Annotated in this window: 31 protein-coding genes and 5 tRNA genes (2 of these 36 running past the window's edge); 16 read left to right on the top strand and 20 right to left on the bottom strand. The window is 36.9% G+C overall.

From position 1 onward, the window contains the following. The 3 genes from CCS77_RS09395 to ilvD form a co-directional block, all read right to left on the bottom strand. Positions 1-1,468 carry the start of a radical SAM protein gene (locus CCS77_RS09395; RefSeq protein WP_107917229.1) on the bottom strand. 1,739 nt of this gene lie to the left of the window's left edge, so only the first 1,468 of its 3,207 coding nucleotides appear in the window; it begins with the start codon at positions 1,466-1,468; the stop codon falls past the left edge of the window. Then, complete coding sequence (locus CCS77_RS09390; protein ID WP_107917228.1) at positions 1,444-3,072, bottom strand: glycosyltransferase family 2 protein; 1,629 nt, start codon at positions 3,070-3,072, stop codon at positions 1,444-1,446. The genes CCS77_RS09395 and CCS77_RS09390 overlap by 25 nt, the downstream gene beginning before the upstream one ends. A gap of 63 nt (positions 3,073-3,135) precedes the next feature. After that, positions 3,136-4,809 carry a dihydroxy-acid dehydratase gene (gene ilvD, locus CCS77_RS09385; protein ID WP_107917227.1) on the bottom strand — a complete coding sequence of 558 codons (1,674 nt, stop codon included), beginning with the start codon at positions 4,807-4,809 and terminating at the stop codon, positions 3,136-3,138. 277 nt (positions 4,810-5,086) lie between these two features. Between ilvD and CCS77_RS09380 the strand changes: the two genes are divergently transcribed. From CCS77_RS09380 to CCS77_RS09365, 4 genes are all read left to right on the top strand, one after another. Beyond that, positions 5,087-6,493, top strand: a complete 1,407-nt coding sequence (locus tag CCS77_RS09380; protein WP_103581575.1) for a hypothetical protein — start codon at positions 5,087-5,089, stop codon at positions 6,491-6,493. Positions 6,494-6,652: 159 nt separating this feature from the next. After that, positions 6,653-11,014, top strand: coding sequence for a hypothetical protein (locus tag CCS77_RS10545; protein ID WP_201741715.1), 4,362 nt, complete (start codon positions 6,653-6,655; stop codon positions 11,012-11,014). Between the two features lie 313 nt (positions 11,015-11,327). Next, positions 11,328-25,598: an Ig-like domain-containing protein gene (locus tag CCS77_RS09370; RefSeq protein ID WP_107917226.1), complete on the top strand. Its 14,271-nt coding sequence runs from the start codon at positions 11,328-11,330 to the stop codon at positions 25,596-25,598. Positions 25,599-25,665: 67 nt separating this feature from the next. Continuing rightward, entirely contained in the window at positions 25,666-26,016 is a 351-nt protein-coding gene (locus CCS77_RS09365; protein ID WP_021088445.1) for a hypothetical protein, read from the top strand. 36 nt (positions 26,017-26,052) lie between these two features. Here CCS77_RS09365 and CCS77_RS09360 read toward each other — a convergent pair whose 3' ends face one another. The 4 genes from CCS77_RS09360 to CCS77_RS09345 form a co-directional block, all read right to left on the bottom strand. Beyond that, positions 26,053-27,819 carry an aryl-sulfate sulfotransferase gene (locus CCS77_RS09360; protein WP_107917225.1) on the bottom strand — a complete coding sequence of 589 codons (1,767 nt, stop codon included), beginning with the start codon at positions 27,817-27,819 and terminating at the stop codon, positions 26,053-26,055. Positions 27,820-28,082: 263 nt separating this feature from the next. Beyond that, positions 28,083-29,210 (bottom strand): cytochrome d ubiquinol oxidase subunit II, encoded by a 1,128-nt coding sequence (locus tag CCS77_RS09355; protein WP_236635315.1) that lies wholly within the window; start codon positions 29,208-29,210, stop codon positions 28,083-28,085. Continuing rightward, the gene (locus CCS77_RS09350; RefSeq protein ID WP_107917223.1) at positions 29,200-30,735 is read right to left on the bottom strand and encodes a cytochrome ubiquinol oxidase subunit I; all 1,536 of its coding nucleotides are present in this window, start codon (positions 30,733-30,735) and stop codon (positions 29,200-29,202) included. The genes CCS77_RS09355 and CCS77_RS09350 overlap by 11 nt, the downstream gene beginning before the upstream one ends. Before the next feature lies 1 nt (position 30,736). Then, positions 30,737-30,952 (bottom strand): DUF4492 domain-containing protein, encoded by a 216-nt coding sequence (locus tag CCS77_RS09345; RefSeq protein WP_009295224.1) that lies wholly within the window; start codon positions 30,950-30,952, stop codon positions 30,737-30,739. A 126-nt stretch (positions 30,953-31,078) separates the two neighbouring features. On the opposite strand from CCS77_RS09345, the gene CCS77_RS09340 reads away from it, so the two are divergent. From CCS77_RS09340 to CCS77_RS09320, 5 genes are all read left to right on the top strand, one after another. Next, positions 31,079-32,713, top strand: a complete 1,635-nt coding sequence (locus tag CCS77_RS09340; protein ID WP_107917222.1) for a CTP synthase — start codon at positions 31,079-31,081, stop codon at positions 32,711-32,713. A gap of 162 nt (positions 32,714-32,875) precedes the next feature. Beyond that, positions 32,876-33,478 (top strand): outer membrane beta-barrel protein, encoded by a 603-nt coding sequence (locus CCS77_RS09335; RefSeq protein ID WP_107917221.1) that lies wholly within the window; start codon positions 32,876-32,878, stop codon positions 33,476-33,478. Positions 33,479-33,790: 312 nt separating this feature from the next. Continuing rightward, complete coding sequence (recJ, locus tag CCS77_RS09330) at positions 33,791-35,365, top strand: single-stranded-DNA-specific exonuclease RecJ (protein ID WP_107917220.1); 1,575 nt, start codon at positions 33,791-33,793, stop codon at positions 35,363-35,365. Positions 35,366-35,571: 206 nt separating this feature from the next. Further along, positions 35,572-36,159 (top strand): outer membrane beta-barrel protein, encoded by a 588-nt coding sequence (locus CCS77_RS09325; RefSeq protein WP_012140608.1) that lies wholly within the window; start codon positions 35,572-35,574, stop codon positions 36,157-36,159. Between the two features lie 105 nt (positions 36,160-36,264). Then, positions 36,265-36,648: a hypothetical protein gene (locus CCS77_RS09320; protein WP_107917219.1), complete on the top strand. Its 384-nt coding sequence runs from the start codon at positions 36,265-36,267 to the stop codon at positions 36,646-36,648. Positions 36,649-36,673: 25 nt separating this feature from the next. On the opposite strand, the gene CCS77_RS09315 is transcribed toward CCS77_RS09320, so the two are convergent. Beyond that, positions 36,674-36,892: a hypothetical protein gene (locus CCS77_RS09315; RefSeq protein ID WP_012140605.1), complete on the bottom strand. Its 219-nt coding sequence runs from the start codon at positions 36,890-36,892 to the stop codon at positions 36,674-36,676. Positions 36,893-37,060: 168 nt separating this feature from the next. Between CCS77_RS09315 and CCS77_RS09310 the strand changes: the two genes are divergently transcribed. Further along, a complete protein-coding gene (locus CCS77_RS09310; RefSeq protein WP_107917218.1) occupies positions 37,061-37,645 on the top strand; it encodes a hypothetical protein in 585 nt (194 codons plus the stop codon). Between the two features lie 120 nt (positions 37,646-37,765). Further along, positions 37,766-38,248, top strand: a complete 483-nt coding sequence (locus CCS77_RS09305; RefSeq protein WP_107917217.1) for a hypothetical protein — start codon at positions 37,766-37,768, stop codon at positions 38,246-38,248. 18 nt (positions 38,249-38,266) lie between these two features. Here the strand turns inward: CCS77_RS09305 and CCS77_RS09300 are convergent, their stop codons facing one another. The 7 genes from CCS77_RS09300 to CCS77_RS09270 form a co-directional block, all read right to left on the bottom strand. Then, positions 38,267-38,899 (bottom strand): protein-L-isoaspartate(D-aspartate) O-methyltransferase, encoded by a 633-nt coding sequence (locus CCS77_RS09300; RefSeq protein ID WP_107917216.1) that lies wholly within the window; start codon positions 38,897-38,899, stop codon positions 38,267-38,269. Between the two features lie 60 nt (positions 38,900-38,959). Beyond that, on the bottom strand, positions 38,960-39,727 hold the full coding sequence (locus tag CCS77_RS09295; RefSeq protein WP_107917215.1) for a carbon-nitrogen hydrolase family protein: 768 nt from the start codon (positions 39,725-39,727) through the stop codon (positions 38,960-38,962). Further along, on the bottom strand, positions 39,728-40,219 hold the full coding sequence (locus CCS77_RS09290; protein WP_201741714.1) for a hypothetical protein: 492 nt from the start codon (positions 40,217-40,219) through the stop codon (positions 39,728-39,730). Beyond that, on the bottom strand, positions 40,206-41,228 hold the full coding sequence (locus CCS77_RS09285) for a ribonucleotide-diphosphate reductase subunit beta (protein ID WP_009494790.1): 1,023 nt from the start codon (positions 41,226-41,228) through the stop codon (positions 40,206-40,208). Before CCS77_RS09285 ends, CCS77_RS09290 begins: the two co-directional genes overlap by 14 nt. Positions 41,229-41,299: 71 nt before the next feature. Then, positions 41,300-42,424, bottom strand: a complete 1,125-nt coding sequence (locus tag CCS77_RS09280) for a PepSY-associated TM helix domain-containing protein (protein WP_107917214.1) — start codon at positions 42,422-42,424, stop codon at positions 41,300-41,302. Positions 42,425-42,504: 80 nt separating this feature from the next. Further along, positions 42,505-43,293 (bottom strand): spore coat protein, encoded by a 789-nt coding sequence (locus tag CCS77_RS09275; RefSeq protein ID WP_236635269.1) that lies wholly within the window; start codon positions 43,291-43,293, stop codon positions 42,505-42,507. A 53-nt stretch (positions 43,294-43,346) separates the two neighbouring features. Next, positions 43,347-43,422: transfer RNA gene (locus CCS77_RS09270), tRNA-Ala, on the bottom strand. Positions 43,423-43,525: 103 nt separating this feature from the next. Between CCS77_RS09270 and CCS77_RS09265 the strand changes: the two genes are divergently transcribed. The 5 genes from CCS77_RS09265 (at position 43,526) to CCS77_RS09250 (ending at position 44,110) form a co-directional block, all read left to right on the top strand. Continuing rightward, a tRNA-Gly gene (locus CCS77_RS09265) sits at positions 43,526-43,600 on the top strand. A gap of 9 nt (positions 43,601-43,609) precedes the next feature. Further along, positions 43,610-43,696: transfer RNA gene (locus CCS77_RS09260), tRNA-Leu, on the top strand. 7 nt (positions 43,697-43,703) lie between these two features. Next, a tRNA-Cys gene (locus CCS77_RS09255) sits at positions 43,704-43,777 on the top strand. Positions 43,778-43,807: 30 nt separating this feature from the next. After that, positions 43,808-43,963 carry a hypothetical protein gene (locus tag CCS77_RS10540; RefSeq protein WP_201741713.1) on the top strand — a complete coding sequence of 52 codons (156 nt, stop codon included), beginning with the start codon at positions 43,808-43,810 and terminating at the stop codon, positions 43,961-43,963. 57 nt (positions 43,964-44,020) lie between these two features. Continuing rightward, a tRNA-Ser gene (locus tag CCS77_RS09250) sits at positions 44,021-44,110 on the top strand. A gap of 119 nt (positions 44,111-44,229) precedes the next feature. Here the strand turns inward: CCS77_RS09250 and CCS77_RS09245 are convergent. The 5 genes from CCS77_RS09245 to CCS77_RS09225 form a co-directional block, all read right to left on the bottom strand. Beyond that, a complete protein-coding gene (locus CCS77_RS09245) occupies positions 44,230-49,140 on the bottom strand; it encodes an ATP-binding protein (RefSeq protein WP_107917213.1) in 4,911 nt (1,636 codons plus the stop codon). Positions 49,141-49,166: 26 nt separating this feature from the next. Further along, positions 49,167-51,944: an AAA family ATPase gene (locus tag CCS77_RS09240; protein ID WP_107917212.1), complete on the bottom strand. Its 2,778-nt coding sequence runs from the start codon at positions 51,942-51,944 to the stop codon at positions 49,167-49,169. Beyond that, positions 51,941-54,244: an NAD-binding protein gene (locus tag CCS77_RS09235; protein WP_107917211.1), complete on the bottom strand. Its 2,304-nt coding sequence runs from the start codon at positions 54,242-54,244 to the stop codon at positions 51,941-51,943. The genes CCS77_RS09240 and CCS77_RS09235 overlap by 4 nt, the downstream gene beginning before the upstream one ends. A 161-nt stretch (positions 54,245-54,405) precedes the next feature. After that, positions 54,406-55,956 (bottom strand): toll/interleukin-1 receptor domain-containing protein, encoded by a 1,551-nt coding sequence (locus tag CCS77_RS09230; protein ID WP_107917210.1) that lies wholly within the window; start codon positions 55,954-55,956, stop codon positions 54,406-54,408. 19 nt (positions 55,957-55,975) lie between these two features. After that, positions 55,976-57,671 carry the 3' end of a DUF4062 domain-containing protein gene (locus CCS77_RS09225; protein WP_107917209.1) on the bottom strand. It continues 1,997 nt past the right edge of the window, so only the last 1,696 of its 3,693 coding nucleotides appear in the window; the start codon falls outside the window, past its right edge; it ends in the stop codon at positions 55,976-55,978.

Raw genomic sequence — 57,671 nt, 5'->3', positions numbered from 1 at the left:
AAGTAAGCTCTAGCTTTAAATTTTCATCAAGTGTATTTGGTAAAGGTCTAACACTAAAAAGCCGTTTTTTGTTAAAAAGACCCATTCTAACTTCTGGCACAAAACCGCCATTTTCAAAACCAAAATAAGCCTTGGATTTTTTGTTATAGATATTAAAACCGACAAATAAGACATTTTTATTTTTTTGAATTTCACTTATCATATCGGTTAAAAAAGAGTGGTTGATATCTTCTCTGCCAATAAGCACATCGCTGTCCATCTGTAAAACATAATCCCCTTCGCATTTTTCAAAGGCATAAAGCTGTGAGCTTACTGGAATATTTGTCGTTGAGTGTGTTTGACTAGTCTTGATATCAAACCACTCTTTGTTTATCCTAATTGTTTCACTAGCATCGTAAATAATAAATCTATCAATAATATGTTTTTGCTGTAAATTTTCCACAATATCTATAAGTTTTTTAAGATCGGCATTATCTGTAAATTGCCTAGCAAAATCACTCTGCTTCGTGTCTATAGAAACCACAATTTCGTAAAAACTATTTGGATAAGAAAGCTGCCTGACGATATGCTTAATATTTGCTTCTATAGTTTGGACATCTTGCGCGCATGTTTTTATAAGTATAGAAATCTTCTCTTCCAACGGCAACAAACTTTTATAGCCGATAGCGATCGACCGTGGTTCAAAATCATTGTTTTCATTTAAAAAAATGTCTGAAATTTGGATATCACAAAGATAGAGATTTTCTTTTATTTTTGAAAAAAATAGGTCCTCAAGATGTGGGAGAGTTTTTGCATTATAAATCTCATACTCTAAGTCCGAAAATTTATTTATCGTCATGTCTTTAAACACTTTTTTTGACTCTGCAAATATTATATTAGAAAATATCTCGTTTATAAATTCTCGCGCACCTTCTAGCTCTGGTAAATTAAAATTATTAACCGCACTTCTTTGCAATTTTTTTAATTGTGGATTATCTCGCTCATGCAAAAATAGATACATTCTAACGCATGCGTTTAAAAATAGATTGTCGCTGTAATATACACTAGCATCCATATCGACTAATTTTAAATTTTCGCCTACTTTAATAAAATTCTCTTTTTTACAATCCTGCACTATAATCTTTTTTTGCCAGCACTCAGTTAAAAACAAAACAACATCTTTTTGCGTAAATTTATCTATTGGAGTGGATGGCTCGTATTTGTATTTTTGAATAAATACGTTTTTATGCTCTATTATCTCTTCAAGATGATAAAACGACTTAAAATTTTCTTCTTCGAAGAAAAAAGTTAGATGCCTATAAGTATTCCATTTATTTTTGCCTTTAAAAAACGGCATGATAACTTTATAAACATGCGTACTATCGTGAAATACGACGCCCTCAAAACCTTGCCCAAGGTAATGGATATCTTTTAAACCAATGTCAACCAAAATATCTTTAGCTTTTAATCTTCTTTCTTCATTTTGCATAGCCGCATCGCTTCCTCATATAGTTGCTTCCTTGCGTTTAAGTACTTTTCTGTTTGTTTGTTATCTGCTGTTTTATTACCACTTAGATTATAAATCGTAAGCAAAATATCCTCGGCAAATTCTATTTTTTTATCACTTAACAAAAGTCGTACAAGTAAAAAATGATCTTCCGCACTTGAAATTTCAGGATAATCTTGCAGGCTATTTGGTGTCATAAAAACGTTGCAAGATGGAAGTTCGGCCTCGGCAATACCCTTGCTCATCTTTTTTAAACGATTTAAAAGATATGCTTTATTAGTAAGTTTTGATGTTGCTATATTAACACGGTCAATAATTTTTCCATCAAGCCTGAGATAGTTTCCTGCCACTAAAACATCAGACTTTTTGTCATCAAATTTACACTCTATCTTAGACAAAACATCTTCACTCGCATATTCATCATCAGCATCTAGCCGTCCAATAAATGATACATTTTCAAAAAGCATTTTTATATAGTGGTTTATATCATTTCTTGTTTTGGCTGTATGATGATTTTTTACATCTATTATCACTATTTTTTCGTTTTTAAGGATATCGCCAAGACTCTTTTTCCAATCATCATTAGAATCATCATCTGCTATCAAAATCCAAACATCACGTTTTACATCCTTTTGTGTGAGGATGGACTCGAAACAACGACGAAGTGTATTTTTATTATTATGAACAGCAACGCCAATTACTATCTTTTTAGATTTGGTATTTTTATGAACGAGGTTAAAAATTTTCTTGATATTTGCAGATTCTTGATAATTAAAAAGCTTTCTAGCTCTTTGTAGGGCTTCTTCGAGCAACTCTTTGGAGTAGAGCCTGATATATTTTATGTGAAAGCTATTTAAACCTTTTGTTTTGGAGGTAAAATTTAACGTAACGCTATCTTTTGAAGCGAAGTGATTGACGAGTACTTTTGGGATAATCTTTATGTTTTTATTAGAATGCTTTTGTAAAAAGCGAATCATCAAGTCTCTATCCGTACAACTTGCAAGTGTTTCATCAAATCCATCAATGGCTTTTAACACCCCAAAACGAAAAAACATGTTACTGCCTTGAATGCCGGGATTGCCTTTTAAAAAGTTACTGATGTTTATATCTTCCACCTCAAAAGAACTACACTTATCACAATCGCCTCGCTTTATAAAGCCAAAAACAGCATCAGGTATTTTGGACGATGATGTAATCACATCATAACAACTACTAATATACTCATCATGCCAGCTATCATCGTCATCTAAAATCGCCATATAGTCATCATCGTCTAAAAAATTTTCATACCATTTGATCCCGCAGTTCCAAGCTCCACTTCCACTCATATTTGGCGTTTGTGAGTTTTTTATATAGTGAATTTTATTGTTTTTTAGTTTTGAAATTCTCTGCTCTATATCTTTGCTTGTAGTTTCGTCTTGATTATCATCAACGATAAGGATATGATCTGGGGTTTTGCTTTGACTAAGAACGGAATTTAATGAACGAGAAAACAGCAAATCGTTTCTATTTAAAGATGAAGCTATTATTACGCCGATTTTAGGTTTTTTCATTATTTTTAAATTTTTATAAATTGCAAAAACCATACACTCAGTCAAGTATAGTTTTTGCTTTGCTTAAAAGAGTTTTATATCAACTCTACTATTTATTTACGCCTCTAGTATCGCTCCGTTGCTTGCGTTTGTGACTAGTTTTTGATACTGCCTTAGCCAGCGAGAGGTTAGCGCCTTATCGACTGGTTTAAATTCCGCTCTTCTCTTTGCGATCTCAGCTTTGCTTAGACGAACGTTTATCTCGTATTTATCGACGTCTATATCGATGATGTCGCCGTCTTTTAGCAGGCCTATCATGCCGCCCTCAGCTGCTTCTGGACTTACGTGACCGATACTTAGACCCCTTGTCGCTCCGCTAAAGCGACCATCTGTGATGAGCGCTACGTCCGCGCCAAGGCCTCGTCCCATGATGAGCGAAGTAGGGCTTAGCATCTCTTGCATGCCAGGGCCTCCGCGTGGGCCTTCGTAGCGTATGACGACGACGTCGCCTTTATCTACTTTGCTACTTGAGATGCCAGCTATCGCTTCATCTTGTGAGTTAAAGCAGACCGCTTTGCCGCTAAATTTACGCTCGCCAACGATGCCAGCTGTCTTGATGACACAGCCTTGCTCGGCTAAATTTCCAAACAAAATGGCAAGTCCGCCAACCTGAGAATAGGCATTTTCCACCTTGTGGATAACGCTCTCGTCTTTGATGTCGCTAGATTTTACGCGTTCACCCAAAGTCTCGCCGCTAACTGTTAGATTGTCCAAATTTAGCATGCCGTGGTCTCTGCGTGAAATTTCTTTTATCACCGCATTCATACCACCAGCTCTGCCGACATCCTCCATGTGCACGTTTGGCAAGCTTGGGCTGATCTTAGCGATGTGAGCGATGTTTTGGCTGATCTTATTTAGCTCTTTGATGTCTAAATTTACGCCAGCTTCTCTTGAGATAGCTAGCATGTGAAGGACGGTGTTGCTGCTGCCACCCATCGCCATATCAACGACAAGTGCGTTGCGGATCGCCTTTTCATTTAGTATGTTTCTTATCTTAAATTTCTCATCAAGGGCGATCTGGCAGATCCTGCGAGCAGCCTGCCTGATGAGCTCCTCGCGCTCTGGAGTTAGCGCTAGGATGGTGCCGTTGCCAGGGAGCGCTATGCCCATCGCTTCGCAAAGTGTGTTCATAGAATTTGCTGTAAACATACCGCTACAGCTACCACCGCTTGGACATGCGTTGCACTCGATATCTCTTAGCTCAGCCTCGTCTATCTCTTTGGTCTCAAATTTACCAACCGCCTCAAACGCAGTCGCAAGATCTATCGGCCTGCCATCTTTTGTGTGACCTTTTCTCATAGGGCCGCCGCTTACGAAAATGGTCGGGACATTGACCCTTAAAGCGCCCATAACCATGCCAGGGACGATCTTATCGCAGTTTGGCATACAAACAAGCGCGTCAAGCGCGTGCGCGTTCATCACGGTTTCGATAGAATTTGCGATGATCTCGCGGCTAGGCAAGCTATATAGCATGCCTCCATGCCCCATCGCGATTCCGTCATCCACGCCGATGCAGTTAAATTCAAACGGCACACAGCCATTTTTGCGAATTTCATCTTTTAAAATTTGTGCGTATTTGTTTAAGAAAAAGTGCCCAGGGATGATCTCTATAAAGCTGTTTGCAACGCCGATAAATGGCTTGTCAAAGTCCTCGTCTTTTAGCCCAGTCGCACGTAAAAGTGAGCGGTGTGGGGCTCTTGTGTAGCCTTTTTTGATTATATCGCTTCTCAAATTTGATCCTTTTTTTAAAATTTGAGAGGATTTTATCACATCTAAAGTATCAAAAATTTTAAAGCTTGGCCGCACAGGGCAGCCAAGTAAATTTTAGTATTCGTCAAAAAATTTTTGAATTTCTTTGGATTAAAAAATTTATAATCTACTTTTGGGATTTTCTCAAAATACCTATATATCGATGTTTTTTATTTGTAACTAATATAATTTATATTTCAATGTGATTTAAAAACGCTTATTAAAATCCAAAAGTCAATTTTTTTAAGAAAGGATTAATATGAGCGTAGAAGTAGCCGACAAAGAGGGGTTAAATTTAAGTGGTGGAGTGAGCCAAAATGGTGGGCAAAATGACCCTCACGTGACTATCGTAGAGGAGATAAAGACGCTTGAGATACTTGAGCCCAAGAATTTTCTTGCTGAGCTATACGGACGAAGGGTGGCAGATGCAAGGCCAAAAGCGCAGGATCAAATTTTAAACATCGCAGACGCGACCACTAGTGCAAATGATGTGCGTTTTGACAATGGCAACGACATAGTCGATATGACAAGATCTATCGTAAATGATGCTAAGATAGACGCAGGAGATGGCGACAACAAGCTAAGAATTCACGATAATATCGAGGTTAGAGGGCTGAGATTTGACGCTGGGGCTGGCAACGACGAGATAGAGATAAGAAACAATGTCGGCATAAAAGATCATACGCTTTTATATACAAATGACGGCGATGATAGCGTGAAAATTTATGGTGCGACGATGGAAAATGCTGCCATTCATACAGGTCTAGATAACGACGTTATAGATATCCAAAGATCTGAGATCAAAAACGGCGCTGATATAAGGCTTGGCGGAGGAAATGACACTATAAACACCGACTGGGTGGGCTTTTTTGGTGATACGAAAATTTCTCTTTCTGACTTTACTAATCCAAATGAAGTAGATACGCTAAATATGGACAATACCATCTTTAACGGACACACTACTATCGAAGCAAACGACGGCGAAAAGACCACTATGAATATAAAAGTGTGCGGTGGAGACGGCGAGATAGATATAAAAGGCTCACACGCAAATTTAGACCATACGCCGCTTTTTGATATGAATTTTCTTGGGCCAAAATTTATGGGTGACGTTAAATTTGACGGCAGAAATAACAAGGTCAATATGCATATAGATGACTCAGAATTTCATGGTAAAAATAACGAATTTTACTTCTCAGATAATCAAAACGATACTTTAAATGTGACATCAGCTATCATAAAAAATTCTAAATTTTATCTAGGTGGTGGCGATGATACAGTTAGTTTAACTATGACAAGAACAGATATAGATAATAATACTCAAATATTTGGCGGCAAGGGCTATGATACTCTTGTACTTGATAATAATATCGACTTCTCAAAGGTCTCTGGTTTTGAAGAATTAAAAGTAACGAGCGGTGCTTATGTGACATTAAATGGCAATGATGTGGCTCATTTGAGTGACATTTTAGACAATGGCTCTAATGTAGTTAAATTTAGCGAGGCCCATGGCACTGTAAAACTTAATGGTTTTAGCGAAACTATCGGAGCAGAAAATGGCTATCACAGATATGAAAGTGCCTATAATACGTACTTAGCAGACGGTAGCGAGTATCAAGGCACAGTCTATATAGATATAAAAGAGGACATTCACGTCGATCTTTAAATTTTAGATCCCTTTTGGGATCTTGCTTACATTTATCAAAACTTAATTTTTAAAACCCACTGCAACAGCGTAATCTTAAGAATTAACATCATATTTACATTACTTTATATTTAAAGGAAATATTTATAATGTGTCAAATTGATTTTAAAGGAGGCAGCGATGGCTGTGAAAGTAGGTGTTATTAAAAACATTCTTGGCTCCAAGGAAGTAGTAGTTATAGACAAAAATGGCAACGAAAGAGTTGTTGTCGCGGGAGATAGTTTATACGAGGGCGATGTCGTTAAAGCAAACGGCGCAAAGGTAACTATCGCATCAAACGACGGCAAAGAGTTCGAGCTAAAAGATGGCGAAACTCTAAATTTAAATAACGACCTTAGCTCAGACAAAGAGGTAGCAGCTATACAAAAAGCCCTTTTAAAAGGTGAAAATTTAGCAAATCTCGAAGAGAGTGCCGCTGGAGGCAATAGCGGTGGCAGAGGCGGTGACGGCGTGAGCCTTGGCGAGACAAGGTTTGAGCATGGCGGTCATGAAAGCTCTGATGTATCAGCTAGCTTTAGATCACTTTCGGATACTTTTGGCGCTGTAAAACTAACCAACCAAGAGGTAAAAGGTGGCGGTAGTGATGTTTTTGATGGTTCAGATAGTGATATAAATTCTGCCATTGCACCTGTAGCCCCAGTTGAGCCATCACAACCAGAAAATCCAACTCCAACTCCGCAGCCTGAACCTGAGCCGGAGCCACAGCCTGAGCCTAAACCAGAACCTAAGCCAGAGCCAAAACCTGACGAGAGCAAAGATATAGTTAAAAATATCTCGGTTGAAAACAAGTCAGAATTTGGCTATGAAAAGAGCTCGGACCCAAGAAGCTCAAATGACAAATCATACCTAGAGTACAACCTAAAAGGCGAAGTAGCGGAGGCTGATGCTGATAAAAAGGTAGATGTGACGCTTAAATTTGGCGGAGAGGCAACTGCTGGCAAAGACTATCAAAACGCAGAGTACTCGCTAGATGGCGGTAAAACTTGGCAAAAGCTAGATGATAGTGGCGTGATAAAAGATGTAAGAGCTGGCGATATAAATAAAGTAAGCGTGCGTGTTGAAGTGACAAACGATCACGACCAAAATGAAGGCACACTTGACACATCAGAGAAAATTTTCACAGATGCAGATAAGGGCGTAGAAAATAATGGCTACTTTAAAGAGAGCGTTTCGCTAGAAGTTAGCATAGGAGATAACAAAGCTACAAAAGATAGCTATATAGTTGATAATGACCATAACATTACTATCACAAGCGAATTTCACAATGATAAATTCTTTGATGCTACGTTTAAAAACAATGGCAATAACACTTTAAGTTTTGAAAATGCAACTATAAGCCGTGATGAGAATAAAAAGATACCTAGTGACATAGTTTTTGGTGATGGTGAGAAGAATAATGGAATAGACGTTATAAACTCAAATAATTCAAATTTAAACTGGCTAAATATCAAAACCCAAGGCGGAAATGACACCATAAATATAAATGGCGGAAGACACGAGAGACTTCACGTCGAAACTGGTGCAGACAACGACACTGTAAATTTAAACAGCGGAACTTACATAGGTACCAAACCTTATCAAAGTGGCTTCACGCTTGATAGCGGAAATGATGTGTTAAATTTAAATGGTACAAAAGATGATCATGTAAAAATGACAGATATGTACCTAAGAACTGGCTCAGGCGATAAAGATGAGATAAATATCAAATACGCTGATATCAACTCAACATATAAAAATTTTGCCAACCATATCGAAGCAGGCTCAAATAACAACACCGTAAATGTTGAAAACTCAAATTTAAAAGGTATCAACATAGGTACAGAGACAAACACAGGCACCGATGTAAATAGAAATCCACTAAATTTCGATCTAAATTTAAAATCATCTACCCTAGATGATGTAAATCTTAACACCAACTACAAAACTCACGTAGTAGTTGAAGATACAAAGGTAAATGGCAGCTACACAGAAAATGCTACAAAGTGGAATTTCGCAGATACAGATGATACTTTAGAGCTAAGATCAGGCACATTAAACGATATGACGGTTAATCTTGGCAACGGCGAAGATAAAGTCGTCGTCTCAAAAGCTATGAAGCTTGATGGATACACTGCGATAAATGGTGGCACCAGCTATGAGACCGATACACTTGTGATAGACGGCAATGTTAATTTTAAAAATTTTAAGAGCTTTGAAGAGCTACAAGTGACTGGCAACGAGAAGGTCAGCCTAAAACTAGAAGATCTATATGATATGCTTGATATAAGAAATAGCGATAAAGAACAACATATCTTGGCAGTTACAGAGGCAGCTGGCGGAGTAGAGCTAGCAGGCTTTAAGCTTTCAGAGTCCGGAAGAGGTTTAAAAGAAGGCTTTACAAGATATGAGGGCGACTTTGGTCTTCAAGAAAACGGCAGATCTTATACTACCAAAGGCTATATAGATGTAAAAAATGGTATCAATGTCGATCTTGGTGCTAAGACAGAGCCTACACCAGTCGAGCCAGTCGAGCCTGTAAATCCAGCTCCACAACCAGAGCCAAAACCAGAACCAAAACCAGAACCTAAACCAGAACCAAAACCTGAGCCAACTCCACAGCCAACGCCTGATCCAGAGCCAGAATATATAAATGAATATGACTCAAAATATGTAAAAAATATAGGCATATATGGTAAACAAGGCTTTCAGATCGAAAACCATGAAAGATCGAATATGTGGGAACATAACAATTTAATATTTGAGCTAAGGGGTGAAGTGGCAGAGGCTGATGTGGATCAAAAAATCGATGTAAAGCTTAAATTTAGTGGCAAGGCGACTTACGGCAAAGACTACGATAAAATTCAGTACTCACTCGATAATGAAAACTGGATAGATCTAGATAGTAGTGGCGTCATAAAAGGTCTAAGAGCGGGCGATATCAACAAAGTAGTTGTTCGTGCAAATGTAATAGACGATAAAGAACCAAATGAAGGCAAGCTTTTATCTGAAGATGAAGATAGTGGAATATTTTATTATCAATGGGATAAAGAAAAGTTATTTAAAGATGCAGATAAGGGCGTTGAAAACAATCACTACTACAGCGAGAGTGTCATCTTAGAATTTAGTATAGATAACGCTAAATATACGTATAATGGTGGTATCATAGATAATGACCATATAACAACTGTAAATAGCGAATTTCACAACGACAAACGCTTTGATGTAGATTTTTTTAAAAATGGAGATAATGTCTTAAATTTCAACAATGCAACCGTAAGTCATAAAGAAGGAGAAGAACCTAGTAAGATCCATTTTAGTGAAGTATATAGTAACTCTGGAGACACTGAGGTCAATATCAATAGTTCAAATTTAAATTGGCTTGATATTAGAACTAATACTGGAAAAGATAAGATTGATATCAATAACTCAAATTTAAATAATGTCACTATCGACACCCGTAACGGGAATGATACTATAAATATAAATGGTGGAACGCACGAAAAAGTTGAGATCAATGCGGGCTTTGGCAATGATGTCATAAACATAAATGGTGGAGTTTTTAACAAAGAGACCATCTATCTTGGCATTAACAGCGATATCTTAAATATAACAGGTACAAAAGCTGATCATGTAAAAATGACAGATATTCACATAAGCACTAATGCTAATAAGCTTAATGGTGCCTTCCAATTGGTTGGTAATGAATTAATTAAAGGCGATGAAGACGTTATAAATATCAAATACACTGACATTAACTCAACAACATCAGCAGAAAAAAGTGCGATCTATGCAGGATCATCAAAAGGTACTATAAATATAGATAGCTCAAACCTTGATAACGTAGAACTAAATGGAGGCAGTAGAGTCCCTTCATTTGGAGAAACTTATCATACAGATATAAATTTAAAGTCGTCTACCCTAAAAGATGTAGATATCATGGCTTATATAAATGAAATGCATGTGGTAGTTGAAGATACTCACGCATCAGCTAGTGGTTTGCCAGCTGAACACCATGCGAACTGGATTTTGAGTGGACATGAAAATGCAAAAGATTATTTGGAGCTAAGATCTGGAAGCTTAACTAATATTAAAATAGATCTATCGGATGGCAGTGATAGTGTCTTTATATCTAAAGATATGAAGCTTGAGGGTGGCACTAGCATTCTTGGTGGATACTCAGACAATAGAAGTCGCTATGATCACGATACGCTTTTGGTTGATGGTCAGATAGACTTTACAAAGGTTAAGAGCTTTGAAGAGTTAAAGGTTACTAGCAATGAAAAGGTCACTCTAAAAGCTCTTGATATAGCTGATATGCTCGATGTCGGACACGAACATAGTAATAATTTGCTTCAAATAACCGAGGCAAGTGGCGGAGTAAAACTTGAAGGCTTTAGTAAATCTGCTGCTAACGCAGTAGATGGCTTTGAAAGATATGAGGCACATTACGACGCAACTACAGCTTATATCGATGTAAAAGAAAACATCCACGTCGATCTTTAAAATTTAGACCCTTTTTGGGTCTAAATTTCTTCTATATAAATTTACAAATATTTTCTATAAATTCTATTATCCTTTTAAAATTTACTATAATCAAATAAAAACATTTATAACTTAAAATATCATTAATCAATTCTTATTAGAAAATTAAAATTTATATAAGCGTCATAGAAATATCATCTATTAATTACAAAAAATTCTATAAATGTAACATATAATAAAATAATGTAACTATATTGTACCTAGGTACAATTTACAATTTCTCCTAATAGTTATAAAATAATGCCAAAATTAAATTAGCCCAAAAGGAATTAACATGGCAAAAAAATTAGGCACAATCAAGTCTATATCAGGTTCTGCTGAGGTTATCGCAGTAGATAAAAGCGGCAACCAAAGGGTACTAAAAGTTGGTGATAGCCTTTATGAAGGTGAGACGGTAAAAACAACTTCAGCTGATTCTAAGGTTGTGATAGCGACAAATAATGGAAAAGAGCTATCAATGATCGGTGAAGATACGCTAAACCTCGATCCAAAGGCAACTGCTGCTGATTCACAAGTGGCAGCACTTCAAAAAGCATTGTTAAATGGTGCAAATTTAGAAGATCTAGAAGAGACAGCGGCTGGCGGTACGAGCGGTGGTCGTGCTGGCGATGGCGTTAGTCTTGGTGAAACCAGATTTGAGCATGGTGGGCATTATTCAAATGTAAGCACTAGCACTAGTGCGATAAATCCTTTAGGAGCTTTCGGTTTTGCTAGCCCAGAAACAGGCGTAAGAGGTGGCCTAGATAATGGCGGCACTGGTGGCGGTACGGGTTTTTATATCGACACTACACCACCGAAAGTGACCGTCAAGTCTGTCACTCCAGTAGATACAAACAGCCCAGCTGATGGCAACCCAAACAAAGCAACTGTAACTGGTGAATCAGATGAACCAAATGCTCCAGTAGTAGTAAAAGACAAAGATGGCAATGTAATTGGTGAAGGCAAGACAGACAATGATGGTAAATTTGTTATTGATACTACTAAACCAGTAAAACCAGATGATAAAGTAACTGTTGAAGTAACTGATAACGCAGGCAACACTGGTAAAGGTGAAGGAACAGCTGGTAATACAATATACACAGATACTACAGCTCCATCAGAGCCAACTATTACATTTGTTGAAGATCTCAAACCAAAAGATGGCAAACTAAATAAAGATGAGAATAGTAAAGATGGTGATAACGCTAACACAACAGCTAAAATTTCTGTCCCAACAGATGCAGTAGTAGGCGATGTTATCAAATATACTGTAAATGGTGGCACAGAGCAGTCTCATCCTATAACTGATGCTGATAAAGCAGCTGGTCATGTAGAAATAAAAGTACCAGTAACTGATGGTCAAACCTCAAGCGTAACAGCTAAGATCGTTGATCAAGCAGGTAATGTAGGCAAGGAAGCAAAAGAAAGTTTAGATGTAGATACAAAAGCTCCAACTGTTGAAAATGTTAAAGTCACTCCAGTAGATACAAACAGCCCAGCTGATGGCAACCCAAACAAAGCAACTGTAACTGGTGAATCAGATGAACCAAATGCTCCAGTAGTAGTAAAAGACAAAGATGGCAATGTAATTGGTGAAGGCAAGACAGACAATGATGGTAAATTTGTTATTGATACTACTAAACCAGTAAAACCAGATGATAAAGTAACTGTTGAAGTAACTGATAACGCAGGCAACACTGGTAAAGGTGAAGGAACAGCTGGTAATACAATATACACAGATACTACAGCTCCATCAGAGCCAACTATTACATTTGATGAAGATATCAAACCAAAAGATGGCAAACTAAATAAAGATGAGAATAGTAAAGATGGTGATAACGCTAACACAACAGCTAAAATTTCTGTCCCAACAGATGCAGTAGTAGGCGATGTTATCAAATATACTGTAAATGGTGGCACAGAGCAGTCTCATCCTATAACTGATGCTGATAAAGCAGCTGGTCATGTAGAAATAAAAGTACCAGTAACTGATGGTCAAACCTCAAGCGTAACAGCTAAGATCGTTGATCAAGCAGGTAATGTAGGCAAGGAAGCAAAAGAAAGTTTAGATGTAGATACAAAAGCTCCAACTGTTGAAAATGTTAAAGTCACTCCAGTAGATACAAACAGCCCAGCTGATGGCAACCCAAACAAAGCAACTGTAACTGGTGAATCAGATGAACCAAATGCTCCAGTAGTAGTAAAAGACAAAGATGGCAATGTAATTGGTGAAGGCAAGACAGACAATGATGGTAAATTTGTTATTGATACTACTAAACCAGTAAAACCAGATGATAAAGTAACTGTTGAAGTAACTGATAACGCAGGCAACACTGGTAAAGGTGAAGGAACAGCTGGTAATACAATATACACAGATACTACAGCTCCATCAGAGCCAACTATTACATTTGTTGAAGATCTCAAACCAAAAGATGGCAAACTAAATAAAGATGAGAATAGTAAAGATGGTGATAACGCTAACACAACAGCTAAAATTTCTGTCCCAACAGATGCAGTAGTAGGCGATGTTATCAAATATACTGTAAATGGTGGCACAGAGCAGTCTCATCCTATAACTGATGCTGATAAAGCAGCTGGTCATGTAGAAATAAAAGTACCAGTAACTGATGGTCAAACCTCAAGCGTAACAGCTAAGATCGTTGATCAAGCAGGTAATGTAGGCAAGGAAGCAAAAGAAAGTTTAGATGTAGATACAAAAGCTCCAACTGTTGAAAATGTTAAAGTCACTCCAGTAGATACAAACAGCCCAGCTGATGGCAACCCAAACAAAGCAACTGTAACTGGTGAATCAGATGAACCAAATGCTCCAGTAGTAGTAAAAGACAAAGATGGCAATGTAATTGGTGAAGGCAAGACAGACAATGATGGTAAATTTGTTATTGATACTACTAAACCAGTAAAACCAGATGATAAAGTAACTGTTGAAGTAACTGATAACGCAGGCAACACTGGTAAAGGTGAAGGAACAGCTGGTAATACAATATACACAGATACTACAGCTCCATCAGAGCCAACTATTACATTTGTTGAAGATCTCAAACCAAAAGATGGCAAACTAAATAAAGATGAGAATAGTAAAGATGGTGATAACGCTAACACAACAGCTAAAATTTCTGTCCCAACAGATGCAGTAGTAGGCGATGTTATCAAATATACTGTAAATGGTGGCACAGAGCAGTCTCATCCTATAACTGATGCTGATAAAGCAGCTGGTCATGTAGAAATAAAAGTACCAGTAACTGATGGTCAAACCTCAAGCGTAACAGCTAAGATCGTTGATCAAGCAGGTAATGTAGGCAAGGAAGCAAAAGAAAGTTTAGATGTAGATACAAAAGCTCCAACTGTTGAAAATGTTAAAGTCACTCCAGTAGATACAAACAGCCCAGCTGATGGCAACCCAAACAAAGCAACTGTAACTGGTGAATCAGATGAACCAAATGCTCCAGTAGTAGTAAAAGACAAAGATGGCAATGTAATTGGTGAAGGCAAGACAGACAATGATGGTAAATTTGTTATTGATACTACTAAACCAGTAAAACCAGATGATAAAGTAACTGTTGAAGTAACTGATAACGCAGGCAACACTGGTAAAGGTGAAGGAACAGCTGGTAATACAATATACACAGATACTACAGCTCCATCAGAGCCAACTATTACATTTGTTGAAGATCTCAAACCAAAAGATGGCAAACTAAATAAAGATGAGAATAGTAAAGATGGTGATAACGCTAACACAACAGCTAAAATTTCTGTCCCAACAGATGCAGTAGTAGGCGATGTTATCAAATATACTGTAAATGGTGGCACAGAGCAGTCTCATCCTATAACTGATGCTGATAAAGCAGCTGGTCATGTAGAAATAAAAGTACCAGTAACTGATGGTCAAACCTCAAGCGTAACAGCTAAGATCGTTGATCAAGCAGGTAATGTAGGCAAGGAAGCAAAAGAAAGTTTAGATGTAGATACAAAAGCTCCAACTGTTGAAAATGTTAAAGTCACTCCAGTAGATACAAACAGCCCAGCTGATGGCAACCCAAACAAAGCAACTGTAACTGGTGAATCAGATGAACCAAATGCTCCAGTAGTAGTAAAAGACAAAGATGGCAATGTAATTGGTGAAGGCAAGACAGACAATGATGGTAAATTTGTTATTGATACTACTAAACCAGTAAAACCAGATGATAAAGTAACTGTTGAAGTAACTGATAACGCAGGCAACACTGGTAAAGGTGAAGGAACAGCTGGTAATACAATATACACAGATACTACAGCTCCATCAGAGCCAACTATTACATTTGATGAAGATATCAAACCAAAAGATGGCAAACTAAATAAAGATGAGAATAGTAAAGATGGTGATAACGCTAACACAACAGCTAAAATTTCTGTCCCAACAGATGCAGTAGTAGGCGATGTTATCAAATATACTGTAAATGGTGGCACAGAGCAGTCTCATCCTATAACTGATGCTGATAAAGCAGCTGGTCATGTAGAAATAAAAGTACCAGTAACTGATGGTCAAACCTCAAGCGTAACAGCTAAGATCGTTGATCAAGCAGGTAATGTAGGCAAGGAAGTATCTGGTAGCATAGATGTTGATCTAACTATCGGCAATCCAAAAGTTAGATTTTTAGAAGATACAGATAATAACGGCGTTCTAAGTGTTGCTGAAGTGGCTGCTATAAAAGACGGCAAAGCTCACTGGGTAATAGATATCCCAACAGACGGTAGCATAAAAGCTGGTGATGTGATCCAGTCAATCGACAGCAAAGGCAATTGGGTTAAATTTGTTACTATCACTGATGAGATGATCAAAGATGGTAGATTTGAAGCTACATTTAACGTCGATATAGAAAAACTAAGAAATGGTAAATATGAGACTCCAGAGTATAGATTTGCTGATGATGCTGGCAATATTAGCGACTCGTCAAAAGCTACGCTTACACTTGATGGCGAATTTTCAAGAACACCAGGCTCACCACTAGATATTAACTTCAAAGAAGATACTAATAAAGATGGCAAAATATCTAACAAGGAGAATCAAGACGGTGATAAAGAGGTTGGTAAAACAACAGCTGAAATTTCTATACCAAAAGATGGTAGCGTAAAACCAGGCGATAAGCTTATCGTTAAAGACAACAGCGACAAGCCAAAAGAGCACGTTATCACAGAAAAAGATATCGAAAATGGTAAAGTTGAAATTTCAGTTGATATTAAAACAGGAGATAAGACAACTATAACAGCCGAGATCGTTAATCCAAACAATCCAAGCAAGCCAAGCGAAGAAATTTCAAAAGATATCACTGAGGCTTCTTCTACTGTTCAAGTAACAATCGACGAAATTTATGATGACGTAGCTGGTGGTGTAGTAAATGGTGATGTTAAAAATGGTCTAACAAACGATAACCTACCAACATTCAAAGGTAGTGCAGCTCCTGGTGCAACAGTAGAAATTTATGAGAGCTTCTTAACAACTACAGAAAAAACTCTAGTTGGTAAAACAGTAGCTGACGCTAATGGCAAATGGAGCTTTACTCCAACTGAAGCTATGGGTGATGGCCTACACTACTTCGAAGCACATGCTACTGATAGCGCAGGTAATAAATCATTTACACATAAAGAGGGTACTAAAGTTGAAGATATGATTACACTTGATGTAGATACATCTGCAAATGCTCCTGTGATAGATGCTGTAAATGACGATGTAGATAGCCACACTGGCAACGTTTTAGACGTTAAAACGAAAGTTGCTTTAACAAACGACAGCACACCAACTCTTGAGGGATATGCTGAGCCTAACTCGGTAGTAACTATATATGAGATTAGTGAACTAAGTGGCGATAAGAGAGCTATAGGAACTACTACAGCTGATAAACATGGTGGTTGGAAATTTGAACTACCTGAACTAGGAGATGGTGAGTATCAATACACTACAAGAGCACAAGATAAAGCTGGAAACATCTCAGACTTCTCAGAAACAGTGATAGTCAATGTCGACCTAGTAGCTCCGTCTGAGCCAACAATCACATTTGTTGAAGATATCAATAAAAAAGATGGCATGCTAAATAAAGCAGAGAATGGCAAAGATGGTGACAATGCTAGCACAACAGCTCAAATTTCTGTTCCAGGCGATGCTGAAGAAAATGATGTGATCCACTATACTGTAAATGGTGAGGAAAAAACACATACTATAACTTACAATGACAGAGTAGCTGGCTATATCGAGGTAAAAGTACCAGTGATCGATGGACAAGCTTCAACTGTAACAGCTAAGATCGTTGATCAAGCAGGTAATGCTAGTGAAGTGGTAAAAGAGAGCATAAGCTCAGACTTTACAGCTCCTAACGTTCAGATCACAGGAATTATTGACAACGTACCAGGCGGTACATATAAAGACAACGTTGCAGGCACTTCGACAAATGATAACAAGCCAACTATCAAAGGCACAGCTGATGCAAATCAAGAAGTGGTTATCTATGATACTGATAAAGAGATAGGTAGAGTTAAAGCTGATAAAGATGGCAACTGGGAATTTAAGCCAATCGACTATAAAGAGCCACTAGCAGATCTTGTTGGCCGTGTTCACATCATAAAAGCTGTGGTTACAGATGCGGCTGGCAACTCTAGTGAAGCAACTTCTGCACTAGAAGTCGATACAACTGTTGGTACACCAAAAGTTAAATTTAAAGAAGATTTAAATAGCAATGAGGTCCTAAGCGTAGAAGAGGCAAAAGCCTTAACAGATGGCAAACTTCACTGGATTGTTGAGATCCCAACTGACGGCGTTAGCGTAAAAGCTGGTGATATACTACAAGTATACGGACAAGATGGTAAGTGGAAAAATGCTACATTTATAACCAAAGAGGATATCGTTAAAGGTTCTGTTGAGAGAGACGGCTTTGTTATGGATCTACCAAAAGGCAATGGAGCACAAAGTCCAACTTATAGGATAGTAGATATAGTTGGCAATGAAAGCGAGGGTAATTTTGCAAACTTGGTATATGACAAAGAACTAACTCGCCAACCAAGCGACCCATCTATCACATTCCCAGAAGATAATGATCCAAAAGATGGCAAAATTTCTGATAAAGAAAATAAAGCTGGTGACAATGACGCTGGTAAAACAACAGCTGAAATTTCTATACCAAAAGATGGCAGTGTAAAACCAGGCGATAAACTAGTTGTTACTGATGAAAACGGTAAACAAACAGAAAAAACAATTGAGCAAGGTGATATAGACAATGGTAACATCAAAGTTCCAGTTGATCTAAACCCAGGTAAAGACAACACCATAATAGCAGAGATCATCAATCCAAATAACCCTAATAACCCAGGCAAAGGCAAAGGTGTAATAGGTGAAGATAGTGAGAATACTAAAGCTCCAGAAGCTCCAGTTATCACCGATGTTATCGATGATGTCAAGGGTGGTAAATTTAACGAAGACGTTAAAGGTGGCTTAACAAATGATAATACACCAACTATCAAAGGAACAGTAAAAGCTGGATCAACAGTTATAATCTATGACAATGACGTTGAGATCGGTAGGATAGAGAATGCAAATGCTAACTGGGAATTTACAACACCAGTTCTTACTAAACAAGGCGAGCATAAATTTAAAGCTATAGCTAAGAACGAATTTGGTGAGAGTGGTTCAAGTAATGAGGCTACAATTGAGCTTGATACAATAGCTCCAGTCATTGATAGGATTACAATAACTCCAGTTGATACAAGCAATCCAGCTGATAGTACGGCAGAGTTAACTAATGTAACAGGACATACAGATACACCAAAAGCTGATCTAGTATTTAAAGATGCTAGTGGTAAGGTAATAGGTAGCGGTAAAGCTAATAACACTGGTGGTTTCTTAATCACTGATGTTGAGGGTGTAAAACCAGGAGATAAGATAACAGTTGAAGCAACTGATAAAGCAGGTAATACTAGCGTAACAGAAGTTACAGCTGGTGAGATGATCCATCCAAACGATCATACAGCTCCATCAGAGCCAACTATTACATTTGTTGAAGATCTCAAACCAAAAGATGGCAAACTAAATAAAGATGAGAATAGTAAAGATGGTGATAACGCTAACACAACAGCTAAAATTTCTGTCCCAACAGATGCAGTAGTAGGCGATGTTATCAAATATACTGTAAATGGTGGCACAGAGCAGTCTCATCCTATAACTGATGCTGATAAAGCAGCTGGTCATGTAGAAATAAAAGTACCAGTAACTGATGGTCAAACCTCAAGCGTAACAGCTAAGATCGTTGATCAAGCAGGTAATGTAGGCAAGGAAGCAAAAGAAAGTTTAGATGTAGATTTAACTGATCCAGAAACCATCAGAAAACCAAGTAACCCATCTATCACATTCCCAGAAGATAATGATCCAAAAGATGGCAAAATTTCTGATAAAGAAAATAAAGCTGGTGACAATGACGCTGGTAAAACAACAGCTGAAATTTCTATACCAAAAGATGGCAGTGTAAAACCAGGTGATAAACTAGTTGTTACTGATGAAAACGGCAAACAAACTGAAAAAACAATTGGACAAGGTGATATCGACAATGGCAATATCAAAGTTCCAGTTGATCTAAATCCAGGTAAAGACAACACCATAACAGCAGAGATCATCAATCCAAATAACCCTAACAACCCAGGCAAAGGCAAAGGTGTAATAGGTGAAGATAGTGAGAATACTAAAGCTCCAGAAGCTCCAGTTATCAATGAAGTAATTGATAACGTTAAGGGTTATGAAGAAGATACTAAAGTAGGCAATGTTCTTGATGTAAAAGGTCATCTAACAAATGATAAAACTCCAACTATCAAAGGCACTGCAAAAGCTGGATCAAAAGTAGAAATTTACGACAATGGCAACAAGGTAGGTGAGACAACAGCTAAATCTGATGGTTCATGGGAAGTTACAACCACAGCTCTTACAAAAGATGGCGAGCATAAATTTACAGCAACTGCTGAGAATAAATTTGGTAAGAGCGCACCAAGCAATGAAGCTACAATCGATCTAGACTCAATCGCTCCAAAACTTGACAATGTTAAAATCACTCCAATCGATACTAATAGCAAAGCTGATGATACAGCAGAGCTAACTATGGGAACAGGTCATACAGATGAGCCAAATGCTGAGATATTATTTAGAGATGAAAACAACAACATTATAGGAAAAGGTCACGCTAACAGTGCAGGTGACTTCTTAATTCAACTAGATAAAGCTGTTCAGCCAGGTACTCCAGTATTTGTTCAAGCAATAGATAAAGCTGGTAACGTAGGTACAGATAGAGTTGAAGCTGGCAATATAGAACATCCAAACGATCATACAGCTCCATCAGAGCCAACAATCACATTTGTTGAAGATACTAATCCAAAAGATGGCAAGCTAAACAAAGCTGAAAACGGTAGCGATAGTGATAACGCTAACACAACAGCTAAAATTTCTATCCCAGCAGATGCAGTAGTAAATGATGTGATCAAATACACTGTAAATGGTGGTAAAGAAGAGTCTCATACTATAACAAATGCTGATAAGACAGCTGGTCATGTAGAAATAAAAGTACCAGTAGTTGATGGACAAACTTCAAGCGTAACAGCTAAGATCGTTGATCAAGCAGGTAATGCTAGCAAAGAAGTATCTGGTAGCATAGATGTTGATACTACAGCTCCAAAAGTAGATGTTAAAACAGTAACTCCAGTAGATACAAACAACCCAGCAGATGGCAACCCAGAAAAAGGAATTGTAAAAGGTCATTCAGATGAGCCAAATGCTCCAGTAGTAGTTACTGATAAAGATGGTAAAACAATTGGTACTGGTACAACTGATGGCAATGGTGACTTTACAATTGAAACTAAACCGTTTAACCCAGGCGATAAAGTAAATGTTGAAGTAACTGATAAAGCTGGCAACAAAGGTAATGGCGAAGGAACAGCTGGCAATATAGAACATCCAAACGATCATACAGCTCCATCAGAGCCAACAATCACATTTGTTGAAGATACTAATCCAAAAGATGGCAAGCTAAACAAAGCTGAAAACGGTAGCGATAGTGATAACGCTAACACAACAGCTAAAATTTCTATCCCAGCAGATGCAGTAGTAAATGATGTGATCAAATACACTGTAAATGGTGGTAAAGAAGAGTCTCATACTATAACAAATGCTGATAAGACAGCTGGTCATGTAGAAATAAAAGTACCAGTAGTTGATGGACAAACTTCAAGCGTAACAGCTAAGATCGTTGATCAAGCAGGTAATGCTAGCAAAGAAGTATCTGGTAGCATAGATGTTGATACTACAGCTCCAAAAGTAGATGTTAAAACAGTAACTCCAGTAGATACAAACAACCCAGCAGATGGCAACCCAGAAAAAGGAATTGTAAAAGGTCATTCAGATGAGCCAAATGCTCCAGTAGTAGTTACTGATAAAGATGGTAAAACAATTGGTACTGGTACAACTGATGGCAATGGTGACTTTACAATTGAAACTAAACCGTTTAACCCAGGCGATAAAGTAAATGTTGAAGTAACTGATAAAGCTGGCAACAAAGGTAATGGCGAAGGAACAGCTGGCAATATAGAACATCCAAACGATCATACAGCTCCATCAGAGCCAACAATCACATTTGTTGAAGATACTAATCCAAAAGATGGCAAGCTAAACAAAGCTGAAAACGGTAGCGATAGTGATAACGCTAACACAACAGCTAAAATTTCTATCCCAGCAGATGCAGTAGTAAATGATGTGATCAAATACACTGTAAATGGTGGTAAAGAAGAGTCTCATACTATAACAAATGCTGATAAGACAGCTGGTCATGTAGAAATAAAAGTACCAGTAGTTGATGGACAAACTTCAAGCGTAACAGCTAAGATCGTTGATCAAGCAGGTAATGCTAGCAAAGAAGTATCTGGTAGCATAAATGTTGATACAACAGCGTCAGATGCTCCAGTTATTACTCAAGTAACTGATAATCAGTATGGCGGAATCCAAGATGGCAAAAACGTTCTTGGCATCGACAACGGTCTAACAAATGACAGTACACCTACATTTAAAGGTACAGCTGAGCCAAATACAACTATAACTCTAAGAAATGGTAATGATATCATTGGCAAAAACATTCAAGTTGATGCAAATGGCGATTGGAGCTACACTCCAGCACCATTGGCTGAAGGCGTATATAACGTAACTGCAATTGCAACAGACAAGGCTGGTAATGATAGCAAGCCATCAAATGTAGCGACTATAACAGTTGATCTCCATAGCGAAACACCAGTTATTACTGAGATTGTAGATAATGTGGCTGGTGGCGTAGTAAATGGTGATGTTAAGGGTAGCTTAACAAACGACAACACTCCAACTCTAAAAGGCACAGCTGAGCCATTTGCGACTGTTGAGATTAAGATCGATGGTATAGGTAGTTATAAATTTGAGAATGGTAAAGTTATCAGCAACTGGACTGCGGTAGCTGATAAAGATGGCAACTGGGAATTTACAACACCTAAACTAAGTGATGGACACCATAACTTTGAAGCGCAAGCAACTGATAAAGCAGGAAACAATAGCCAACCTTCTGCTCTAGTAAGCATCGATGTTGATACTACCGCAGGAGCTCCAAAAGTAATGATCACAGCTGATGCAGACGACAACAGCATCTTGACAGCCACTGAAGCTTCTTCTATAACTGATGGCAAACTAAAATGGGTTATCAAACTACCAGAAGATGCAAAAGTAGGCGATAGAATCGAAGTGGCTAATAGCCATAGAGAGTGGGTAACTGTATTAACCTTAAGTGCTGCTGACATAAAAGCAGGCACAATAATAAGAGATGATTTTAGTGCTGATTTAGTAAAAGGTAAAACTGGCTTCCAAACTCCATCTTATAGGATAGTGGATCAAGCTGGTAATATCAGTGCAGAGGACGCAGACTCAGTTAGATTTGACAAGGCTGCTCCTAAAGCGCCAGTTATCAAAGAGGTTATTGATGATGTTAAGGGCTATTATGATGATAATAGAGTAGGCGATGTGCTTAAAGTAGAAGGTGGTCTAACAAACGACAATACCCCAACTATCAAAGGTACAGCTGAGGCTGGTATAAAAGTTGACATTTACGACAACGGCAACTTTATCGGAACTACAAAAGCTAACACTAATGGCAACTGGGAGTTTACACCGAGCGTAAGCGCAGCACTACCTGATGGCAAACATAGCATTACTGCGGTAGCTAAAAATGCTCTAGATGTAGAAAGTGCACCTAGCAATGCAGCCAATATAGATGTCGATACTGTAACACCTAAGCCAACTATAGATAGCATTACCGATAACGTAGAAGGTGGTGTATATAAAGGTGATGTTAAAGGCGGCCTAACAAATGATAATAGACCAGTATTTAAAGGTAGTGCTGAAAAAGGTGCATTTATTGAGCTTTTCGATAATGGCAAAGTAATAGGCACAACTAAAGCTGGCGAAGATGGCAAATGGACAATACAGCCAAAAGAGCCAATGGCTGATGGTAAGCATAATATGGTCGTACAAGCAACTGACCTAGCTGGAAACAGAAGTATGTCTGACCAAACATCTTCAGATGTAGACACAACCCCTGGCGTTGTCAAGATCACAGCTGTTTGTGACGATGTGGCTGGCTATAACGGTAAAGTAGGAAATATCCTTGGTGTAAATAATGGACTAACAAACGATAGTACACCGACTATCAAAGGCACAGCAAAACCTGGTACAACTATTACAATCAAAGATGGTAATAGTGTTATCGATGGAGTGATCAAATATAACGGCGATGGTTCTTGGGAATTTACACCAAAAACTCCATTTACTGACGGCGAGCATAAACTAACTGCGATAGCTACAAGTAGGACTTCTGGTGCTCAAAGTGTTTCAAATGTAGCAACTATAGATGTTGATACTACTATAAGGATAGAGTTGACAGAGGTTACTCCAATAGCTGAAGGAACAACTCCTGGTGCACATATAAGTACGCCAACTATTAATTTCAATACAATTAGCAGAGGTAATCATATTCCGACTACAACTGGCGATGACTACGTAAAAGTAAAAGGTTCGGTAAATAATCGTGCTAATATCAATCTATGCGATGGTAATGATACTTTAGAAATCGGTGGTGTAGTTACGGATGGTGTAGTTATTAATGCTGGTAGAGGAAACGACAAGATAGTTATTGGAGACTATTTAGGTGGTTTATTATCAAGAGGTACTAAAATCGACCTAGGTGAAGGTGGAGCCAATATAGTTAGAACTCGTATCGCTGGCACGTCAGACGAGATTAATGCCGCATTTATAATTAAAGATAAAAACGGCTTGAAAATTGGTGATGGCAAAACTGATGCTGATGGTAAATTTGATATGTTTATCGACAAAGCTATCAAACCTGGCGAGAAATTAAGTGTAGAGATAGTCGATGCAGCTGGTAATAAAGCTAGTGATAGCAAGGCAGCTAGCCACATAGAAGTGAGCGGAGTACGCTACTATGATAACGAGCTAGATGTTGGTACAAACATACATGCTGCTACTGTCTTAGCTGGAAATGGTAATGACTTATTAGTTGTTGGCGAGAAAGGCAAACCAGATGGTTATATAATCGCAGGATCTAATATCAATTTGGGTGAAGGCGATAACGAGATCAGAGTTCGCACAAATATAGGTAATTCTGAGATCAAAACTGGTAGCGGAGATGATATATTAACTACTGGATTAAAAGGTAGTGGTTTTGGCTACATAACTGATGGATCTAAGATAAATCTAGGCGATGGTAACAATACTCTAAATGTTGGCGCAAATATTGATGGTTCAACTATTGAGCTAGGAAAAGGCGATGATACAGCCGTTGTTAAAGGCTGGATAAACGATAACGCTGTTGTAAATCTAGGCGATGGCAACAATACTCTAACTGTTGGTACAAATATCGATAAAGCAACTGTTCTTGCAGGAAGTGGCAATGATGAAGTGGTTGTAGGTAAGTGGCAACATGCTGGTGATAGCTGGATAACAAATTATTCAACTATTAAACTAGGTGATGGCGACAATAAACTAACTGTCGGTACAAATATCGATAGCTCATCTATTGAAACAGGCAAGGGTAATGATGTGATAAAAGTAGGTGGCTATATCCATAGCTCTAAAGTCGATCTAGGCGCAGGAGACGATACTTTATCTATTGGTAAAGTAGACCTAGATAATAGCAAAGTAGATGGTGGAACTGGTTATGATAAGTTAGTATTAGAAAATCCTGACAAGTCTGTAAACCTAAGTGATATCTCAAAATTTGCTAAGAATTTTGAAGAGCTTGATATATCTGGTGCTAAAAATACTACCCTAGAAGTTAGTATCAAAGATGTCCTAGATGTGACTGATGATAAACATACGCTAAAAATCACAGGCGATAAAGGTGATACAGTTGATCTAAAAGGCAATGGATGGCATCAAGGTGCTTCAGAAGATGGTTACACAACATATACAAACAACACCGTAACTATTCAAATCAAAGACGAGATCCACGTTATCTAGTCTAAAAATATAAGCAAGGCAGGGAGTCTGCCTTGCTTTGAATTTGTTTGCGGTGAAGGGAGTTTGTATGCAAAGCGAGAAGACAAAAAATTTACTCGATGAAGTAAATGAAACAATAGATTTTATATTTAGAACCTGTAACAGAAATGGCGGCACGAAGAAGGCTTTAGAAGATAAAAAGCTAAGTAGAGAAATTTTAAAAGATAAATTTAAATCGATCTTTTTAAAATTTGGCCAGATAGATGAGGCTAGTTTTAAGAGTGCGATCCTCGCAAACGAGGAAGCAAAAGAGCTAAATGAGATAGCGATGGCTCTTGAGATAGACAAAGATGTAAGCTTGCTAGAGCTAGAGCGAGCGATAAATTTTGACCTAACTAGCGTCAAAGAAGAAATTTATAAATTTCAAAATAATAACTAATACACTTCGGTGTGAGAGGGGGTCTCACACCAAAATTTAATAACTAAACACTTCTGGATCGATAACCATCGCTCTATAAGCGACATCATCTCTTGAAGCAGAATCCACATCCATCTCAAATTTTATATCATTTGTCTTTGGGTCGATCTCGACTAAGACCATTTTGATAGTCTTGTCAGGGCGAAGTAAATTTACGTTTGAGCTTGAGATAAAGTAGGTGCTTTTATCCTTTTGCCACTCGACATTGCTAGTAACCGCGCTATAAAAGTCAAATCCACGCTCCTTACCAAATTGCCAAGTCTGCTCAACCGTGCCCTTTTTCTCATCTATCTTGTACTCAACCGCACGGGAGTATTTCTCCTCTTTAAAGGCTGGCTGCTCCATGCCTCTAGCATCGCCATTGTCAAAGACGCTTATATGCTTTATGTCGCCCTTGTTTTCGTATCTTGGCGTTAGCCATGCGGTGTGCTGTGTCCATGACCAGTCAAATTCGCCCTCGCATTTTGAGTTTTCGCATTTTATCTTGTTGCCTTTACTATCTACTGGAGTTAGCACTTTGGCTTTAAATTCTTCACTCCAGCCCTCAGGCGAGGCTAATATCCATTTTACTTTTTTATCTCGTCCTATCTTTACGATGCCTTGGTGACGAAGCGAAAGGATGATGCTATCATCGCTCTCATCGTATGAGATAGAATTTACATGCGCCCAGTTTCTGCCTGTGCCAGTGGAGGTGACATCGCCAAATGGCTGATCGTCGCTTATCTTGATCTCTTTTGCGTCCATGTCGATATTTAGGCAAACAGCCCTAGCATCAAGCGCTTTTATGAGGTTGCTACGATAAACGTTGTTGCCAAAAATTTCATTTAGATCCCACTCTTCGACCACCTTGCCGGTGTTATCGACCTCGATGATGTGGTCTCTTATGGTGTGAGAAATTTTGCCATTTTTGTGATGATAGTTGTATTTTGCTACTCTAAGAAGTGCGTGATCATCTTTTAGTGGCATCACCTCGTGGCTTAGATCGATGTAGCCTCTAGGTAGCGGGCGATTATAAATTTCTTTTCCCATGAGGTCATATCTAAGATATCTTTGAGCCATACCAAAGCTGATATCGCCGTTTTTTAGCTGATGAAAGCCCATCATCATGCCCCCATCCATCACTCTTCTCTCGCTGCGGTCGTAGAATTTCTGATAGTCAAGATACCATCTGACCTCACCCTTGGTATCTACGATGTAGTTTTCGGTAAAGTCGTTCCAACTAGCAGCGCCGCCATTTTTCCAATCAAGCGGTTTATAGACGCTTGTTATTGTGTTGTTTATGAGATAGAGCCTGTTTTTAAAGGCAGGATCGACCTTTTTGACGCGAGTTTTTTGCATGTGTGAGAACCTAAAATCACGGCTATATGTGACGATAGGTTGGGCGTAAATTTTATATGTCTCAACCTTTTTAGCTCCGTTAAATGTGTAGCTGACGACGACCTCGTTTAGATAGTCAGGATAAAGTCCCCAAATAGGCACGCCATCATGCGTGAGCAAGGCATGCTCTGAGACGTTGTAGTCGATATCTATGCCGCCATCTGGCTTGCCCTTTACTTTGACGTGGATATCTTTGATGTCCTTGCCAGCTCTATCGATGATAGCAGTTAGCGGCGATACATCGTATGGGTTTATAAAGACTGAGCCAAGCTCTCCTTGAACCTTTACTTGATGAGCCAAGACTCCAGCGTTTAGTGGAGCACTAAAGCCAAAACCACTCACCAAAACAGCCGCAAGGGCAACTGAACCTAAGAAATTCTTGCTCATTTTCGCTCCTTTGTGAAATTTAATGATATCTTACTCCACAAATTTCACACAAAACTAACGCTTATATAAAAAGAGGCTTAAGTAAATTTATAAAGAAGTCGTTTTAAGAGGTAAAAATAAAAGAAGAATTTAGGAGCAAATGCCCCTAAATTTTAGTTATTTGCGTCAAATTTCTTAAGAGAAAAAAGAACAAATTTGTAGCTAATAAATAGCGTTACTGGCCAAAGTATCAAAAAAATTCCTGCTTCTAACATCTTTTATCCTTAGTATGCGTGATGATCGTTTTTGATCTCATCTTGCGTGATCTTCTTGCTATCTATCGCTCTCCAGACGATGAAGATATAGGCAAGCACGAAAGGCACTAGCAAGCTAACATAGGCCATAACGCCAAGTGTGTAGTGGCTAGAGCTTGCATTTTTGATAGTTAGCGAGCTAGAAAGGTCGCTAAATGACGGATAAAATGCAGTGCCATTTAGTCCTGTTATCAAAAATAGCGCGGTTACAGCAAGCGTTACGCCAACGCCATAAGCAAAAATTCCGCGGATACTTTTTGTAAATGCTCCTTGGAAAATTCCAACAAGCACCAAAAGCACGCCAATAAGTAGCAACACACCAGCGACAGGCATCTCGATCAAATTTATAGCGTATTTGTAAGCAACAAGGCTAACTACGCCGTTTGCGTCGTATGCAAAGCCATCTTTTGTAAGTATCCACGCAAGAAATCCTAAGAAAAATGGCAAGAATAGCACTGTGTTGATAATTAGCTGTTTTCTAGCGTTTTGTATAAATTCGCCATCAGCGATGTTGTTCATAAGATATAAGCAGCCGCCTATGCGAGATAGGAAAAACATCGCTATGCCAAGCAAGTACAAGTAAGGATTTGCCAATGCTTCAAGGCCACGAAATGGAGTTTTCCACTCGACAAAGTTGTGCTCATTTAGCACAAAGTCACTACCGCTAAAGAATGTACTAACCGCCATACCAATAAGGATAACACCAAGCGAGCCATTTATGAAAAGGAAAATTTCATAAGTCCTAGCGCCTAAGAAGTTATCAGGCTTTTTGCGGTATTCGTAGCTTACAGCTTGGATGATAAAGCAAAACAAAATAGCCAGCCAAACCCAGTAAGCGCCGCCAAAGCTAGTAGCGTAAAATAGCGGGAACGCCGCAAAGCATGCGCCGCCAAACATAACAAGCGTCGTAAATGTAAGCTCCCATTTTCTACCGATAGAATTTATGAGCATATCTTTTTTAAGCTCGTCCTTGCCAAGGCTAAAGATGAGCGACTGGCCGCCTTGAACAAACATCATAAATACTAAAAGTCCGCCAAGAAGGCTAACTATAAACCACCAATAAATTTGTAAATTTTCTAAGCTTAAACTATGCATGATCGTTAAATCCTATCTTTATTTGCTTAAGCATGATCTTGATCTCGGCTATCAGCAAGATCGTAAATAAAACAGCAAATAATATAAATGAAATTTTGACATTTGAGTCAGATAAATTTGTAGCTCCTACGCCAACGGTCATGAGATCTTGTATCGCCCATGGCTGACGGCCGACCTCTGCTACTATCCAGCCAGCCTCAGCTGCGATGTAGCCAAGCGGTATGGTAAAGAGGCATATCCACAAAAAGGCTCTTATGTTTTCAAATTTATATTTTCTTGAGAGATTTAGATAAAGAGTGATAGCAAAAAGAGCTATGAAATATGTGCCAAGTGCAACCATGATGTGGAAGCTATAAAATGTAAGTGCAACTGGTGGCACAGCATCTTTTGCGTCCTTAAGATAGCCATATCCTAAGAAATTTAGGTTGCTTTCTAAATTTGAAAGTGAGCTTTTCATCAAGCTCTCGTCATTTGCTTTTTTAGCCTCTTTGTAGTTTTTAAGAGCTTCGATAGCTACTTTGCCCTTTGCCATCTTCTCTTCTACGCTTATTAGATTGTGCTCGCTGTTGCCATAAAGTAGGTCGTTTATGCCTGGTGTAAATGAGTCAAGCTCTCTGTTTGCCATGATACCTAGTGCGTAAGGCACCTTTATCTCAAGTAAAAATGGCTCAGTGTCATCGCCAAGCTTTTTAGCTGGGTTTAAAATGCCAGCTGCAACTAGGCCAGCGTTTTTCTCGCCTTTGTAAAGTCCCTCCATGGCTGCAAGTTTCATAGGCTGCTTTTGAGCTGCAAGATATGCGCTCTCATCGCCACTAAGTAGCAAAAATGCCGAAGTGATAAGACCAAATGCACTAGCAACGACGATGCTTTTTTTAGCAAGCAAGATGTGGCGTTTTTGGATCAAAAACCAAGCTGAAATTCCTATCACAAAAAGAGCTGAGATAGTGTAGCCGCTAGTTACTGTGTGTAAAAATTTAGTGACACCAAGTGGATTTAGTGCGACTTCAAAGAAATTTTGCATCTCCATTCTAGCTGTATCTGGGTTAAATTTCATGCCTATTGGATACTGCATCCAGCCATTTGCGATCAATATCCAAAGTGCGCTTAAATTTGAACCGATCGCAACAAGCCAAGTTGAAAGCAGGTGAAATTTCTTACTAACCTTCTCCCAGCCAAAAAACATAATGGCAAAAAATGTACTCTCCATGAAAAATGCGAGTATGCCCTCGATCGCAAGTGGAGCGCCAAATATATCGCCTACAAACCAGCTATAATTCGCCCAGTTTGTGCCAAACTCAAACTCCATGATGATGCCAGTAGCCACACCGATAGCGAAATTTATACCAAAGAGCTTTAGCCAAAATTTCGTTATCTCAAGCCAGGCTTTGTCACCAGTTTTGACATATATCGTCTCCATAATGGCGATGATAAAACTTAGCCCCAACGTAAGCGGGACAAACAAAAAGTGGTAAATGGCAGTCAGCGCAAACTGGGCCCTAGACCAATCAACAAAATCCATCTCAGACATTTTATTCCTTTATTAAATTACGAATTACAAATTCGCTTTTTTCTTCGTCGGTTTGAAATTTGGTATTAAGAGTTTCATCAAAGATGAAGACCTTTAATATCCCAAACATAATGATAAGCTTTATCGCTATGAGAAGCCATAGTTTCTTGCCTATTTTCATATTTTTAAAGCCGTCTATATATAAAGAGGCGATGTTTTTTAAGCAGTTTTTAATCATGATGTCGAAGTCTATAACAAAAAAACTTAAAGAATAATTTTTAAAAATTGCAAGATTAATGCCTTACTAAATATTTAAGGGGTATAATCGGCAGATTAAAAAATAACTAAAGTTAAGGAAATTTTGATGGCAAAAGAGACGAAGTATATTTTTATCACAGGTGGTGTTTTAAGCTCACTTGGAAAAGGCATCGCAGCTGCGTCTATCGCGACATTACTTAAAAATTCTGGCTTAAAGGTGAGCGTCTTAAAAGCTGACCCATATATCAACGTAGATCCAGGCACGATGAGCCCACTAGAACATGGCGAAGTCTTCGTCACAGACGATGGCGCTGAAACTGATCTTGACCTTGGTCACTACGAGAGATTTTTAGATGAGAGCCTAAGTCAGGACAACAACTTCACAACAGGAAGAGTTTATAGCTCGGTTATCGAAAAAGAGCGCCGTGGCGACTACCTTGGAAAGACTATACAAGTGATCCCTCACATCGTTGGCGAGATCGTTGATCGTATCAAAAAAGCAGGTGAAGGCAAAGATGTGCTCATCGTTGAGATCGGCGGAACCGTTGGCGACATCGAGGGACTACCATTTTTAGAGGCGATAAGAGCGCTAAGAGTAGAAGTTGGTAAAAAAAGAGCGCTAAATATCCACCTAACGCTTGTGCCATTTATCAAAGTAGCTGGCGAGTTAAAGACAAAGCCAACCCAGCACAGCGTAGGAGAGCTAAGACGCATCGGCATAAGCCCAGATATCATCATCTGCAGATCTGAAATGCCACTAAACCGTGAGCTAAAAGATAAGATCGCAGCAAGCTGTGGTGTGGAGAAAAACTGCGTCATAGAGAGCTTAGATAGCGCAAGTATCTATCAAATTCCACTCTCATTTTTAAAGCAAGATATCTTAACGCCGATCGCTGAAAATTTAGGCTTTGGCGAGCTAAAACCAGACATGGCAAACTGGGATAGCCTAGTAAAAAGGATCATCGCTCCAACAAACGAAACTACAATCGCCTTTGTAGGTAAATATATCGATCTAAAAGAGAGCTACAAGAGCCTAACTGAGGGCATTATCCACGCTGGAGCAAATTTAGATGCTAGGGTAAATTTACGCTGGATAGATAGCGAAAAGATAGAAGAGAGTAATGTAAATGAGCTTTTAAAAGACGTGGATGGTATCTTAGTAGCTGGTGGCTTTGGCGAAAGAGGCGTGTTGGGCAAGATGCAAGCCATTAAATTTGCTCGTGAAAATAAGATACCTTATCTTGGAATTTGCCTTGGTATGCAGCTAGCGATGATCGAGTTTGCAAGGGATGTTTTGGGCTTAGAGGATGCAAATTCTATGGAGTTTAACAAAGAGTGCAAAAATCCTATCATCTATCTAATAGATAGCTTCATCGACGCCCACGGCAAAAAGCAAATAAGAACGCACACAAGCCCACTTGGCGGCACTATGAGGCTAGGTGCTTATAACTGCGACATCAAGCCAAAGACACTTTTGGCTGAAATTTATGGCAACGCAAAGAGCGTAAAAGAGCGACACCGCCACCGCTACGAGGCAAATCCAAAATACAAAGAGACCTTTGAAAAGGCTGGTCTAATAGTAAGTGGCGAAAGCGACGGACTAGTAGAGGCGATCGAGCTAAAAGACCATCCGTGGTTTGTAGGCGTGCAGTGTCACCCTGAATTTACTAGCCGCTTAACTAGACCAAACCCTGTGATACTAGGCTTTATCAAAGCAAGTTTGGCTAATCACGTAAAATGATAAATTTGGCAAGCTTTCTTGCCAAATTTTTACTTAAAATTTCTCTCAAATTTATATTAAAAATAAAAGTAAACGTATTATTGATAAATTTTAAATAATTTAAGTATTTTTTAATCTTGCTAAACATACAATGCTTACGCAATCATTTATAAAGGAGAAAAAATGAAAAATTGCGTTTTAAAAAGTGTTTTAGCACTTTCACTTGCTGGCTCATTTGCTTTAGCACAAGGTGGATTTGTCGGACTAGAGGGCGGCTATGATTTTAGCTCAAAAATAACATCTGAGGGTGATGGGCTAAAGGACAATAGACCAAATATAGGTATAAAAGGTGGTTACGACTTTGATGTAGCTAGAGTTTATGGTGGATACTTCTATCATGCGGAAGCTAAAAATAGTGAAAATGATACACTTAATGGCGTTGATGGTACAGTGAATATGAAGTGGACAACTCATAAATTTGTAGTAGGCGGTGACTATACTCCAACAATAGCTAACAACTTTAAGTTAGTTGCTGGCCTTTATACAGGTCTTTCTGTGATTAACTACAAGGCTAATTTTAACTCAAATACTGTTAGAGCCACTTATGATCTTACAAAATCTGGCTGGCTAATTGGTACAAGACTTGGTGCTGAGTATAGCTTTGATGGACACAACGCTATTGAGTTTGGTATAAAAGCTGATAAGTCTTGGTATCATGCAGAAGAGTTTGACGACCTTAAATCAACAGACATTGGCGCTTACCTAGGCTACACATATAAATTTTAATTTTTGGGGTCTTATGACCCCTTATTTTTACTTAAAATTTCTCTCATTTTTTACTTCAAATTTACAATGGCTAATTTATAAAGAGTATCAATTTAACAAAAGTTTTTTGCCCTAAAAATCTTACTTTCATTGAAAATTATAAGAAATTAAATTTCAAAAAGATATAATCAAAGCATTCAAAATAAAGACGAAAGATTACGATGAAAAAAAAGCATTTTTGTTGCCAAATTTTTGGCAGTTTGGGCGTAAATTTAAGTGAGCAAATAGCATTAGTAAAAGTTGGCAGGGCGTCAAAAAGTCCTTGCCAAAGCTATGTTAACTAAAGAGGATATTAGGAATTTACTAGCACGTAGATTTTGTAACGACATACACAAAAAACTTAGTGAAATTCCAACGCCAAGCGCCCTAAAGGATATCTACAAAGGCGCTAATCGCATCAAAGAGGCGATCGAGAGAAACGAGCATATCGCTATTGTTGGCGATTATGACGTTGATGGCGTGGTTTCAAGTGTGATTTTAGCCGAGTTTTTTGATGATCTTGGCGTAAAAAACTACTTAGTAAAGATCCCAAACCGCTTTAAAGACGGATACGGCTTAAACCCTGAGATCATCGACGAGCTTGCAAGCGATGTAAGTCTAATAATCACCGTTGATAACGGCATCTCAGCAAATGAGGCAGCTAGCATATGCAAAGAAAAAGGCATCGATCTTATCATCACAGATCACCACATGCCACCAGCCATTTTGCCAGAAGCATACGCCATAATCAATCCAAAACAAGAGGACTGCAACTTTCCAAATATCGAAATTTGCGGTGCTGAAGTGGCTTGGTATTTGGTTGGAGCGCTAAAGGATGTTTGCAAGCTAAACTACGATATGAGCAAGTTTTTAGAGCTTTTAGCCATCGCGATAATCGCTGATATGATGGAGCTAAGAGATATGAACAGGATGCTCGTTCGCATGGGTATTTGCAAGCTAAATACCTCGAAGCGCTCAGCATTTTGCGTCATAAAAGAGTTTTACGGCAAGGATAAATTTGAGTGTGATGATATCAGCTTTCTTATAGCGCCTCTTATAAATTCAGCCGGACGCATGGACGATGCGATGAATTCATTTAACTTCTTGCGTGCAAAGAGCATCGAAGAGGCTTACAACTACCTTGATACGATTATCGAGTTTAACAACTCTAGAAAAGAGGAGGAGCGCCAACTCTTTGAGTGCTCGCTAAAGGACGTAAAAGAGAACGATGAGGTCATCATCACTTGGGGGGAGCAGTGGCATGAGGGCGTGATAGGCATCGTGGCTAGCCGCCTTGCGAAGCACTTTGCAAAACCAGCTATCGTCTTTAGCATCGATAAAGGCCGCGCAAAAGGCAGTGCTAGAAGCGTTGGCAAGCTTGATATCTTATCGCTCATCGCAAGCCACGAAGATCTGCTAACAAGCTACGGCGGTCACAAAGGTGCAGCAGGGCTAACTCTTGCGCCTGAAAATTTGGAAAAATTTAAAGAGGCGATAAATAAAAGCTGCTCATGCCTAAATATGCAAGAGTGCAAAAGCTCAGACGAGCTACTTGGCGACATAATGCCAAGCGAGATAGACTTTGAACTACTTGAAATTTTGGAATTTTATGAGCCATACGGACAGAAAAATCCACGCCCAGTCTTTAAGATAGAAAACGCTGTCGTGAAAAACGAGAGGCTCATAGGTAGGGACCAAAACCACTTAAAACTTATCTTGCAAAAAGACAACAAGACACTTGAGGCGCTATTTTTCAACTTCACAAGGCACGTTAGAGTAGGCGAAATGATAGATATCATCTTTTGCGTATCTAAAAATTCGTTCCGCGGTCTTGTTACGCCGCAGCTTTTGATAAGAGAAATTTTATAGCATTTTACCTAGTTGTTTGAAATTTAACGACTAGGTGTTACTTTTTAATAATTAAAAATTTCATAAATTTATTTTTATAAATCCCTAAAATACGAACTTTATCAACAAAGTAAATTTATCAATGCTTATTTAATATTATAAATTAATAATATTTTAAATAAAAATCCGTAAAATTACATTTATATTATATTTTTAAAGGATTGAAAATGAAAAGTTCATTTTTGAAAGCTAGCATGATTGCATGTGCGGTTTGCTCATTTGCTATGGCAGAGGGAGCATTTATTGGTTACGAGGGCGGATACTCTTTTGCGTCAAATTGGAAAGAGAAAACAACAGACGGCGAGAGCGCAAGCGTTAGAAAAGGTCAATTTAACAGCGGCGTAAAAGCTGGTTATGATTTTGACAGCTTTAGAGCTTACGGTGCTTATTTTTATAGCTTTCAAACAAAAAAACAAATAGAAGACGATGATGACAGATTTACTGTTAAATGGAAAAAACACAGTTTGCTAGCTGGAGTTGATTACACTCCAAGTATCACTGAAGATATTAAACTTGTTGCAGGTGGCTACACTGGCGTATCTAGACTTTTGATAAGCAGAGATGACGAGAATAAAAAATTCTATGACACAGGATTTGTTTTAGGCGCTAAATTTGGTGCTGAGTACCTACTTGATCAAAACAACATCCTAGAAGCTGGCATAAAAACTGACTACACTTTCTATAAGGCAGATGACGTTAGCAGAGTTAGAGAGAGCAACATCGGTCTTTACGTAGGCTACACTTATAAATTTTAATTTTAAACATTCCCTCCTTAAGAAATTTGCGTCCTAGTTTGGGCGCAAATTTATCTCTAGTATTTTTACCATTAAATTTAATATACTTTGCAAAAAGGCTACAAAATGAAGAAAATAATATTGTCTCTATTTATACTCTTGACGGCTACGTTTGCGGTTGATTGCAATAATGCATTTATTAAAGCTGTTGTAAGCATGATCGATGAGCCAGCTCCCACAAGAGTCGATGAAAATAGCGTAATAACGGGGGCTACATGTGAAAATGAGACCCTAAAAACCACCTTTGTTATAAATGATAGCGAGGATATTAAATTTAGTAAATTTACCAAAGAGCAGATAGATGAGTTTAAAAGGATGCAGACTGAAATGCTAAAAGAGGACTTTTGTGGCAGTAAAAACCCTCTTATCGATAAAGCCTCGTGGATATATAACTACGAGAACGGCAAGAACTTTACTGTGATAAATTTGACAAGAGAGGATTGCAAGTAAATTTTCTGGGGTTGCCCCCAGAGATTTAGGCTTTTTTGTCTTCAAGCTCTTTTAGGTGCGCTTTTACAAACTCACCAAATTCGTCTTGAGTTAGCACTCTTTTAGCAAGTTTTTCCTTGCATTTTTTACCAAGCTCGCCTAGTGTTGCTCTGTTTTTTTGGCTTTGTGATTTGCCAAATTTTGAAAGGATCGCATTTAGCTCATGCTCTTCACCGAAATTTACTAGCTCTTTATCTAGTGCCATTTTCTCTCCTTTGATGAAAATTTCTTCTAATTTTAAAATTTAATAGTAAATATAAAAAATTTAAATTTTAAAGGCTGAAAAGAGCGAAAAATAGGGCTTTGTTAAATTTAAATTTCATATAGATTAAACGCGTAATAGTAAAATCACGAAAATTTTTAAAGGAGAAGTATGAAAAATTTACTTGTAAAATCAAGCTTGGTTTTAGCTTTAGTTAGTTCAGCTGCACTTGCGCAAGGTGCATTTGTCGGTGGCGAGGGCGATTATTCGTTCAACTCAAAGATCAAAACTAAAAATATCGCAAAAAGCGAAAAAAATAACTTCAACAAAGGTCACTACGGACTTGGCTTTTATGGCGGTTATGATTTTGATAGCTATAGAGTATATGGTGGCTACTACTACGACTTTAAAGCTAGAAAAAATGCTGGTGAAGCAGACGCAAAATGGAGCAAACATAAGCTTTTAGCAGGCGCTGATTACACACCAAACATCACTGAAAACTTTAAAGCTGTGCTTGGTGGTTACGCTGGTCTTGGCTATTTAAGTGTTAGACAAAGCTTTGAAAACGAAACTAGCAAGAAAAATTTTAAAGGTTTGCTAGTCGGTGCAAAAGCAGGCGGTCAGTACTCATTTGACGCTCACAACGCGCTTGAGTTTGGCTTAAAGGCTGATAAGACATTTTATAAGAAAAATAGCGGCGCTCAGCTAAGAGATACAAGTGTGGGAATTTACACAGGCTACACTTATAAATTCTAAATTTATGGCAAGGCTTAGGCTTTGCCACTCCAAAAAAATTCAAATTTGATCTTAAATTTATAACTCAAGTAACTTTTAAGCGGCACGAGATAGAATGGCTCTTATCTAAAAAGGAGAAAAATGAAAACAAAATCGCTTCTTGTCATTGTGCTCTGTGCTGTTTTTAGTAGCTTTGCCTTTTGTGAGCCAAAAAGCGAGCCAACGCTAACAAAAAGTAGAAATTTAGTTGGTCAGACGGTGCCAGGCGCTATTTTGGGCATTAAGGTGCCAAAGGAGTATCAAGCGAAATTTGATAGCGCAAAGCCTAGGATGCAGGAATTTTTAGCAAATATGGCAAGCTACAGGGCTAATAAAAATGATAAATTTATGGAAGCAGGCACAAGGGCACCTGCGCTAAGAAGAGATGATAGCCATTTAAAAAGGGCTAGTGGCACTTGTAGCGACAACGTCGATATCTTGAGTATAGAAAATGTGAAATTTATTGCCCAAAACGCATTTAGCTTTAGCGTTACATTTATCACAGCAGATGGCGAAGAAACTACAAAATTTGATGATATTGTATTTACGCAGCACCCTAGCGGTGAGTGGCTAGTTAGGTGGTAGTTGTAGAGGTAAAGGCCTCTACTCTCTGCCCTCAAGAAGTGGCACAAAAAGGCACTCGTCTAAAAACTCTTTTTCTAAATTTCCGCTCTCATCTTTTCTAAATTTAGCGATAAACTGCTTGCCATCTTTTTTCATCGGAGCGACCAAGATGCCGCCATTTTTTAGTTGAGCGAATAAATTTGGCGATATCTCATTAGCAGCAGCCGAGAGTAAAATTCTATCAAACGGCGCGTAGCTTCGCCAGCCGTTGTTACCATCATCATATCTTACGTGTACGTTTTTGATCTTTAGTGTCTCGAAGCGTTTTTTTGCCTCCATGGCTAGCTTTTCTATGCGCTCGACGCTAAAAATTCTATGTGCGAGCTTGCTTAATATCGCTGCTTGATAGCCGCTGCCACAGCCTATTTCTAGGATATTATCCACATTTTCGCACTCTAGCGCCATCGTCATCTTTGCCACAGTTAGCGGCGAGCTGATCCACTGGTTGCCAAGTATCGGCTGCGCGTCAAGCTTGTAAGCATGTGCAGGGATAGGCACGAAAATTTCACGCTCTGTCGTTGATATCGCGTCAAACAAAAGCGGACTTAGCGTGATCTCATCGGCTATGTCGCTAGCTAAATTTTGGCATTTTATCGCTTCTAATTGGGTCAAAATTTCTATCCTAAACAAATTTTAAATCGTTATTATACGATTTAAAGCTTATCTTAAAATTTATAAAAGCCCTAAATTTTTCTTTATCTGCGCTATCAAATTTGCGTCAAAAACCGCGCTTTGCTCTAGCGTGCCATCTGGCAAAAAGACCCCAGCGAGCTCAAGATCAAGCGAGCTTGAGATCATGACGTAGCAGTTATTTGTGATTGCAAGCGCCTTGCAAAGGCTAAGGTAGGCGTCCTCTCTGGCCTTGCCCCACATGGCTGGCACCATGATGATGTCACATCCTCTTAGCTTTGCCCAAAGCCTGCTATCACGCAGCTCAAAGCATATCAGCACGCCAAGTTTTAGTCCTCTAAAATCAAAAGCGTTTATATCGCTCAACTCGCCAGCAGCAAAGATCTCGTGCTCTAAATTTGGCCTAAAAAGCTCAGCCTTAAACTGCGAATGAAAGACGTTGTTTGAGTTAAGAAGTAAAAATTCGTTATAAATTTTTGGTTGGTGCGGATTTAGATTTGAAATTTGAGCGAGCCCTGCGCTTTTGTTTAGGCTGCTAAGGTGCGTAAAACCAAGAAATTTATCTGGGCTAAGCGCCTCTTGCAAGCGCTCAAGCAGCATCGCATCAAAGCTGCCTATCATGCCACCAAGCATCGCTTTGTTCGCCCCTGCAAAAAAGCCGTCAAAGTCGTAGCCGCTGATGCAAAGCTCGCTTGCAAGCAGGAGTGAATTTTCAGGTGCAGCTTCAACTAAATTTGCAAGCTCTTCTAGCCGATCTGTTGCATTTTTCGCCTTTAAAGTTAGGCTTATCAGGTTTAAATTTTCGCTCATTTATTTTCCAAATACAAATGTTATAGGTTTTTCATCGTGGCAGTCTTTTGGAATTTTGCAGTTTATATCCGTGCCACCGATATTTGGTGTAGCTTTTAAAATAACGCTTATAGCTGTGATCTTATCATCACGCTGCGAGAGCGGGTCGTTAAAGACCCAGACTTCAAAGCCTAGACCTCTAGCCTCATCATGTGAAACTACTCTTACCTCTTTTAGGTCTTTTGCCTCAAAGCCACACTGCTTGTTTATGCTAAGCATCACGTCATTTCCTAGCACTGATCCTAGTGGAGCAAAACTTGGTGCAAGTTCGCCGTTTGGCATCTCTTGATAGACTTCCGCTTGGCTTGTCTCTTTTATTTTGACAAGCTTGTAGGCGTAGAAATTTTCGAGATTATTTTTATTTGCTTGATCAATTATCCATTGATTACTACTCGCACACCCCACAAAAAGCATGCAGGCAAGGGCTAAGATGCCATTTTTAAAAGTCGTCAAAGCTGATACTTCCTTTGCTGTAGTTTGTCACCTTTGCTTCAAAGAAATTTGACTTTTGGTCGTTAAATTTCGCAAAGTCATCGACCCATTTGATCGGATGAGCGACGTTGTATTTGCGTTTTAGGCCGATCGCAACTAGGCGTTGGTCGATGAGATAGTGGATGTACTGCTCGATGATATCGTCTGTAAAGCCCATTATTTGGTTTTGAGTGATGTATTTGCCCCATTTGATCTCTAAATTTCCAGCTTTTTCAAACATATCATAAATTTTCGCCTCAGTCTCAGGTGTGAAAAGGTCAGGCCTCTCTTTGCGGACTGAATTTATCATGTTTTGAAACAAAAGCAGGTGTGTGATCTCGTCGCGTTGGATGAAGCGTATCATCTGCGCTGAGCCTAGCATCTTGCCAGCGCGAGCTAGAGCGTAGATCGCTGTAAATCCGCTGTAAAAGTAGATGCCCTCTAAAATTTGGTTCGCAACCATCGCTAGAAGTAGCTTCTCATCAGTCACTTCGCCTGCAAGCTCCTCATAAACGCTTGAGATGTAGTCGTTTTTCTCGCGCAAAACGTCGTCGTGCTTCTCCATCTCGTAGATGAGGTCGGTGTTGTCACAGATCGCCTCGACCATGACAGCGTAAGACTTGCTGTGGTTTGCCTCTTCGTAGGCTTGGCGGCTTAGCACGGCGTTGATCTCTGGTGCGGTGATGTAAGGGTTGATGTTGTCAGCTAGGTTGTTTGTCTGAAAGCTATCCATCGAGATGAGCTGGCTCCAGACAAGGTCGTACATGCGTTTTTCGGCCTCTGTGAGGTTGTAGGCGTAGTCGCGCACGTCGTCGGTGGTGTCGACCTCTTTTGGAAACCAGGTGTTTGCCTCCATGAGGTCCCAAAGCTTTAACGCCCACTCGTATTTTGCCTTGGTGAAATTTAAAATGCCGTGCGGGTTGCCGTTAAAGACCCTTCTGTCGGTCAAATTTTCATTTGAACTTGGGTTGTAGATGCGTTTTCTGTTCATAAATTTCTCTCTTGTTTGTGGTAAAAATTTCTTAAAATCTTACCCAATGCAAGGTAAAAATTTACTTTTATTTAGATGGCTTTGCTCCTTTTTATGGTCATCAAAAAGCCAGTTATTATTAGTAAAACGGCGATCACACAAGAGATGGCAAAGACGATCTGACCGACTTCGCCAAACATCTCTCCAGTGTGCAGGCTAAGCACTTTGCGGCCCGCTTTTTTAGCTTCTGGGATGCTCTCAGCCTTGCTAACAAGCTTGTTTTCTTTGATCTTGCCAGCGCTCGCGTCAAGCTTTAGTTTGCCCACTTGGCTCTCGCTAGTTTCGTAGTTTATAGTGTAGGTGCTTTGGTTGTTTTCAGGCACGTTTATCGTGAGTGATTTTAGCTCTAGCGTGACATTGTCTTTAAAAATTTGCTCCGCAGTCTCGATCTCTTTAAATTTCTCATCGCTTATTGGGATTAAATTTCTTTGAGGCATTACCCTTTGCGCCTGGCTTGGTTTTAGCTCGAAAAATATGCTATTTACGCTGTTTCTAACCCAGCCATAAGACCAGTAAAGGCCAGTTAGCGACATCACGACAAGCAGGATCGCCACGTAGGTGCCAAGGCTCGTGTGGAGGTTGTAAAAGCAGGCGTAGCCCTTTGCACTTGGCTTGATTTTGAGCGAATTTAGTAAATTTCGCTTGATTGCTGGTGCGTAGAGGATTAGTCCGCTGATGGCAAGAAGCGCCATGATGATGGAGCTAATGGCGACTATTTGCTTGCCGATGTTGGCTGGGACTTTGCTATCAAGCAGGGCAAGGCCTAAATTTCTATGTAGGCTTAGTATTATCATGCGAGTTTTCTCGCCCCAGTCTTCGCTGATCACCTCGCCGCTACGTGGATCGATGAAGAAATTTAAGAGCTTTTTGTCTTTAGTGACGCTGATGCTATAAGCTTTGTTTTCGCCGCCGATTTGCACGTTTTCAAGAGTGTCAAATTTGATCTCGCTTTTTGCTTTGGCGAGGATTTCGCTTAAGCTTAAATTTGGCTTTTCGCTAGGTGCTAAATTTATATATTTTTCATTTATCGCAGACTTGATCTCCTCTCTATAAGAGGCAAATGGCGCTGCAAGTGTCATGATAAGTAGCGGTATAGTCGCGATCAGACCGATTATTAGGTGGATGTTGAAAATGATTTTGTTACGCTTGAAAAGCATATATCTCCTTTTAATTTTAATAACGAATATTAATTTATTTTTTGTTAAGCAGAGATAAAATTTAGAAGATTATTTTTAAGTTACCTGGATGTGATTTTGGATTTTGCGGCTGGCAAAAGTAGCTCAAATGTTGAAATAGCTGCATTTAGATCTTTTTTATCTAAAAATTTAAACGGCCTTAGCAGATAGTAAAGTGGCTTAAATTTCAATATTAATCGCAAAGAGTGCTCGTAAATTTCGCTGCCATTAGCCTTAATGTACTCATCAATCGCCTCTTTTACAAGCTCGTTTGAAATTTTTTGTCGGTAGAGCTCGTGGATGAAAACTAGCAGATCACGGCACTTTCTAAGCTCTAGATCATCGCTAAAAAATTTTGACTCAAAATCAATAAAATTTATCTCGTCATTTTTTATGGCGATATCCCTAAGCGCTGGGCGTCCGTGCGCGAAATTGAGGGCGTGAAGTCCAGCTAATGCGCGGGCTGCTTTTAGTAAAATTTCATGCTTAAAATTTTCATCGGTGCTATATTTAAACAGCCTAGCAACTGGCTCACCAACATCCTCTATAACAAAAAATTCATCACTTTTTAGCACGAGCTTTGGAGCAGGGGCATTTGCCTCGTTTAAAATTTCAAGCTTTTTTATCTCAGCAGCAAATGACTTATAAGGGTTTGGTTTAAAAATTTTAGTTAAAAAGCTGCCTTCAATGCTCTTTTCAATGCGTTTTAACCAAAATTTCTGCCCATCAAATTCAAAGCTAAATATACGCTCATCGTGGTGATTTTTTAAAATTTCATTTACATATTGTTTTAAATTATACATTTTGTTAATGTAGCGAAAGAATTCTAAATTTTTACATATATTTGACATAAAATTTCATGAAAACGTGAAAATATTTGTTAGTAAAAAAGAGAGTAAAATCATGGTGGAGTTAAGCGGGATCGAACCGCCGACCTCTTGAATGCCATTCAAGCGCTCTCCCAGCTGAGCTATAACCCCAAAAGATTTGGTATTTTATCTTTTTATGGCTTACATTTTTTTGAAAGTCGTTTTTATAAAATAAATTTTTAAGCAACTTTTGGGTAACATTGCAACTTTTAACGCGGGAATAGCTCAGGGGTAGAGCACAACCTTGCCAAGGTTGGGGTCGCGAGTTCGAATCTCGTTTCCCGCTCCATTAAATTTTGCCCGAGTGGCGGAATGGTAGACGCAAGGGACTTAAAATCCCTCGGTAGTTTTTACCGTACCGGTTCAAGTCCGGTCTCGGGCACCACCAAAACGGCGACATGGCCAAGTGGTAAGGCATGAGCCTGCAAAGCTTTGATCCCCGGTTCGAATCCGGGTGTCGCCTCCAACTTCGAAAAAACAAATTAAAGGATTAGCAATGAAAAAGTTGCTTTTAATAGTATGCGTGGCATTTTTTGCAGTAGGTTGTTCAAATACTTGGCACGGCGTAAAAGAAGATACGCATAATGCTAAAGAATGGACCAAAGAAAAGGTTAATAGCGGCGCTAGTTACGTCAAAGAAAAAACAGAATAATTCTTAGTGGTTATAGCAAATTTTAAGCAAAGTTGGCTATAATCACAAATCTTTAATCGGGAGATGGCTGAGCGGTCGAAAGCGGCGGTCTTGAAAACCGTTGAGGTGTGAAAGCCTCCTGGGGTTCGAATCCCTATCTCCCGGCCACTTTACTTCAACCTTATTAGATTTTTTTAAAAATTTAAATTATAAAATTTTTTGATTTGAAACAATTTTTATACCAAGGAAATTTGAATTTAACTTTTTATTGTTAGACATTCTGACTTTTAGCTAAACATAAAATATGAAAATCCATCTTCATTATAAACCAAACATTTATTTTTATATATTTTTATCACTGTTGTTTCTTCTGGCATATAGAAAAATTTTCTCTTATCGATATATTTATATAAGATAGCTATGCCATGTTTAAATACTACTACATAGTAATCTTTAAAATTTTTTACTTTACATTCTTGTTCAAATTCTATAACTCTTGGTCTATTTGGATCATAGTGATAGATAAAAATATGCTTGTCTGGTATATAATCAAATTTATCGTGCTTAGAGGCATCTATATTAAAGGTGTCATTGTTATTTATTAGTCTATAGTCTGCATCATAATAAAAGGTTTTGTCGTTTTCGGTAAAGATCAAACTACCGTCATTAAGTTCTTTAACAAAATTTCCATGTATTTTTTTTATGTATTTGTATTTTGATGAATAGAGATCGCCAGAGGTCATTAGTATATTTTCATTGCTCAGTTGTTTTTTAAGAGAAGTGCCTAGTATGGTTTTTAGTCTTTTTCTATTACGGCTGTATATTGTGGTTATTTCTTCAAAATAGCCTTTATCTTCGCAGTCAGCAAAATTGAAAGTTAGTATAAAGTTGTTATTTGTATCTAAAAATATATTTGATCTATAGATTTTTGTGTAATTAATATACATTTTGCTATAGTATTTAAAATACACTTCCATTATAAAATCATTATCTCTTACTTCTAGTTTCATCCCTTTGCTAGTTTTTTTAATGACCCTATAAGAAGGATTTTTATTTTCTTGTTCTATTGCATTTCTTATACTATTTCCATTCTTGTCGTATATATATTTTTGGACTACCTCTCCTTGCAAAAAGCGTTCAATGGTAACTTTATTTCTAGCGCTGTCTATATTTATTTTAGTATCATCTCCGAGTGCGCCAAATACTGGTGCATCTATTTTTTTAATGGTATTGTCACTTTTTAGGTACATATAAAAGCTTTTAATTAGAATGTCATCTTCTAATTCATATAATAATATGTTGTCATTTGATAAGCACTCTCCTATAGTATATGGCTCCTTTATATGTTTTATAGCTTTCAACTCTTTATTAATTATGCATATATCGCTATTTTTTTCTTTGATGGTAAAGGTATCTTTTTGTATCTCCAGATCATCACAGTGTTCGTAAAGCTTTTTTATTTTAAAATCTTTGTAGTATATATAGATATTTCCATTGCTAAAATACGCAATCACATAATTATTTGTAAAGGCACTGACCTTTTCTAGTTTTCCATTAAAGTTGCTTATCTTGTTGTAGCTTTGCTTTAAACTATATAAAAATGCCTTTTTTAACTCTCCAAAGTTTATCAATGCCTTGTTGTCAAAAATTTCTAAACCAGTTATGCTATATTGCGCCTGCAGAGTTTTAAAAAGCTTCCCAGTTTTTGTCTCATAAAATTTTATATCTATGTGGTCTCTATATAAAACCATGATATCGCCAAAGTCTTTAAAGTGGATATCATCAGTGCTAAAAAAGTCGGAGTCTTTTTTAGATGCAATAGTTGTTATATTTTTTAGGTCACTGGTGACAAAATCAATGCGATGTTCAAAATATATGAGTAAATTTTGATTTTTTAGTTTTGTGAGGTTTTTAAATTCAAGATCGCTTACAAATAAGATATTTTTTAAATTCTCGTCAAAAAATGAGGTACCATTTTTATCAGCTACTAGCAGAGTATTATTTTTAATCAGTGCTATCTTTTCAAATTTATATTTTATTTCCCATTCGCTGGTTAGTATGGCGCTGTTGTCTAAAAGTATATCACCATTACTAAGCTCCTTTACGCAACAGCTTTTGATGCTTAGTGATATAACTTTTATAAGTTTCATACCAAGAGAGTAGATATGAAGAGCTGAGTTATCGTCTTTACATATATTTAATAATATGTATTTATTTTTAAAAAGAGCAACATCTTGTGCTGTTATGAGCAGGCTGTCTTTTTTGTCGTATATATTGTAATTATAAAGCGGAATTGGGTAGTCGTCTTCATCATATATATAATCATAAGTAATTCTTTCGATCTTGATATCTTGTCCTAGATAATACTTATAGTTATCTTGCATATCTAGTTCATATTTTTGTATCATAAAAAAGTCAAATTCTTCGTTTGAGTATTGCTTCTTTAAATTTAGATCAACAGAATATACACCATAGTTTTTGCCGTCATATAACAGCAAATCACCATTCTCTAGTTCTTTTTCAAATATTAGCTCTTTTGGTGTATTTACATTTTGTCCATCATTCGTAATAGTCGTAATAATTTCTATATCATCATAATCAACAGTTTTAAATGTTTTATTCAAGAGATTACCATTTTGCAGTTCATAGTAACTTTTGGATCTTGTCCTTAGATCTGATAGAAATTTGAAATCTTTAGAAAAAATACACTGGTTACCTCCAGACTTTGTAACCAAAAAATTCCCATTTGATAGTCTTTTGGTATTTTCCCAGTCAAAAACTGCTAGTAGTCCAGTCCTGGTAAAATTTGCGGGGATATTGCTAGACTTAAGCCAGCAGAAATTTACTTTGCCAGCCCTTAAGAGCTTTTTGGCGGATATAGTTAGCTGCGAGTCTTTACCATCTGCATAAGCTAGTTGAAACAATACAATGTGTGGTTTAAAATAGTTCGTATTATCATTGAAAAGATAGTCCTTTTCTCGGTAGAAGCTCTTTTGAGCCAAAAATTTATCTTCATCTAGGTTATCCAAAATTTCTCTGAAATCTTTAAATTTATAATGATCATATATGCTGCCGATAAGTTCTAGATGATTTAGATATTTTTCAAATTTCTTAGAATTTGAGTAGTATAGATGGTAAAATAGCTCGCTTAGAGCTCTTGGTGAATAGTATCTTTCGTCCCATAGTTTTTCTTTTTTCTCAAAGCTATAAAAGTACTCTGCTAGTTTCAAGTGCGTTTCTTGTTTGTATTTTTCATATCTTTTAGTGATAGCCTCTATAAACTGCCTGTGGAAAAAGTTTATGAGTAGTTTATCGTCTTTATAAACAAGAGTTAAAAATGGCTCAAGTAGGCTAGATAAACTTGCCCAAAGAGATATAGGAAATGATATGTTGTTGGATAAAGAGACGTTTTTTATAAAAAAGACTTTGTTGTAAAATTTTTTGTCGCTTTTTATCTCTTTTGATAGTAGGTCAAGTAGCTCGTTCTCGCTAATGCCGTATTTGCTAAAGGCTATGTAGCTTAAGACCTTTTGTATAAGAAGCTCTTCTTGATGGTATAAATTTTCAAGGTTATCTATAAATTCATTTATAGCGCTAGGTATATCGTCCGCGATATCTATTTTGTCGTTTGAGCTTATATTTTTTAGCTCTTGTGAGATGATAAATGCATACAAAGGAGAGCAGTTTGCATTTTTAAATTTCTTTTCTACCTCGTTTATTTGTTCTTTTGTCAGCGTCCTTTTATGTTTTCCAAGGAAATTTTCAAATAGCCCTTTTGCCTCACTACTTAAACTATCATTGTTTAAATTTATGGTATTTTTATCTCCATATTTTTTGATCAAATTTTTAAAATAAATGCTGTCATCTCTAAATTCTTCATCTTTTAAAACAGATAAAATGATCTTTACGTTTTTACCAAGTTTTTGCGGTAGCCAAAAGAGTTGATCTGTTGCTTTAAGCTGATCAAGTGCATCTATAAAAATAACTATATTTTCATCTTTATCGCTTGAGAGCAATTCGCTGACATATTTGTCAAAATCATATTCGCTTAGGTTGTTTAGGTTGTCTTTTTGTGATGAGCCTTCTATCTCACAGATGAGATCGGTTAATAAATCCCTTTTATAAAAGGATTTACCATCGGCTCCAACGAATTTGTAAAAAATGCGAGCTTTACCAAGGGTTGCTTCTTCTGCCTCTTCGATCGCTTTTTTCATAAGCGTTGTTTTACCCATACCAGAGTGAGAGTATATGATGAGTGGCGTGTCAGTTTCATCGTTTAAATAGTTGGTGATCTTTTTTAGTGATTTTTGCCTACCCAAAAATGTATCTATCTGCTGTGTTTTAAATATGTTGTGTTCAAAATTTTCTGGAGCACTACTAAACTCTTTTATACCTACGTCTATATTTGCTTTTAGTTTTTTCACTATCTGCGCTATAAATTTAGCTTTAGAGTATATTTTAAATTTATTATCAATCTCTTCGTTAATGATATTGTGTTTGCACTCTTTTGGTATGTTGTTTTCTACACTTTGTCTAAAATTTTCGATATTTTGATTGCGAGGTTGCTTTTGGTTCTTAAACCGCCTAAAGATAGGGATTATGAAATTTTTGTTGCTTTCGTTTTTACATATCTCTTCAAACTCATGGTGCGTAGCAGACATAAAGTATTTTTTCTTTTTATCTTCTGGGAAATTTTCGGATGCTTTTTGCAATATTTGGCGTATTTTTTCTTCAACTTTATACCACTCTTCGTATTTTACAAAAGCTCCGTCTCTACGCTTTAATATATAGCAGCCACGGTCTTTATCTTCACTTAATTGGTTTTTGTCTAATCGGTACCATTCGTCTAATAGTTGTTTATCTGAACTCTTTAATTTTTTTCGTATATCATCAAACTCTTTTTTGTCTATTATATAAGGAAGTGGGACCCAACCATATCTATCGCCAAGCATGATTAGAAAATTTGGATGTGGATATGACGCGCAGTTTCTCACCTCTCTAAGGCAGACTGGTAGAGTTTTTTGATCTAATTGAGCTTCGTTATTGATGCCCCATCTAAGATCTATGGGCTGAAAAGAAAAGCCTTTACTTTCGCAGTACTCTCGTATCTTAGGGAAGACTTCATTTTGAAGCAGGTCTCTTTCTATTTTAAAGTCTTCAAAAGTAGAAGATATGAATAATCTAAAGGCTTTTTTCATGGTATGTCCTAGGTTATTTTTAAGGCTTAAGCATCGTCTTTAACCTGTTTTAAAAACTCATCCTCATCAATAACTTCTTTTTCTATAAGGAGTTTTGCTAGTTTGTTTATCTTGTCTTTGTTTTCTTTGATTAGCTGCTCACACCTTGTTTTTTGTTCTTTTAAAATTTCTAGAACTTCGTTATCTATTTTGTCGTTTAAATTACTACCAAAGCTATCAATAGACTCTAAATTTATATATCCTATATTGCTCATGCCGTAGTTTTTAACAGCACTATATGCCAAATTTGTCGCTACTTTTAGATCGTTAGTCGCGCCAGTGTCTATACCTTCATTTTTTTGAAAATAAATTTCTGCTGTTCTACCTGCAAAAGAGACACAAATTTGGTTTTTGATATCATCAAAGCTTAAATTTTTAACATCCTCTTCTCTATCGAAGGCTACAAAACCAAATGCCTTGCCTCTTGGCTCAACCGTTATTTGTTCTATTTTTACGTGCGGCATTAATATATGTGAAATAATGGCGTGACCTGCTTCATGATATGCTGTTTCAGCTTGTATCTGTGCGTAGGTTTTGCCAGTTAGTTTGTCGCCGTATTTTACATTGTTGATATGCTCTAAAATTAGCTCTTCACTAATGCCTTCAAGCCCGTTACGCAAAGCTTCTAGGGACGCTTCTCTATATGCTTTTTGTAAATCAGCTCCGCTCATTCCTACACTAAATTTTATAAGCTTGCTTTTATTTATGTTGCCTACGGTTGGATTTTTAAGCATCTTGTCTATGAAATATCCACGAGCTTCTTTATCTAACATACCGATATGGATATGTATATCTATGCGACCAGAACGTAAAATAGCAGGATCTAATTTCTCTTTTAAATTCGTAGCAGCGATGATGAAAATATCTAAATTGTCGCCAAAACCATTTATTTCAGTTAAAAATTGATTGATTAAAATATCTAGCCTGCTGCCATCTCTTTTGCCTATAGCATCTATCTCATCTATGAAAATGATCGATGGGGCATACTCCCTAGCTCTTTTAAATACTTTTTTCATTAACTCCATATCTAAAAGCTCACTTCCAGTAGTGCTTATGAAAGGAAGTTCGGCCTCGTTTGCAAATGCTTTTGCAAGCATGGTTTTACCAGTGCCAGGAGGTCCATAAAGCAATATGCCCTTTGGTGCATCTATATTAAAATTTACTATTTTTTCTTTATTTTTTAAAAGAGTAGCTATCTCATTTAAGCGTTTTTTGGCTTTTTCATGCCCAGCTATATCATCAAATTTTATGCTAGGTATATCAGCGATTATGCTTCCTGCCTCATCTGAATAATCAACTGATTTTGGCAGTTTGGCTATGTAAGCATTGTGGTACTTAATAATTAATGTCTTGCCTGTTACTTCGATCTTGTTTAAAAATTTTAATGTTTGATTTTTTCTAAAGCAATCCATAATTAATTCATCGTTTTGTTTTGGATCGTCTTTTATGATATTTTTTAGAGACTTTATAGCTTCACTATCTATGATAAATTTGATCTTTTTGATATCTTTTTGGCAGCTTCTCAAAAGATCTGTTATATTGTCAAATATTTTTTGGCTAAATTTTGATTTTATGCATCTTGCATCGATAAATGGCAGATATGTAAGTAAATTTGCTTTTAATAGCAACTCTTCCTCTTGTGGCATTTCTATTTTTATGCCAAAAGCTTTTTCAAAATTTCTCATATCGGTTTGGAAATTTTCTCTAGCGATACGTAGTAGCGCATTAAAAGTAAGCTTGTTAAACAACACTATCTCGCCTTGAGCAAGTCTAGATAAAAATTCTGGTTTAAAGATAGGCTCTGCTTCACCTCTGCTATAAGCAGTGCTTTTCTCTCTGCTGATAGTTTCTAAAATGATGTTTTGAGCAGAATTTACCTCTAGCGCCATAGTGTTTAGGAAATTTTTATTAGAGTAGAGCTCACTGCCTAAATTTGATGTAAATATAAAAATACATTCACTAAAATCAACAGTCTTTTTAGTAAAATCATCATCTGTTTTACCCCTAGCCATAATGTCTAAAAAGACATTTTGAACATTTGGATGGGCTTTTTCGATCTCGTCAAACACACATATAGACTTAGGATGTTCTTTTACAAATTTGGTTAGATCGCCTTCTCTTTCATTTTTATAGCCAGCACTTAGTCCAGTAAGGGCAAAATTTTGATTTTCACCTTGATATGTGCTCATATTAAAGACTTTAGTAGAATAACCAGTTAAAATTTCCCCTAGTATTTCAGCCAAATAGGTCTTGCCAGTGGCTGGCGGTCCAAGAAAAAAGAAGATAGCTTTTAGAGAATTTATGTTTTTTCTGTAGTAAAAGGTTACGACTTTATCTAGTATTGTCTCTATAGCTTGCTCTTGAGAGTAAATTTTATCTTCTAGTTCTTTTTTTATTTTGTTAATGAGAGAGAAGCATCCTTGATTTGTATGCCATGCTTCTTCTTGTGGTTCGCTCTTATCTATCTTTTTAAGATTGCTAATATTTGTGTTAAAGCCATATCCGTTTTGTTCAAGAATCCTCTTTATTTTATTCACTTCTTCAGAAAATTTAACAGTGTTATTTTTCATTGCAACGTTAATAGCAAATTCATCTATTTTAGTATTATTTTTAGACCTTTTAAGACCAATCGATGCTAAGATTTTTTTAAAATTAGGATCAGTTATTTCAACCGAATTTACCGCTTCTACTATATCTTCAGCTTCTATAACATCTTTGCCTTTTTGTATGGCTATATATTTAGCCGCTAGGAAAATGGTTCTCATTTATTTTTGATTCTGTCTATTTTTTGTTTAAACTCGAATATCTCTTTACAATAGATGGAATTTTCATCTTGTAAGATTTTATCATCTTCAAAAGCTGAAACTATCATATCGTAAGCTCTCATAACTGTCTCTACATCATCACTTTTGTAGTTATGAGGCTTTTTACCATCTTCAACTATATATTTAGAAGCTTCTTCATCATCATTTTTACCATCTTCAACTATATATTTAGAAGCTTCTTCTAGCTCATCCCAGCCGATCAAAAGAGCATGCTCTTTTTTATTGTCATCTTTTCTATGAGGATAGTTTTGCCCCTCTGGTTTTGGTATAGTAGTCCAGCCATTTAAGATATAAAAAGCATTCCAGCGATGTTTTTCCATTTTGGCTAATTTTTCTATGTTGTCAAGACTTATATATGTTGCTAAAATTTTAGCCCCCTCTATCTTATCCCATAAATCTATTTTATTTATATCAGAAACATTTTGATCATTAAGCATAAGATCAAACCATCTATTTCGAGCTTTTTCCTTTGCTTCATCATACTCTAAAAATCTGTTTTTGCTCAATAGCTTGTTTATCGCTTTTAGTTTTATAGGCAAGTGTTCAACTTGCATTCTATTTGAGTCTTGTAAAAAAGGTGACAGACCGCCCCAATTTGTATCATAATCATGAAGATCACTATATCGTTGATCTGCCCTTATGGCCATTTTGTCGTATATCTCATTTACAACGACATCGTAAGAGCAAATTTGAGAAAAATTGCCAAAAGGTATAATGTCTATTTTGTTTTTATCACCTATCTTGATATCATTTGCAATGCCTTTTATGCCATCATGTTTATCTATAAATATAAAAAACTGTTTGTTTTCCAAATGAGTTGATTGATTTTTTATGATCCTAGCTATATCAGTAAGGCTTGCTTGAACGTTAGTTTTACAAAAAATGATTTGGTTAAAATTTTTTATTCCATCTTTGTTAAATAACTCTCTATCATCTTTAAAATAGATATTCCAATTGATTATGCCACCTGCCTTTAAGCCAATAGGATATAGTTTTAAAAACTCGGCTCTCTTTTTTTCGTGGTTATTGTCAAAGATCGTTACGTTTAGTGGTTTGCCGTTAAAAAAATGACCTAAGGCTAAAGCGCGGTATAGCACAGATAGCCCTGCTGCGTCAAAGCCTACTATGGCAAGATTTACACTACCATTATCTATTGTATCTACATTTTCACCTAGAGGGTGCTTCATAAATAGTGTTTGTGCTGCATTGTCATAAACACTAAATGCTCTTATATTAATCATACTTGATGATAAATGTATGTATATATTTTTTTCATTATCTGGATCATTTTTATCTGCTTCAGGAATAACTTTAGTGATAGCTTTCTTAATTTCTAAATTTGATATATTTTTTCTGGTCTTTATGCTTCGCGATACTTTGTCGTTTTCTTTTGATTTTAAATGTATGTATATATTTTTTTCATTATCTGGATCATTTTTATCTGCTTCAGGAATAACTTTAGTAATATCATCCAGAATTTCTGAATTTAATTTATCTTTTTTGTTTTTTATGCTTAGCGATACTTTGTCGTTTTCTTTTTCTTTTATGCTTTGCAATATTTCGTAGTTTTCTTTTGATTCTAAGTGTATGTATATATTTTTTTCATTATCTGGATCATTTTTATCTGCTTCAGGAATAACTTTAGTGATAGCGTCCAGAATTTCTAAATTTGATATATCTTTGCCAGTCATAAGGATGATTTTTTCAGCTTTTGTTATATTGAGTTTATTTAATACATTTTTATCGATAGCGTTACCAGATATAGCATATCCACCAAGTGTGCATATACTATTTAAATTATCATTTGCAGGATTTATGTCCACGACTAATAGCTTTTTATCTTGATGTTTGTTTAAGATATCTTTAGCCAAGGCATATCCCATATCTCCAGCACCGCATATCACGATATGATTTTTTGCAAGAAATTTTAAAAAGAACCATGTTCTAAGCTTTTTGCCAAGTAGTTTAATAAAAACACTGCAGTAAAAAAATAGAGTAAAGACTATAGCTATATAAAGTGAGCATTTACTGACAATGTTAGTTGCTTTAAAATCATAGTTTCCAAGTAATAGAGCTAGCGTTTGGTAGGCTGATTTTAAAAAGCCAGAGAAGAAACCATTTTCAATGGAGTGCCCAAGAAAAGAGAAAAAGACAGTTAAGATACCACATATCAGCATTGTGGTGTCGTTTAAGTTGCTATATATAAAACTACGGTAATACCTTTTAAAATCAAACTTCATTGTGCTCTCCAAATAATATTTTTTATAGTGCAAAGTTTAAAATCACGAAAATTATAATGAGCTATTATACTTTATATTTATAGGTTGTGTGGTTAAAATGAATATAGTATTTTTAATAAAACTAAGTATTGACGTGAAATATTTGTTTTTAGGCTACATATCTAATTTATCCAATATTTAGTAGCCTCTTTATATAAAATCTCTATTTCGTTTTCATCCAACCAAATAAATCTAGTATCCTTTTTTAGCTCAATTGGCTCTTGCGCAGTATCTTTTGCGTTTATTATATATATTTTTATCTCTTTCGTTTCCTTAAAAATAGCAAATAAAAATAAAAAGCTTCGCTCCCAATATCTACTATATTTTTTAGCTTGAAAATTTAAATCCCCATTTGATAGACTATCTATCAAGTCACTTTTATTTTTAAATTCTCGCCATTTTACATCCATCATAAAAGAATTTACTATCTCATTTTTTGTATTAAGTTTTATTACCAATAGATCAGGAGAGCTCATAAATTCTTTAATGCTATCTATGGCATCGCTATCCTCTAAAGATATCGCTCGTTTCACAAAAGAGAGTGAATTTCCAAGTGTATTTTCTATGCCAAATCTTTGCACTAAAAGACCATTTCTCTTTAAAAATGTCGCTGCCATTGTCTCTGCGACTCTGCCATTATATTGTTCATATTCTATATTTTCTAGTTCTATATCCTCATCAGTTTTTATGGTTTCATAAGCTGTTTTAAATCCTTTAAAGATATCGCTGTTTATTGTTTCTGCGCTATCTATATCGATCCATTGGGGCATTATAGAGTTGTTTATAAATAAATTAGGTAATTGCTCTTTTTCGCCATACTTTTTTAAAAAAGGTAATGTGTATTTTTTACTTTCAAATATCGGTGGGGTTTTAATAAACAGATAAAAAGTTATTTTTAACTCTTTTTGGCTCTCGTTATTTCTAAGACTGTTTGCAAAAGCGCTTTTTTCTCTAAGCAAAACATCATTATTTTTAACAAAACCAGGCTTTATGAAATTTGCTATATCCCAATATAACTCTCCCTCAAATCCTTTAAAATAAGATATTGTAGCCCAAGATAAAAAGTGTGGTGAGATGATAAGCTCAGTTTTGCCTTTGCTGGCCCAAAAACAGTTTTCACATAGATATTTTATAAGTTCATCTTTTAAATTAGGATAGCTCTTGCAAAATTTATCTACCTGCTTATTTTTCTCCCAGTCACCAAGTGAAATTTTATATTTCATCGCTTTAAAGTGTTGAATAGCAAAGGTTTTAATATTTGTCTTGCTTAGATTTAAAGTATTATCTCTAGGCGGGCGCAATTTATTTTTTATATCACTGATAAATTGATTTATATCTTTATCTTTTTTATAAAATATCTGCGTATCTACAAAAAAATATTCAGTATCTTCTGTTGTTTCACATCCATCTATATTTATAGGAAATATCGGCTTATTGTATTTTAATGCCAGCCCTAACTCTTTTAATACGTGTTTGGATGCGACCGAATTTTTGGACATCACAAACACAATGGCATTTGAATTTCTTATAGCTTTTGGTATCTCTTTAGTATAGTCGGCTCCGCTAGATATATTATCGTCACATATCCATATCAGCAGTTTTGATACATTTAGCTTAGTTACTATCTCATTTACTTCATTTTTATCTTTGCTAGAATGTGAAATAAATAGCATTTTTACCTCTTTGTTTATATTAGTCTTTTAGCTCATTCAATACTTCCATATACATATTATTCCAATAGTTAAACTCTGGTTCTAATATGACTTTGGCCTTATTTAAAAGCTCTTTCGATATTTCCTGATTGCCACTTCTTTTAAGTGCTTTTGCGATAATTACGATATTTTTAAACGACATATCTATCGCTTCTATAGAAAGATATTGTTCAGGTATGTCTTGCAAAGCTGATAACATATTTGTTATATCGTTTAGGTCTTTGTATCTAACTACAAGGGGATTTAGAATTTTTGCATGATCACTCGCCCATTTTTGAGGATTTTCCTTGTATTTATTCTTGGTGATCTCCCTTGCTTTTTCTAATAAATCTTTTTGTGCTTTTATTTGATCTATTAAATTTGGAGCTTTTATAATATTATGTAGTTGCGTTATATTTGCTATGCATGTATTTGCTGTTTCATCATTTAGCCCATCTGTAGGTAAATTTATTAGCATGTTAAGTGTATTGTCACAGTCTTGTTTAATAAAGTAATTCTTGGCAGCTAAATTTAATATTTCTGCCCAATTATTTGCCCACTTTTTATTATCTTTATTATATAAAGGCTCTATAATATCTTTTGCTTTTATCAATAGCGCCAAGGCTATATTGATATTGCTTACATTGGTAAATTCATGTGTAAAGCTTATGATATTGTTATAGGATATATTCACCAACTCATCACTCATATCTTCTTGTGGGAGTTCAAATAGCCTATTTATAGCACTGTTTATATCTTTGAGCTCATAATATGACACAGCCAATTTATTTAATATATATGCATAGTGATTTGAGTAACTATCAGGCAACTTTTCATATAGTGGTTTTATGATAGAGCTTGCTTTTTCTAATACCATAATGTATTGTTTTGGATTAATATTTTTATTGTTATTTGTAATTTTGACACATATATCATATAAGATATTTGCCAAATTCTCATCTATATGTTCTGTAGGTAGGTTGAGAAATATATCTATTGCGCTATCATTTAATTGATCAGGAGTGATATCAAGTAAGGTATATGGTTCTTTACCAAAAATAATATCCCCACTATTTATTTGCTTGTAGCCTCTAAATTTGCTTAAGAGGTCTTTTAGCTCTTTGCTATCCCCAATATAAAGATACGCAAATAGGAGATTTGTAAAAATCCTTTTATACGTTATTGCCCACTGTTCTTTATCGCTTCCACTATCGATAGCAGCGAGCGAGTTTTTAAGTAACTCTTTTATATCTTTTACTTTATCTTCTTTGTTAAATTTAAAGTATATGGTGGCAAGGTTATTTGTTATTACAGCCTTGCTTCTAGCCCACTTTTTACTATCTTGTTTATATAAAATCTCTACAATATAAGATAAAATTTTAAATCTACTTATTAAGTCCTTGCTTGGATTGTTGTGAGATAAATATGTTAATTTTTTATTTCTTTTTCTTAAAGTATCGTCTATATCGTTTTTATTTGCTAGGATTTGACAATATTTATCAACATTTTCATTGTATCTATTTACATAAAATTCAAGTATTGATAAAAATAGTACCTGCCACCTACCTTTAGAAGTATCAAACAAGACTACTATATCTTCTAAAAAATTTTCAGTCTCTTTTTTTAGTTCATTTTCATAAATTTCATAAATAGCATTTTCAAACTCTCTATGAAAGAAGTATAATACCTCCCTACCA

The sequence above is a fragment of the Campylobacter concisus genome (assembly GCF_003048375.1).
GTDB classification, from domain to species: domain Bacteria; phylum Campylobacterota; class Campylobacteria; order Campylobacterales; family Campylobacteraceae; genus Campylobacter_A; species Campylobacter_A concisus_T.
This window is presented reverse-complemented; position numbering and strand designations above follow the sequence as displayed.

Excerpts from the sequence above, each read along its gene's own strand:
- CCS77_RS09280 (WP_107917214.1), bottom strand. The coding sequence starts at position 42,424 with ATGCTTTTCAAGCGTAACAAAATCATTTTCAACATCCACCTAATAATC.
- CCS77_RS09315 (WP_012140605.1), bottom strand. The coding sequence starts at position 36,892 with ATGGCACTAGATAAAGAGCTAGTAAATTTCGGTGAAGAGCATGAGCTA.
- CCS77_RS09285 (WP_009494790.1), bottom strand. The coding sequence starts at position 41,228 with ATGAACAGAAAACGCATCTACAACCCAAGTTCAAATGAAAATTTGACC.
- recJ (WP_107917220.1), top strand. The coding sequence starts at position 33,791 with ATGTTAACTAAAGAGGATATTAGGAATTTACTAGCACGTAGATTTTGT.
- CCS77_RS09360 (WP_107917225.1), bottom strand. The coding sequence starts at position 27,819 with ATGAGCAAGAATTTCTTAGGTTCAGTTGCCCTTGCGGCTGTTTTGGTG.
- CCS77_RS09320 (WP_107917219.1), top strand. The coding sequence starts at position 36,265 with ATGAAGAAAATAATATTGTCTCTATTTATACTCTTGACGGCTACGTTT.
- CCS77_RS09345 (WP_009295224.1), bottom strand. The coding sequence starts at position 30,952 with ATGATTAAAAACTGCTTAAAAAACATCGCCTCTTTATATATAGACGGC.
- CCS77_RS10540 (WP_201741713.1), top strand. The coding sequence starts at position 43,808 with ATGAAAAAGTTGCTTTTAATAGTATGCGTGGCATTTTTTGCAGTAGGT.
- CCS77_RS09365 (WP_021088445.1), top strand. The coding sequence starts at position 25,666 with ATGCAAAGCGAGAAGACAAAAAATTTACTCGATGAAGTAAATGAAACA.
- CCS77_RS09310 (WP_107917218.1), top strand. The coding sequence starts at position 37,061 with ATGAAAAATTTACTTGTAAAATCAAGCTTGGTTTTAGCTTTAGTTAGT.
- CCS77_RS09325 (WP_012140608.1), top strand. The coding sequence starts at position 35,572 with ATGAAAAGTTCATTTTTGAAAGCTAGCATGATTGCATGTGCGGTTTGC.
- CCS77_RS09295 (WP_107917215.1), bottom strand. The coding sequence starts at position 39,727 with ATGAGCGAAAATTTAAACCTGATAAGCCTAACTTTAAAGGCGAAAAAT.
- CCS77_RS09340 (WP_107917222.1), top strand. The coding sequence starts at position 31,079 with ATGGCAAAAGAGACGAAGTATATTTTTATCACAGGTGGTGTTTTAAGC.
- CCS77_RS09235 (WP_107917211.1), bottom strand. The coding sequence starts at position 54,244 with ATGAAGTTTGATTTTAAAAGGTATTACCGTAGTTTTATATATAGCAAC.
- CCS77_RS09370 (WP_107917226.1), top strand. The coding sequence starts at position 11,328 with ATGGCAAAAAAATTAGGCACAATCAAGTCTATATCAGGTTCTGCTGAG.
- CCS77_RS09230 (WP_107917210.1), bottom strand. The coding sequence starts at position 55,956 with ATGCTATTTATTTCACATTCTAGCAAAGATAAAAATGAAGTAAATGAG.
- CCS77_RS09305 (WP_107917217.1), top strand. The coding sequence starts at position 37,766 with ATGAAAACAAAATCGCTTCTTGTCATTGTGCTCTGTGCTGTTTTTAGT.
- CCS77_RS09245 (WP_107917213.1), bottom strand. The coding sequence starts at position 49,140 with ATGAAAAAAGCCTTTAGATTATTCATATCTTCTACTTTTGAAGACTTT.
- CCS77_RS10545 (WP_201741715.1), top strand. The coding sequence starts at position 6,653 with ATGGCTGTGAAAGTAGGTGTTATTAAAAACATTCTTGGCTCCAAGGAA.
- CCS77_RS09275 (WP_236635269.1), bottom strand. The coding sequence starts at position 43,293 with ATGTCAAATATATGTAAAAATTTAGAATTCTTTCGCTACATTAACAAA.
- CCS77_RS09350 (WP_107917223.1), bottom strand. The coding sequence starts at position 30,735 with ATGTCTGAGATGGATTTTGTTGATTGGTCTAGGGCCCAGTTTGCGCTG.
- CCS77_RS09335 (WP_107917221.1), top strand. The coding sequence starts at position 32,876 with ATGAAAAATTGCGTTTTAAAAAGTGTTTTAGCACTTTCACTTGCTGGC.
- CCS77_RS09390 (WP_107917228.1), bottom strand. The coding sequence starts at position 3,072 with ATGGTTTTTGCAATTTATAAAAATTTAAAAATAATGAAAAAACCTAAA.
- CCS77_RS09380 (WP_103581575.1), top strand. The coding sequence starts at position 5,087 with ATGAGCGTAGAAGTAGCCGACAAAGAGGGGTTAAATTTAAGTGGTGGA.
- CCS77_RS09240 (WP_107917212.1), bottom strand. The coding sequence starts at position 51,944 with ATGAGAACCATTTTCCTAGCGGCTAAATATATAGCCATACAAAAAGGC.